Source organism: Kitasatospora sp. NPDC059160, from assembly GCF_042755465.1.
Classification (GTDB): domain Bacteria; phylum Actinomycetota; class Actinomycetes; order Streptomycetales; family Streptomycetaceae; genus Kitasatospora.
Genome location: NZ_JBHZCN010000030.1, coordinates 1 through 57,671, shown reverse-complemented (window position 1 = coordinate 57,671; position 57,671 = coordinate 1). Strand labels below are relative to the sequence as shown.

The 57,671-nt window shown below is 73.6% G+C and carries 42 protein-coding genes and 1 pseudogene (1 of these 43 running past the window's edge); 18 read left to right on the top strand and 25 right to left on the bottom strand.

Annotated features, from left to right (window positions below; genetic code table 11):
• The 9 genes from ACFXOZ_RS15285 to eccD form a co-directional block, all read right to left on the bottom strand.
• Window positions 1-12,320: the 5' portion of a hypothetical protein gene (locus ACFXOZ_RS15285; protein WP_380590620.1), read on the bottom strand. It extends 2,290 nt beyond the left edge of the window; 12,320 of the gene's 14,610 nt are visible here — the first part of the coding sequence; it begins with the start codon at window positions 12,318-12,320; its stop codon lies beyond the left edge, outside the window.
• Window positions 12,321-12,414: 94 nt separating this feature from the next.
• Window positions 12,415-12,714 (bottom strand): hypothetical protein, encoded by a 300-nt coding sequence (locus ACFXOZ_RS15280; protein WP_380590618.1) that lies wholly within the window; start codon window positions 12,712-12,714, stop codon window positions 12,415-12,417.
• Window positions 12,707-13,177, bottom strand: coding sequence for a YbaB/EbfC family nucleoid-associated protein (locus ACFXOZ_RS15275; protein ID WP_375895403.1), 471 nt, complete (start codon window positions 13,175-13,177; stop codon window positions 12,707-12,709). The genes ACFXOZ_RS15280 and ACFXOZ_RS15275 overlap by 8 nt, the downstream gene beginning before the upstream one ends.
• A 68-nt stretch (window positions 13,178-13,245) precedes the next feature.
• On the bottom strand, window positions 13,246-15,546 hold the full coding sequence (locus ACFXOZ_RS15270; protein ID WP_380590615.1) for a hypothetical protein: 2,301 nt from the start codon (window positions 15,544-15,546) through the stop codon (window positions 13,246-13,248).
• A 54-nt stretch (window positions 15,547-15,600) separates the two neighbouring features.
• Window positions 15,601-16,029: a hypothetical protein gene (locus tag ACFXOZ_RS15265; RefSeq protein ID WP_375895399.1), complete on the bottom strand. Its 429-nt coding sequence runs from the start codon at window positions 16,027-16,029 to the stop codon at window positions 15,601-15,603.
• A complete protein-coding gene (locus ACFXOZ_RS15260) occupies window positions 16,029-16,316 on the bottom strand; it encodes a hypothetical protein (RefSeq protein WP_375895397.1) in 288 nt (95 codons plus the stop codon). Before ACFXOZ_RS15260 ends, ACFXOZ_RS15265 begins: the two co-directional genes overlap by 1 nt.
• Window positions 16,317-16,379: 63 nt before the next feature.
• A complete protein-coding gene (locus tag ACFXOZ_RS15255) occupies window positions 16,380-16,712 on the bottom strand; it encodes a hypothetical protein (RefSeq protein WP_375895395.1) in 333 nt (110 codons plus the stop codon).
• Window positions 16,713-16,787: 75 nt separating this feature from the next.
• Window positions 16,788-18,239, bottom strand: coding sequence for a type VII secretion protein EccB (eccB, locus tag ACFXOZ_RS15250; protein ID WP_380590612.1), 1,452 nt, complete (start codon window positions 18,237-18,239; stop codon window positions 16,788-16,790).
• Window positions 18,240-18,347: 108 nt separating this feature from the next.
• A complete protein-coding gene (gene eccD / locus ACFXOZ_RS15245; RefSeq protein WP_380590609.1) occupies window positions 18,348-19,739 on the bottom strand; it encodes a type VII secretion integral membrane protein EccD in 1,392 nt (463 codons plus the stop codon).
• A gap of 249 nt (window positions 19,740-19,988) precedes the next feature.
• On the opposite strand from eccD, the gene eccCa reads away from it, so the two are divergent.
• The 7 genes from eccCa (at window position 19,989) to ACFXOZ_RS15210 (ending at window position 31,270) form a co-directional block, all read left to right on the top strand.
• Window positions 19,989-24,002 (top strand): type VII secretion protein EccCa, encoded by a 4,014-nt coding sequence (eccCa, locus tag ACFXOZ_RS15240; RefSeq protein ID WP_380590606.1) that lies wholly within the window; start codon window positions 19,989-19,991, stop codon window positions 24,000-24,002.
• Window positions 23,999-26,896, top strand: a complete 2,898-nt coding sequence (locus ACFXOZ_RS15235) for a hypothetical protein (RefSeq protein ID WP_380590603.1) — start codon at window positions 23,999-24,001, stop codon at window positions 26,894-26,896. The genes eccCa and ACFXOZ_RS15235 overlap by 4 nt, the downstream gene beginning before the upstream one ends.
• A complete protein-coding gene (locus ACFXOZ_RS15230; protein WP_380590600.1) occupies window positions 26,893-27,288 on the top strand; it encodes a hypothetical protein in 396 nt (131 codons plus the stop codon). The genes ACFXOZ_RS15235 and ACFXOZ_RS15230 overlap by 4 nt, the downstream gene beginning before the upstream one ends.
• 144 nt (window positions 27,289-27,432) lie before the next feature.
• Window positions 27,433-27,801, top strand: coding sequence for a hypothetical protein (locus ACFXOZ_RS15225; RefSeq protein WP_380522852.1), 369 nt, complete (start codon window positions 27,433-27,435; stop codon window positions 27,799-27,801).
• A 330-nt stretch (window positions 27,802-28,131) separates the two neighbouring features.
• Window positions 28,132-29,229, top strand: coding sequence for a sugar ABC transporter substrate-binding protein (locus ACFXOZ_RS15220; protein ID WP_380590597.1), 1,098 nt, complete (start codon window positions 28,132-28,134; stop codon window positions 29,227-29,229).
• 23 nt (window positions 29,230-29,252) lie between these two features.
• A complete protein-coding gene (locus tag ACFXOZ_RS15215) occupies window positions 29,253-30,047 on the top strand; it encodes an ATP-binding cassette domain-containing protein (protein WP_375895376.1) in 795 nt (264 codons plus the stop codon).
• Window positions 30,044-31,270, top strand: coding sequence for a sugar ABC transporter permease (locus ACFXOZ_RS15210; protein WP_380590594.1), 1,227 nt, complete (start codon window positions 30,044-30,046; stop codon window positions 31,268-31,270). Before ACFXOZ_RS15215 ends, ACFXOZ_RS15210 begins: the two co-directional genes overlap by 4 nt.
• Window positions 31,271-31,501: 231 nt before the next feature.
• Here ACFXOZ_RS15210 and ACFXOZ_RS15205 read toward each other — a convergent pair whose 3' ends face one another.
• The 3 genes from ACFXOZ_RS15205 to ACFXOZ_RS15195 all read right to left on the bottom strand — a co-directional run bounded on the left by ACFXOZ_RS15205 (window position 31,502) and on the right by ACFXOZ_RS15195 (window position 35,444).
• Window positions 31,502-33,139 (bottom strand): alkaline phosphatase D family protein, encoded by a 1,638-nt coding sequence (locus ACFXOZ_RS15205; protein ID WP_380590591.1) that lies wholly within the window; start codon window positions 33,137-33,139, stop codon window positions 31,502-31,504.
• 322 nt (window positions 33,140-33,461) lie between these two features.
• The gene (locus ACFXOZ_RS15200) at window positions 33,462-34,364 is read right to left on the bottom strand and encodes a neutral zinc metallopeptidase (protein ID WP_380522848.1); all 903 of its coding nucleotides are present in this window, start codon (window positions 34,362-34,364) and stop codon (window positions 33,462-33,464) included.
• A gap of 255 nt (window positions 34,365-34,619) precedes the next feature.
• A complete protein-coding gene (locus tag ACFXOZ_RS15195; protein ID WP_380590690.1) occupies window positions 34,620-35,444 on the bottom strand; it encodes a helix-turn-helix transcriptional regulator in 825 nt (274 codons plus the stop codon).
• A gap of 143 nt (window positions 35,445-35,587) precedes the next feature.
• Here ACFXOZ_RS15195 and ACFXOZ_RS15190 point away from each other — a divergent pair, with 143 nt between their 5' ends.
• The gene (locus ACFXOZ_RS15190; RefSeq protein ID WP_380590588.1) at window positions 35,588-36,238 is read left to right on the top strand and encodes a class I SAM-dependent methyltransferase; all 651 of its coding nucleotides are present in this window, start codon (window positions 35,588-35,590) and stop codon (window positions 36,236-36,238) included.
• On the opposite strand, the gene ACFXOZ_RS15185 is transcribed toward ACFXOZ_RS15190, so the two are convergent.
• The gene (locus ACFXOZ_RS15185) at window positions 36,235-36,432 is read right to left on the bottom strand and encodes a hypothetical protein (protein ID WP_375895363.1); all 198 of its coding nucleotides are present in this window, start codon (window positions 36,430-36,432) and stop codon (window positions 36,235-36,237) included. The two genes, ACFXOZ_RS15190 and ACFXOZ_RS15185, sit on opposite strands and share 4 nt — an antisense overlap.
• Before the next feature lie 154 nt (window positions 36,433-36,586).
• Here ACFXOZ_RS15185 and ACFXOZ_RS15180 point away from each other — a divergent pair, with 154 nt between their 5' ends.
• The 4 genes from ACFXOZ_RS15180 (at window position 36,587) to ACFXOZ_RS15165 (ending at window position 40,324) form a co-directional block, all read left to right on the top strand.
• On the top strand, window positions 36,587-37,564 hold the full coding sequence (locus ACFXOZ_RS15180; protein WP_380522845.1) for a GlxA family transcriptional regulator: 978 nt from the start codon (window positions 36,587-36,589) through the stop codon (window positions 37,562-37,564).
• Window position 37,565: 1 nt separating this feature from the next.
• Window positions 37,566-38,297 carry an SDR family NAD(P)-dependent oxidoreductase gene (locus ACFXOZ_RS15175; RefSeq protein WP_380590584.1) on the top strand — a complete coding sequence of 244 codons (732 nt, stop codon included), beginning with the start codon at window positions 37,566-37,568 and terminating at the stop codon, window positions 38,295-38,297.
• A gap of 395 nt (window positions 38,298-38,692) precedes the next feature.
• Entirely contained in the window at window positions 38,693-39,334 is a 642-nt protein-coding gene (locus tag ACFXOZ_RS15170) for a hypothetical protein (RefSeq protein WP_380590581.1), read from the top strand.
• Between the two features lie 123 nt (window positions 39,335-39,457).
• Window positions 39,458-40,324, top strand: a complete 867-nt coding sequence (locus ACFXOZ_RS15165; protein ID WP_380590578.1) for an NAD-dependent epimerase/dehydratase family protein — start codon at window positions 39,458-39,460, stop codon at window positions 40,322-40,324.
• Window positions 40,325-40,352: 28 nt separating this feature from the next.
• On the opposite strand, the gene ACFXOZ_RS15160 is transcribed toward ACFXOZ_RS15165, so the two are convergent.
• The 4 genes from ACFXOZ_RS15160 to ACFXOZ_RS15145 form a co-directional block, all read right to left on the bottom strand.
• Window positions 40,353-41,144, bottom strand: coding sequence for a maleylpyruvate isomerase family mycothiol-dependent enzyme (locus ACFXOZ_RS15160; RefSeq protein WP_380590575.1), 792 nt, complete (start codon window positions 41,142-41,144; stop codon window positions 40,353-40,355).
• A gap of 96 nt (window positions 41,145-41,240) precedes the next feature.
• On the bottom strand, window positions 41,241-43,334 hold the full coding sequence (gene fusA / locus ACFXOZ_RS15155; protein ID WP_380590572.1) for an elongation factor G: 2,094 nt from the start codon (window positions 43,332-43,334) through the stop codon (window positions 41,241-41,243).
• A gap of 354 nt (window positions 43,335-43,688) precedes the next feature.
• Window positions 43,689-44,219: a hemerythrin domain-containing protein gene (locus tag ACFXOZ_RS15150; protein ID WP_380590569.1), complete on the bottom strand. Its 531-nt coding sequence runs from the start codon at window positions 44,217-44,219 to the stop codon at window positions 43,689-43,691.
• A 46-nt stretch (window positions 44,220-44,265) separates the two neighbouring features.
• Window positions 44,266-45,204 (bottom strand): DMT family transporter, encoded by a 939-nt coding sequence (locus ACFXOZ_RS15145; RefSeq protein ID WP_380590566.1) that lies wholly within the window; start codon window positions 45,202-45,204, stop codon window positions 44,266-44,268.
• A 48-nt stretch (window positions 45,205-45,252) separates the two neighbouring features.
• Here ACFXOZ_RS15145 and ACFXOZ_RS15140 point away from each other — a divergent pair.
• From ACFXOZ_RS15140 to ACFXOZ_RS15130, 3 genes and pseudogenes are all read left to right on the top strand, one after another.
• Window positions 45,253-45,774, top strand: a pseudogene (locus ACFXOZ_RS15140) (MarR family winged helix-turn-helix transcriptional regulator); the annotation flags it as partial.
• Between the two features lie 132 nt (window positions 45,775-45,906).
• Window positions 45,907-46,443 (top strand): DUF6328 family protein, encoded by a 537-nt coding sequence (locus ACFXOZ_RS15135; RefSeq protein WP_375895341.1) that lies wholly within the window; start codon window positions 45,907-45,909, stop codon window positions 46,441-46,443.
• A gap of 236 nt (window positions 46,444-46,679) precedes the next feature.
• Entirely contained in the window at window positions 46,680-47,285 is a 606-nt protein-coding gene (locus tag ACFXOZ_RS15130; protein ID WP_380590563.1) for an AAA family ATPase, read from the top strand.
• Between the two features lie 18 nt (window positions 47,286-47,303).
• Here the strand turns inward: ACFXOZ_RS15130 and ACFXOZ_RS15125 are convergent, their stop codons facing one another.
• Window positions 47,304-47,696 (bottom strand): hypothetical protein, encoded by a 393-nt coding sequence (locus ACFXOZ_RS15125; protein ID WP_375897391.1) that lies wholly within the window; start codon window positions 47,694-47,696, stop codon window positions 47,304-47,306.
• A gap of 180 nt (window positions 47,697-47,876) precedes the next feature.
• Here ACFXOZ_RS15125 and ACFXOZ_RS15120 point away from each other — a divergent pair, with 180 nt between their 5' ends.
• Complete coding sequence (locus ACFXOZ_RS15120; RefSeq protein WP_380590687.1) at window positions 47,877-48,389, top strand: AAA family ATPase; 513 nt, start codon at window positions 47,877-47,879, stop codon at window positions 48,387-48,389.
• A gap of 511 nt (window positions 48,390-48,900) precedes the next feature.
• On the opposite strand, the gene ACFXOZ_RS15115 is transcribed toward ACFXOZ_RS15120, so the two are convergent.
• The 3 genes from ACFXOZ_RS15115 to ACFXOZ_RS15105 all read right to left on the bottom strand — a co-directional run bounded on the left by ACFXOZ_RS15115 (window position 48,901) and on the right by ACFXOZ_RS15105 (window position 52,111).
• Complete coding sequence (locus ACFXOZ_RS15115; protein ID WP_380590560.1) at window positions 48,901-49,428, bottom strand: ferredoxin; 528 nt, start codon at window positions 49,426-49,428, stop codon at window positions 48,901-48,903.
• 253 nt (window positions 49,429-49,681) lie between these two features.
• On the bottom strand, window positions 49,682-50,365 hold the full coding sequence (locus tag ACFXOZ_RS15110) for a hypothetical protein (RefSeq protein WP_380590557.1): 684 nt from the start codon (window positions 50,363-50,365) through the stop codon (window positions 49,682-49,684).
• Window positions 50,366-50,506: 141 nt separating this feature from the next.
• Window positions 50,507-52,111, bottom strand: coding sequence for an AMP-binding protein (locus ACFXOZ_RS15105; RefSeq protein ID WP_380590554.1), 1,605 nt, complete (start codon window positions 52,109-52,111; stop codon window positions 50,507-50,509).
• 90 nt (window positions 52,112-52,201) lie between these two features.
• On the opposite strand from ACFXOZ_RS15105, the gene ACFXOZ_RS15100 reads away from it, so the two are divergent.
• A complete protein-coding gene (locus ACFXOZ_RS15100; RefSeq protein WP_380590551.1) occupies window positions 52,202-52,858 on the top strand; it encodes a GNAT family N-acetyltransferase in 657 nt (218 codons plus the stop codon).
• Between the two features lie 505 nt (window positions 52,859-53,363).
• On the opposite strand, the gene ACFXOZ_RS15095 is transcribed toward ACFXOZ_RS15100, so the two are convergent.
• The 3 genes from ACFXOZ_RS15095 to ACFXOZ_RS15085 form a co-directional block, all read right to left on the bottom strand.
• On the bottom strand, window positions 53,364-54,092 hold the full coding sequence (locus tag ACFXOZ_RS15095) for an HAD family hydrolase (RefSeq protein WP_380590548.1): 729 nt from the start codon (window positions 54,090-54,092) through the stop codon (window positions 53,364-53,366).
• Window positions 54,093-54,251: 159 nt separating this feature from the next.
• A complete protein-coding gene (locus ACFXOZ_RS15090; protein WP_380522828.1) occupies window positions 54,252-54,824 on the bottom strand; it encodes an SMI1/KNR4 family protein in 573 nt (190 codons plus the stop codon).
• A 72-nt stretch (window positions 54,825-54,896) separates the two neighbouring features.
• Window positions 54,897-55,247 (bottom strand): ArsR/SmtB family transcription factor, encoded by a 351-nt coding sequence (locus tag ACFXOZ_RS15085; protein WP_380522827.1) that lies wholly within the window; start codon window positions 55,245-55,247, stop codon window positions 54,897-54,899.
• Window positions 55,248-55,388: 141 nt separating this feature from the next.
• Between ACFXOZ_RS15085 and ACFXOZ_RS15080 the strand changes: the two genes are divergently transcribed.
• Entirely contained in the window at window positions 55,389-56,573 is a 1,185-nt protein-coding gene (locus ACFXOZ_RS15080) for an MFS transporter (protein ID WP_380590545.1), read from the top strand.
• Between the two features lie 61 nt (window positions 56,574-56,634).
• On the opposite strand, the gene add is transcribed toward ACFXOZ_RS15080, so the two are convergent.
• Window positions 56,635-57,588 (bottom strand): adenosine deaminase, encoded by a 954-nt coding sequence (add, locus tag ACFXOZ_RS15075; protein ID WP_380590542.1) that lies wholly within the window; start codon window positions 57,586-57,588, stop codon window positions 56,635-56,637.
• Between the last annotated feature and the right edge of the window lie 83 nt (window positions 57,589-57,671).

The window sequence follows — 57,671 nt, the reverse complement described above, 5'->3', positions numbered from 1 at the left end:
CTGACGGGGGTCTCGTTCACCCAGCCCGCGATCGTCTCCTGGACGTCGTGGAGCGTCATGGGCTCAGCCTCCGCCCGGATGACGTGGAACGGGCCGTCCTCCTCCCGGCCGGTCACCGTCAGTCGGCTCGGGCCGAGCGTCACCTCGTACTGGGTCGTGTTCACCTCGTCCAAGTGGCCGTGCGCCGCGGCGTGCCCCGGCGGGAAGGACAGCGCCAGCATGGGGTGGGACAGCGGCACCTGGATCTCGAACAGCGCGTAGCGGTCGGGGTTCGACATCCAGCCCTGGGCGAACGCCCGGTCGTAGGTGGTGGAGGAGGGCAGGACGTCGGTGAAGCTCTCCTGCTGCCGGGTCTGCGGCTCCATCCGCACCGCGCGGTACAGGAGCACGGTTCCCTCGGCGCCCGGATGTCCCTCCGGGGGGCGCAGGCGCTCCGCGTGGTTGTAGAACGTCCGCAGATTGCCCATCATCTTGTCGAAGGTCACCGTGCCCTCCCGCTGGAAGAGCCTGCCCTCCGGGTTGCGCAGATTGGTGAAGACCCCGTTCTTGATCTGTCCCATGAATGTGCGCAGCGGACTGTCGGGTGGGGCTGCGGTCAGGTGGTCCACTGACAGCGCCACTGCGGCTGCCGCCTGCTCGGGGGTCGGCTCCGCGTACTTCACCGCCTGGGGGTTGCGGTGCTCCGGTGCTATCGACTCCACCAGGCCGTAGCCCTCGGGGTGGTCGTGGAAGGAGCCGTCCGGCGCCCGGTGGGCCCCGCGCTCCTCCACCTGGACGTGGATCTGACCGGAGTCGCCGTCCCGGACCGCCTGGAACTCCAACCAGTGGTCACCGCCCACCATGACCGGGTGGCCGCTCTCGGTGAAGCCGATGTCGGAGGCGACCACCAGGTGCCCCGGGCCGCCTTCGCGCCGCGGGGCGAAGTACACCGGGCCGGTCGCGGCCAGCGCCCGCGGGCCCAGGTCCAGCTCCTTGAGCCGGAGCATCACCTCGTCGACGAACTCGCGCCCCGGCCCGCGGCCCAGGTTGCAGGCCACGAACTGCACGGTGTCGGTGCCGTTCCAGATCCCCGCCCGGCGGAGGCGGGCCAGGACACCCGCCGTCTGGTACGCCGACAGCGTGCCGTCCGGCCCGTTGGGCCAGACCGGCCGCCCGGTGGCCTCGTCGGTGTGGACGGGGACGACGAACACCCCGGGCTGCTCCGGGAAGTGCGCCAGCGCGTCGCGCTCCGCCTGCGGCATGTCGGCCTCGCCGATCCGCCAGCCCTTGGCGCCACCGCCGAAGGCCGACAGCGGCTGCCCGATGTCCTCCGGCATGGGCGCGGTGTAGTCGAACCAGTCCCAGGGCAGGTCCAGCATCTCGAAGCTGGGGTTCTCGGTCAGCTTCTGCGAGCGCAGGCCGCCGCTGACGTCGCCGATGTTGTCGGCGTTGAAGACCATCGGCTCGCGCGGCTCGGTGTCCTCGCTGGTGCTCCATCGGATCGACACGGATCCGTCGCCGCCGTGATGGATCGCCACTTCGGCGAACTGTTCGGCCAGTTGCTCGTGGGTGTGCTCGATCCTGATGGTCTTCGTGCGGCCGTCCGGCGAGGTCTCCTCGGTGATGCGGTGGAAGTCCGTGAGGTCGCGCGGGTAGGCGGCGCGCAGTGACTCCGGGGTGTAGAAGTCGGTGAAGCGCCGGAACGCGTCCGGGATCGTCATGCCGCTGGACCAGTTGGCGACCTCGCTGCGAATGTCGTCCACCGTCATCGGCGAGGCGTCGACCTTGATGACGTGGTAGCCGCCCGAGTCGTCACGGCCGGTCACCGACAGCCGGGACGGACCGAGCGTCACCTCCGACTGGTTCTCGTTCACGGGATCCGGGTCACCTTCCGCCCGGACGTGTCCGGGCGGGAACGACAGCGCCAGCATCGGGTGCTCCAACGGCACCTTGATGTCGAACAGCGCGTAGTTGTCCGCACCACCGCCGTTCGACATCCACTCCTGCACGAACTCCCGGCTGAACGACGTCGACGCCGGCAACAGCTCCGTGAAGGACTCCCGCTCACGCGACTGGGCGTCCAACTTCACCGCCCGGAAAAGGCTCAGGGACCGACCCGACCCCTCCTCCGCCGGACGCAACGCCCGCGCGTGGTCCAGGAACCGCTGCACATCGACCAACAGCGACTCGTAACGCTCCCCCTCCCGCACCTTGAGCATGCCCTCGTCGTCACGCCGACTCGTGAACGCACCCGCCTTGATCCGCCCCATGAACTCGAACAGGGCCTGATCCTGCTTCGCGGCATCGAGGTGCTGGCGCGCCAGGTCCACCACGAACGGATCGGCGGCGGGCAACGGCGGAGCGGCGGCAGGCTGGTGGAGGTCGTCGCCGTCGAGGTCCGTCAGGTGGTGGTCGGCGTCCTCCGCGGACGCCGCCTCCGGGTCGTGCCAGTCGTAGTCGGGGCTGTACCACTCCCAAGGGAGGTCGAGGGACTCGAAGCTGGGGTTCTCGGTCAGCGTCTGCGAGCGAAGGCTCCCGCTCACCTCGCCGATGTTCTCGGCGGTGTAGCGCATCGGTTCGCGCGGCTCGGTGTCGTCGCTGGAGCGCCACAGGATCGAGACGGATTCGCCTTCATGGCGGATCGTCACTTCGGTGAACTGCCCGTTGAGATCCGGGTGGGAGTGCTCGATCCTGACGGTCCTGGTGAGGCCGTCCGGCGACGACGTCTCCGTGATGCGGTGCTGCGGGTTGAAGTCGTGGGGATAGGCGGCCCGCAGCGAAGCCGGGCTGTAGAAGTCGGCGAAGCCCCGGAACGCGTCCGCCATCGACGTGCCGCTGGACCAGTTGGCGACCTCGCTGCGGATGTCGTCCACCGTCATGGGCTCGGCGTCGACCTTGATGACGTGGTAGCCGCCCGAGTCGTCACGGCCGGTCACCGTCAGGCGACTGGGGCCCAGCGTCACCTCCGACTGCGCCTCGTTCACCGGCTGCGGGTCGTGTTCCGTCCTGGCATGGCCGGGCGGGAACGACAGGGCCAGCATCGGGTGCTCCAACGGCACCTTGATGTCGAACAGCGCGTAGTTGTCCGCACCACCACCATTGGACATCCACTCCTGCACGAACTCCCGGCTGAACGACGTCGAAGCGGGCAGCAGCTCGGTGAAGGACTCCCGCTCCCGGGACTGCGGATCCATCCGCACCGCCCGGAACAGGCTCAGGGACTGCCCTGACTGCCCTGACTGCTCACCCGCCGGGCGCAGCGCCTGCGCGTGGTCGAGGAACGTCTGCACGTCGTGCAGCAGGGAGTCGTAGCGCTCCCCCTCCCGGACCCTGAGCATGCCTTCGTCGTCACGCCGGCTCGTGAACGCACCGGCCTTGATCCGCCCCATGAACTCGAACAGGGCCTGGTTCTGGTTCGCAGCCTCGAGGTGCTGGCGGGCCAGGTCCACCGCGAGGGGATCGGCGGCGGGCAACGGCGAAGCTGCGGGCTGGTGGAAGTCGTTGCCGTCGATGTCCGTCAGGTGGTGATCGGCGTCCTCCGCGGGCGCCGCCTCCGGCTCGTGCCAGTCGTAGTCCGGGCTGTACCAGTCGACGGGGAGGTCGAGGGACTCGAAGCTGGGGTTCTCGGTCAGCGTCTGCGAACGAAGGCCGCCGCTGACGTTGCCGATGTTGTCGGCATTGAAGACCATCGGCTCGCGCGGCTCGGTGTCGTCGCTGGTGCCCCAGCGGATCGATACGGACCCGTCGTCCTCGTGCCGGATCGTCGCCTCGGCGAACTGCCCGTTCAGGTCCGGGTGGGAGTGCTCGATCCGGACGGTCTTCGTGCGGCGGTCCTGCGACCACGACTCGGTGATGCTGTGCTGGGGATTGAAGTCGAAGGAGTAGGCGGCGCGCAGTGACTCCGGACTGTAGAAGTCGGCGAAGCCCCGGAACGCGTCCGCCATCGACGTGCCGCTGGACCAGTTGGCGACCTCGCTGCGGATGTCGTCCACCGTCATCGGTGAGGCGTCGACCTTGATGACGTGGTAGCCGCCCGAGTCGTCACGGCCGGTCACCGTCAGGCGGCTGGGGCCCAGCGTCACCTCCGACTGGTTCTCGTTCACGGGATCCGGGTCACCTTCCGCCCGGACGTGTCCGGGCGGGAACGACAGCGCCAGCATCGGGTGCTCCAACGGCACCTTGATGTCGAACAGCGCGTAGTTGTCCGCACCACCACCATTGGACATCCACTCCTGCACGAACTCCCGGCTGAACGACGTCGACGCCGGCAACAGCTCCGTGAAGGACTCCCGCTCACGCGACTGGGCGTCCAACTTCACCGCCCGGAAAAGGCTCAGGGACCGACCCGACCCCTCCTCCGCCGGACGCAACGCCCGCGCGTGGTCCAGGAACCGCTGCACATCGACCAACAGCGACTCGTAACGCTCCCCCTCCCGCACCTTGAGCATGCCCTCGTCGTCACGCCGACTCGTGAACGCACCCGCCTTGATCCGCCCCATGAACTCGAACAGGGCCTGATCCTGCTTCGCGGCATCGAGGTGCTGGCGCGCCAGGTCCACCACGAACGGATCGGCGGCGGGCAACGGCGGAGCGGCGGCAGGCTGGTGGAGGTCGTCGCCGTCGAGGTCCGTCAGGTGGTGGTCGGCGTCCTCCGCGGACGCCGCCTCCGGGTCGTGCCAGTCGTAGTCGGGGCTGTACCACTCCCAAGGGAGGTCGAGGGACTCGAAGCTGGGGTTCTCGGTCAGCGTCTGCGAGCGAAGGCTCCCGCTCACCTCGCCGATGTTCTCGGCGGTGTAGCGCATCGGTTCGCGCGGCTCGGTGTCGTCGCTGGAGCGCCACAGGATCGAGACGGATTCGCCTTCATGGCGGATCGTCACTTCGGTGAACTGCCCGTTGAGATCCGGGTGGGAGTGCTCGATCCTGACGGTCCTGGTGAGGCCGTCCGGCGACGACGTCTCCGTGATGCGGTGCTGCGGGTTGAAGTCGTGGGGATAGGCGGCCCGCAGCGAAGCCGGGCTGTAGAAGTCGGCGAAGCCCCGGAACGCGTCCGCCATCGACGTGCCGCTGGACCAGTTGGCGACCTCGCTGCGGATGTCGTCCACCGTCATGGGCTCGGCGTCGACCTTGATGACGTGGTAGCCGCCCGAGTCGTCACGGCCGGTCACCGTCAGGCGACTGGGGCCCAGCGTCACCTCCGACTGCGCCTCGTTCACCGGCTGCGGGTCGTGTTCCGTCCTGGCATGGCCGGGCGGGAACGACAGCGCCAGCATCGGGTGCTCCAACGGCACCTTGATGTCGAACAGCGCGTAGTTGTCCGCACCACCACCATTGGACATCCACTCCTGCACGAACTCCCGGCTGAACGACGTCGACGCCGGCAACAGCTCCGTGAAGGACTCCCGCTCACGCGACCGGGCGTCCAACTTCACCGCCCGGAACAGGCTCAGGGACTGCCCAGCCGGGTGCGTCCCGGCCTGGTTCAACGCCTGCGCGTGGTCCAGGAACCGCTGCACGTCGACCAACAGCGACTCGTAGCGCTCCCCCTCCCGCACCCTGAGCATGCCTTCGTCGTCACGCCGACTCGTGAACGCACCCGCCTTGATCCGCCCCATGAACTCGAACAGGGCCTGGTCCTGCTTCGCGGCATCGAGGTGCTGACGCGCCAGGTCCACCACGAACGGATCGACCGCAGGCAACGGCGCCGAGACCATCTCATGGAGGTCGTTACCCTCCGTCAACTCGGGGGCGTACCAGTCGAAGGGGAGCTCGATCGACTCGAAGCTGGAGTTCTCCTGCAGCTTCCGAGTGCGAAGGCTGCCGAATACCTGCCCGATGGTCTTGCCGCTGTAGGCCGCCCGAATACGCACAGGGGCTTCGTCGCCCTCGACCGCGTCCTCGGTGGTGCGCAGGGTGACCGACACGGACTCGCCCTCGTGCCGGACCTCCACCTGGACGTACTGGCCTTGCAGGCTCTCGTGCGGGTACTCGATCTTGACGGTCTTCGTGAGGCCGTCCGACGACCACGTCTCGGTGATGCGGTGCTGAGACCCGAGGTCCTTGGGGTAGGCGGCGAGCAGCGACTCCGACGTGTAGAAGTCGGTGAAGCGCTGGAAGGCCTCCGTCATCGTCATGCCGCTGGACCAGTTGGCGACCTCGCCTCGGATGTCGTCGACCGTCATCGGTGAGGCGTCGACCTTGATGACGTGGTAGCCGCCCGAGTCGTCACGGCCGGTCACCGACAGCCGGGACGGACCGAGCGTCACCTCCGACTGGTTCTCGTTCACCGGCGCCGGGTCACCTTCCGCCCGGACGTGACCGGGCGGGAACGACAACGCCAGCATCGGGTGCTCCAACGGCACCTTGATCTCGAACAACGCGTAGTTGTCCGCACCACCACCGTTCGACATCCACTCCTGCACGAACTCCCGACTGAACGACGTCGACGCCGGCAACAACTCGGTGAAGGACTCCCGCTCACGCGACTGCGGATCCATCTTCACCGCCCGGTACACGCTCAGGGGCTGACCCGGCCCCTCCCCCGCCGGACGCAGCGTCTGCGCATGGTCGAGGAACCTCTGCACATCGAGCAGCAGCGACTCGTAGTCCGGCCCCTCCCGGTCCTTGATCATGCCTTCCTCGTCACGCTTGCTCGTGAAACCGCGGTTCCTGAGCCACCCCATGTACTCGAACAGGACCGGGTTCTGCGACGCGGCGCCGAGATGCCGGCGAGCCACGTCAACCGCCGTCGGGTCGACGGGAGGCAACGGCGCGGCAGGCGGTTCCCCGTGTGAGAGGTGCTCTCCGACGGTCGGCTCGTCATGGACGGCCGCCGGGGACCTCACCTCGCTCTCCTGGTGGGTGAGGTACTGGCCGTGGGTCAGGTCGCGCAGGACGGGGCCCGAGTGGAGGACCTCCTCGATGCGCTGGAGGTGGCGGGGCAGGACGGTGAAGTCGTCGCGGTGGGCGGCGGTGCCCATGACGCCGTTCTCGCCGGCCCAGCGGTCGCGGCGGCGCAGTGCGAAGGCGTCGCCGGGCCTGGCGGCCGGTTCGACGTACTCGTCGGGCAGGCCGAGGAAGTGCAGCACTTCGTGCAGCAGCACGCCGGGGGCGCTGCCGTCGTACCAGTGGAGCTGGTCGCTGCGGCCGGTGCCGGGCAGGACGGTGATGCTCTGGTGCGCGCCGGCGGCCTTCGGGGCGCTCTCCAGGCGCAGGTGGACCTGGTCGCCGCCGGGCAGGCGGTGGCGTTCGTTGAAGCGGTCGGCGACGACGGCGCGGGCGCGGTCGAGCACGCGGGTGGCGGCGGCCTCGGGGAGGGGTTTGCCGTCCGGTCCCTTGAGGTGGAGGTTCAGGGTGAACTCGGTGACCCAGTGGTCCGGTTGGGCCTCGAAGCGCCGCACGTCGTAGGTGATCGCGGTGTCGGCGCCGTGCAGGTCGCCGAGGCTGCGCTGGGAGCGGGGCAGGCCGCCGGGGCGCCGTACCCGGTTCTCGTACTGCTCGCGCACCTTGGGGCCGGCGATGGCGCCCGGGTTGTCCTGGCCGCGCACGCGGGCGTCGAAGCGGACGGTGTCCATGCGGGCGGACGGTGCGAGGGTGCGGATGTCGGCCCAGGCGGAGGCGGGCAGCAGCGGGCGCGGGTCCGCGGGCGGTACGGCCGTGGGCGGCACGGCGGGCGGCTGGGCGGGCGGTGCGGCGGCCGGCGTCCTGGGGGCGGTGTCGGGGGTGTCGGAGGCGGTGTCGGTGGGGCGGGTGAGCGGGCCCGACGGGGTGTCCTGGGTGGGCTTCTCCTCGGGTACGGGGGTCGGCTCCGGCTCGCGCGAGGACTCGTTCGCGGGCTCGTGCGAAGACTCGTTCGCAGGCTCGCGCGAGGGCTCCGGCGTGGGCTCGGGGCGGCGGCCGAAGACGTTCTCGTGGGTGGCCTCGTGGCCGCGCCAGCGCTCGCCGTCGAGGTCCTCGGGCGCCCAGTGCTCCCGGTAGGCGTCGAAGAAGTCGTCGCCGTACTCGCCCTTGAGCTTGCGGATCTCCGCCTCCGGCACCCGGCGGTCCTCGGCGAGCCGGTCGTAGCCGGCCGCGGCGCGCTCGCGGGCCGGCAGCACGGCGCGTTCGAAGGCGACGTGCTCCGCCAGGCCCTCGGTCAGCCGGTCGCGCTCGGCGCGCCAGCGGGCCACCTGTTCGGGCAGCTCGGCGCGGTGGTCGGCGCCCGGATCGCGCAGCAGGGCGCGGAAGGTCTCCTCGAAGGCGGCGCGGACGCGCTCGGTGTAGCCCTCGCGGACCCGGCGGGCGGCGTCGGTAGCGGACGGTTCGGTGCGGTCGGTGCGGGTGCCGCGCACCGGGCCCAGGGCCATCTCGACGGAGGCGGCGGCGTCGCCGTCGTGCTCGGTGGCGTGCTCGGGGGCGTGCTCGGGAGCGCCCTCCGGGCCGCCCAGGTCGCGCGGGACATGGGTCCGGGCGCTGTCCTCGGCGGCGCGCAGCGCCTCCTCCCGGGCACCGTGCAGGGCCAGCAGGCGGTTGGCCTCGGCCCGGGAGGTGAGCTTGTCCAGTTCCGCCTTGAGGTGGGCGGGGTCGCGGTCGGCGGCGGTGTGCTCGGCGACCAGGCGGTCGGCGCGGCGGGCCAGATCCGCGCGGGCGGCGGCCACCGCGCGCGCGGACGGGCCGTCGGCCAGGCCGAGTTCGCGCAGCGCCTCGGGGCCGAACTGGTCGGCGGCGGTGTCCTTCCACGCCGCGGCGGCGTCGTCCACCGCGTCGGCGGAGCGCTTGAGCCCGGCCTCGCGCACCGCCTGGACGGTGAAGTCGTGGGACAGCCCGGCCCGGTGGCGTTCCAGGGCCTCCTGGAAGTCGGCTTCGAGCCGGGTGCGGCCCAGGCGGGTCGGGTCGACGGGGGCGAGGTCCTCGCCGCCCTCCTCCTCGATCCGCGGGGAGGGGCCCTCGTCGCCTCCGTGCAGGTCCGCCAGCCGCTCCCGCAGGGCCTCGGCCAGCTGGTCGCGGACCTCGGGTGTCAGCCGGACGTCCCCGGTCAGGCCGGCGGCCTCCAGCAGGGCGCGGTCGCGGTCGGAGAGCTCGTCCGCCGACCATCGGTCGTGGGCGTCGTCGACCACCCGGTCGACCTGCTCAAGCGCTTGGGCCCGCGCCTGGCGGACGTCCAGCTCCCGGCCGGCCTCGCGCAGGCGGCGCTCCAGGGCCCGGGCGGCCAGGGCGTTGCGCTCGGGGGTGAGGTCGGTGCGGGCGGTGAACAGCTGGGCGATGTCCTGCTCGGCCTCGGCCCGGAACTTCTCCGAGGCGTCGCGGCGGATCCCGGTGAGGGTGTGGTCGCCGGAGTGCTCCGGGCCCAGGCCGCGGTCGGCCAGCAGCCGCTCGAAGCGGCCGACGGCGAAGGTGAGCGCGAGTTCGCGGGCGCCGGTCAGCTCCAGGCGGTCCGTGGCACCGGCGAGGATCTCCTCCCGCTCGTGCGGGCGCGCTTCGAGGTCCTCCCGCATCGTCTCCGCGGCCCGGCGCCACACCGGCGAGTCGGGCGTCACCAGGGCGCGCAGCTCCCGGGGCAGGAGGGCGGCGCCCTCCGTCAGCCGGTCCTCGATCGCACGGCGGTCCGCCTCCTGCCGCTCGGCCTCGGCGAGCCGGGCGTCGTGGTCGTCGGCGAGGGACTGCTGCTTGTCCCGCCAGGCGGTGCGCCGTTCGTCGCCGGCGGGCGCCTTGGCGTGCTCGGGGGCGTCGACCTGGTGGTAGAGGTGGCCGGCGGAGGTGGCGGAGGAGGACGGCGGGGTGTCAGGGGTGTGCGGGTCGGGGCCCGGGCCGTTGGGCTTCGGGTCGCGCGGCGGGGTGGCGGGCGGCGGCGGGACCTGCGGGTCGGGGCCCGGGCCCTGGGGAGTCTTCGGGTCGGGGCGGTTGGGGTCGCTGTGGTTGGGGTCGGGGCGGTTCGGATCGGTGTGGTTCGGGTCGGGGCGGTTGGGGGTGGCCGGCACCGCGCCGTCGCCGGGGCCGCCGGCGCTGGTGCGGATCGGCGGTGGTGGCGGCGAGGCGGCCGGGCTGCGGTGGGAGCCGCCCTCCTGCGGCTGCGGCTGGGTGCCGTTCACGGTGCCGCCGGTGCGCGTGGTCGTGGACTCGTGCAGGGGCGCCTCGCCGTGCTCGTCGACGACGGTGGTGCGGCGCGACGGGTCCGGCTTGGGCTGTGCCTGGGGCTTGACGGCGCCGCTCTGGCCGTTGGCGTCGGCGTAGGCCGTCGCGGTGCTGCCGCGCTCGCCGCCGTTGCCTGCCTTGGCTCCGCCGTCCGCGTTCCGCTGGCCGCCCCCGGTGGTGGTGGTGTTCTCCGCCCCGCCGTCCGTCTTCCTCGGCACGGGCGGCGGGACGACGGTGTCCCGCTCGCCCTGGCCTCCCGACGCGGCCGGAGGCTTGGGCGGCCCGGACGCGGCGTTGCGCTCGTCGCCGCGGGACTGGGTCTCGACCGGCCGGACCGGGGCCTTGGGGTCCCAGCCGCCGTCGACCGAGGAGTGGAAGCTGCTCTTGCCCGCGGGGTCGGCGAGGACGCCGTCGCCGTTCTCCTCCGGGTGGTGGCTGCCGGAGTCCAGCAGGGTGGAGCCGGACAGCGAGCCGGTGCCCTCGGTCCTGATCGAGACGCCGTCGGACTTGATCGAGGCGCCGTCACCGCCCGACAGCCGCGTACCGCCGATCTGGTCGATGTGGCCGGGGCGGGGCACCGGGAAGGGCGCCGCGTGGCCGCCCATGTTGCTGATCACCGACAGGAAGGTCATCGGGTGGGTCGGGCCGTAGAACCCGCCGTTCTCGTCGGTGATCCGCGAGCTCTCCAGGCCTCGGACGAAGTCCGCGTAGCGCAGGGTCAGCGGCGAGGCGAGGCCCATGATCATGTGCCGCATGCCGGCCATCATGAAGCCGCCGACGAAGCTCATCCCGCTGGCCGACCACTCGCCGTTGTAGATCGTGTTGTAGATGCCCTCGGTGAGGTACTGGTTGATGCCCGACTCGAACTGGCTGCCCAGGACTGCCCCGAGGTGGAACATCTTGTCCATCTTGTTGATGCCGCCGGCGAGTTCGGGCATCTTCTCGACCAGCAGCTTGAGTTCGGGCGTGAGGGCGACCTTGCCGCTGTCCTTGGCGAGGTTCTCCAAGGCCTCCTTGAGCGCCTCCTGGCTGCTCTCCTTGGCCACCGTCTTGAGCGAGTGCTGGACGAACTGCTTGCCGATCTGCTCGCCCATGTCGCGGGCGAGTTGTTCGCCGATCTCCTGGCCGAGCTCCTTCTCGAAGAGCTCGCCGAGCTGGCGCACGAACTTCTGGCCCATCGCGGCGCCCACCTTGCGCCCGCCCTTGAAGCCCTTGGCGAGGTACTGGGAGTTCTCCTTGAGGAGGGTGGTGATGCCGTTGGCGAACCGCTCGGCCGCCTCGTTGCCGAGCAGACGGCCGAAGCCCTCGCCGGCCTCCTTGCCCGCGCCCTTGAGCGCGCCGCCGGCCACGCCCTCTCCGAGGTCCTTGCCGATCCCCTTGAGCGCGCCCGCCGCAGCGCCCTCCCCCAGCTCCTTGCCGATCCCCTTGAGCGCGCCGCCCGCCACACCGCCGGCCAGGTCCTTGCCGACGCCCCCGGTCAGGCCCTTGATGACGTCCTTGAGGGCGCTCTCCACGAACAGCTTGCTCAGCCGCGGGCCGAGCAGCTTGCCCAGTCCCATGCCCAGCAGGCTGAGCGGTCCGCCGATCGCGCCGCTGATCGCGCCGAAGATCGCCGCCTGCTTGGTGAGGTCCTTGTCCCACTCGTGGCGGTCACCGTGCTGGAACTGGATGCCCTGGATGATCGCGTCCAGCATCAGGCCGCCGACGATGCCGCCGAAGGTGTGCATGGCGATCAGCGTGAGGAGCTTCTTGACGAGCCAGAGCAGGAACTGCCGGGTCAGGATCTTCTTGAACTCCAGCGCCACCATCGAGCCGCCGCCGGTGAACACGGACCAGGCGATGGCCAGGGCGATCTCGAAGAGCAGCTGGATGAGCTGGCCGATCGCCATCCACTTGGTGTACTCGACGGTGTTGGCGACCTTGCCCGCCAACTCGGCCAGCTGGGTGCAGAGTTCGCCGGCCTTGCGGAGCGGGTCGTTGGCCTCGTCCGTGTTGACGAAGCGGCCCCACTCCTTGCGGAACGCCTGGGCGGCCTCGCCCTCCAACCGCTTGTCGCAGTTCTGCACCGCGTCGAGGATGTGCCCGCTCAGCTTGGGCAGATCCTCGGCAAGTGCCTGGTAGTCGTCCCGGACGTCGCGCAGCTTCCCCTCGTCGGACTCCGGCCAGGGCATGCCGCTGATGATGTGGAAGAACTGCGCCAGACCCGGGGAGACGTGGACCGAGGAGTGGGGCATGGCGCAGGGCCTCCGGAGGCGGGGCTGATGGTTCGGGCGGTACGGGGGCGTTCGGGCGGTGGTGCCCGGGGGCCGGGGGTTTACGGACGGAGGCTCACGCCAGGCCCACGTTGTGCTCGTCGGTGGCGTCCAGGAGGTCGACGGTGTCCTTGCCGTGCTGGGACATCGCCATGATCTTGTTGTAGATCTGGCCCGTCAGCGTGGTGAGGTCCGCGGTCGGCTTGTCGATCTTCTCGTGGTACTGCTTGCCGATGTCGTCGCCGCCGCCGGCCTGGACGTTCCACTCGTTGATGTCCTTCACCTCCCCGTGGATCTTCTTGACCAGGGCGGCCACGTCCTCGAAGTTGCTGAACGCCTCCTTGGCGCCCTCTTCCTTGCGCAGCGTCCTAGCCATTGAACTCCTCCTGCTTGCGGGACTTGGCGGTCCGGTCGGCGCCGGGGCGCATCGCGGTGAGCGGGGCGAGCAGTGCGTCCAGGTCCAGGCCCGCCCCGCCCCCGAAGAGGTCCTCCTCGTCACCGCGTTCACCGGTGAAGCCCATCCGCAGCGTCTCGCCGACGCCCTCGAAGCCGCGCATCTCGGCGGTGAGCTGATCGCCCATCCGAGCCTTGGCCTCGTTGAAGACGTCCTTGAGCACTGCGCTCAACTCGGCCGGGGCCATGGACTGGTAGGCGGTGGTGTGGAAGCTCAGCGCGAGCAGTTCACCCTGCGGGCCGACCTTCGCGGTGACCATCCGGTCCTTGCTGGTCGCGGTCGCGGTCATCGACTGCATCCGGCGGGTGGACTCGGCCAGCCTCTCCTGCTGCTCCGCCAACGAGGCGATGGCCTGGTTGAGTTGGTCCTCGAAGGAGTACGACATGTCTTTTCTGTTCCTCGTTCCTCGGTGGGGTCGTCACGCGTCGTCCGGAGCCCGGTCCGGCCGCCGGTTCAGCGGCCGATCACTCCGCTGACCGCACCGGTGTCGGTGCCCCACACCTCTTCGTCCTCCGCCAGCCAGGTGGTGCGCTGGCGGTCCTTCTCCCCCTGGCCGGCGCCCATGCCACCGCCGCCCATCGGCCCCATCGGCATCCCGCCGCCGCTGGTCTGCATCGAGCGGCCACGCATCGCGGCCTCCTCGGCGGACATCGCGGAGGCCTTCTGCATGGCCGCCTTCTCGGCTGCGGCGGCCTCGGCCGCGGCGGCGGCCGCCGCCTTGCCGCCCGGAGCCAGCCCGCCGCTGTTCTCGACGGCCCGCGCGCTCAGCCCGCCGCCGGAGCTGACCAGCTTGGGCAACTGGCCGCCGCCCGACCCGACGCCGCCCCCGCCGATGCCGCCCGCTCCCCCGCCGCCCAGCAGGCCCGAGTAGGCGCCCAGCCCGCCGGCGCCCGCGCCCGAGCCGTGGTCGTCGAAGGCGCTGCCCAGGTCCAGCTTCCAGTCGGAGCCGGTGGTCGGCAGCCGGGTGCCGCCGCCCGACCCGATACCGCCGCCCCCACCCCCGCCGCCGCCCCCGCTGCCCATGATCGTGTCGATCGCGTGCTGGCGGTCGGTGTAGCGCTGGGAGACGTCGGAGATCGGGCGGCCGGTGGAGTCCAGCAGGGTGCCGTCGGCGGCGATGGAGCCGCCCTTGGCCAGCACCACCGGGTTGCCGTCGCGGTCCAGGACCTCCTTGCCGTCGGGCCCGATGACCGTCCCGTCCTCGCGGACCCTGGAGCCCTTGGGCACCTTGGCGTTGGTCCCGTAGATGCCGCCGCCGGTGCCGGGCGGCACGTCCGAGCCCGGCGGGACGACGACGGGCTTGCCGTCCTTGCCGATCACCTTCTGGCCGTTGGCGTCGTAGACCTGGCCGTCCTTGCCGATGTAGCCGCCCGGGGGCAGCAGCACCGGCTTCTTGTCGGCGCCCAGGACGGGCTTGTGGTCCTTGTCGAGGATCGGTGTGCCGGCGCCGTCGCCGATGCCGGAGCCGCCGCCACCGCCGGGGCCGATGACGGGGGGCGGTGGCGGCAGGTGGGTCTTGTCGCCGCCCTTGCCGCCCCCCGCACCGCCACCGGCACCGCCACCGGCACCGCCTGAGCCGCCGCCCAGGTCGAACTTGCCGTTGCCGTCCTTGCCGTCGCCCCCGCCGCCGCTGCCGCCGCCCAGGTCGATGTTGCCGTCCTTGCCGCCGTCCTTGCCCCCGTCCTTTCCGCCGTCCCCGGCGCCGGTGGGCGGGCCGGTGGGCAGGTCGAGGGTGGCGTTGCGGTAGCCGAAGCCGAAGTCGGCGTCCAGCCGGTTGAAGGCGTCCTGCAGGACGAGCATCGGGTCACCCACCTTGCGCAGGCTCACCGCGGCCGTGTTGGGATCCTCCGTCTGGAAGGCGTAGGACCGGTCGTCGAGGTACTTCTTGACGTTGTCCAGCCAAATGGACTTGGCCTTGAGCTCCAGCTGGTCGTAGAAGCCCTGTTCCCGGGGGTCGCCGAGGGGGGTGGTGATCGAGCTGATGGCGTGCGCGGTGGAGTCCAGTTGCGGCACGACACCCACCAGGGCCGTCGACAGGGCCTCGTAGATGGCGTGCGAGGGCCACAGCTTCCCGCTGTCCCACCAGCGCTGGTGGACGGTGTGGAGCTTGTCGACGGTGGCGGGGAGCAGGTCGGCCACCGCCCTGAGGTCGGCCTCGTACGGGCTGTTCTCCAGCTGGACGCGGACGGTCTCCAGCTCCAGCGCGTACTGCTTGAGCAGCACCTTGAACTCCCCGGCCGCGTCACCCTGCCAGTTGCTGTCCGGCCCGTTGACCAGCTCCGCCCAGTGCTGCACCCGCGGGTGCCAGAGGTCCAGCCACGCCCGCACCTGGGCGATGCCGTCCGCGGCGTACCGCAGGCTCTCGGGCTTGACCGTGTCGTTCCCGGGCCCGCCCGAGCCCAGCGGCGCGAAGATCCCCTCGTGCTGGTGGATGAACTGGGACAGCGGCTTGTCCGCGTCGTTGCCCCAGTCCGTGTAGTTGACGCTCACCGTGATCCGGATGCTGTGCGCCAACGTGCCGTGCATGTAGTTCCACGCCCACCAGACGTCGGGGGTGCCCATCCCCGAGACCGCGCCCTTGTCCGTGGTGCCGTTGTAGAAGTTGTTGAAGTCGAAGACCAGCTTGTCGATCGGGCGCAGCCAGGGCTTGTCCTTGGAGGGTCCCGCGACCTGGTCCCTGGTGACGATCTTGGAGCTGCGCTGGGCCTCGGAGGCGAAGAAGCCGAGTACGCTCTCCCAGTTCAGATCGGCCATGGGGGTTCGTTTCTCCAAAGGGTGTCGGGCGGTCGGGCCGGGGCGGGGGTGGCGCTAGGACGACGTGCTGGTCTTGGGCGGGGTGGCGGACGAGACCTTGCCGAGGATCGCCATCATGTCGGCGGCCGTCATGGCCTCCTCGTGGGCGGCCTCCATGAGGGTCAGCGCGAGCCGGATCCTCAGCTGGCCCTCGGTCATCTGGGTGCCCATGGTCTTGAGGTCCGTGGAGATGCCCCCGGCGAGGGTCTTGAAGTCGGTCTGGATCTTGGTCGCGATGGACAGCGCCGCCGGCGAGCCGTGCCCCAGCAGCAGCGTGGAGTAGTCGCCGCCGCCCTCGCCGGCGAAGGAGAGCATCGCCCGGTAGCCGGGGTTGCCCGCCAGGTCCTTGAGGAAGGCGCCGAGCTCGGTGTCCGCGAAGTACTTGAGGTCGTCGTGCTTGACGCTGAGGGTGTGGTTGTAGTCCGGCTCGGTGGGCGTGGCCATCAGCCGATACCCGCGGCGGCCCGCTTGTCGGCGTCGCGCAGCAGGCCGTGCATGGTGCGCAGGGCCTCGACGCCGGCGGCGATCTCGTTGTTCATGTCGGTGTTGTTGTTGGACAGCACCGTGTTGAACGCCTCGGCGGCCTGGGCGAGGCTGCCGCTGAGGTGCTCCTGGTTGCTCTTGATGGCCGCCATGCAGCTGGTCATGGCCTCTGCCATGGCCCGGCTGGCCTGCTCCATCTCGTCGGCTGCCTGGTCGATGTTGGCGTGGTTGAGCAGGATGTTCGCCATCGGGGTTCCTCGCTGTGAGTCGTGGTGGTGGTGCTGGTGGAACTTCGGGTCAGGCGGGCCGGGTCAGGGGTTGAGGCCCTTGTAGACGCTGTCGGAGTGCCCGCCGCCCCAGCCGCCGCCGACCCCGGTGGCCTCGTCGTGGGCGTTGTTGACCTGCCGGTGCCCGGCGGCGAAGGCCTCCTGGAAGGTCCGGTAGGCGCTCTGGAGGTTCGCGTACTTGCCCTCCCAGGCGTTGAGGTTGTCCGTGTACTTCGTGCTGCACGCGGCCTGGAAGTGCTGCTGGACCTCGGTGTTGATGTCGTGGATCCGCGCGGCGGCCCGCATCATCGACTCGATCTGTTCCTCCAGGGTGGCGTGGGTGCCCTGGACGGCGTTGTCGTTCACCTTCAGGTTCACGGTGGTTCCTTTCCTCGGCCCGGATTCGGATTTCCGGGTTCATTTCAGGTCAACGGGGTCGTGGGGAGCGTTGGTTCAACGGGCGCACGCGGGGCCCGGTAGGGCGGTGGCGGCGGGGCTCGCGGCGGGGCCGGTGAGGGCGGCGGGGTCGAGGCTGGGGCCGGTGGGCAGCAGGGCCAGCAGGGCGGCGGGCACGCCCGCGGGGGTGACGTCGGCGTAGCCGAGCTGCTTGGCGACGGCCGGTGAGGCGAGCGGGTACTTGGCGCCGTTGTCGGTGACCAGGTACAGCGTCGTGCCGGTGCCGGCGGTGGACAGGGCGCGCACCAGGGCGCCGCCGCCGGGGCGTACGGCGATGGTGTCGGCGGGGGTGCAGGCGGCCTCGATGCCGGGCTGGGCGGCGGGGCCGGGGCCCTGGACGGCGGTGTCGTCGACGAGGGTCAGGGTGGTGGTGGGGCCGGGGTCGCCGGGGCGCAGTGCGGTGCACAGGTCGCGGCCCTGGGGGGCGGTGACGAGTTCGGGCACGGTGCTGGGCAGGGCGGCGGCCGGGGCGGGGGTGGCGGGCGCGGTGTGGGCGGCGAGGTCGGCGGCGCCGATGGCGGTGGGGGTGGCGGCGGCCTTCTGGTAGGCGCTCTCCTGGGTACGGGGGTCGGCGAGGACCAGTTGCAGGGCCATCGGGGTGAGCGGGGCGAGTCCGGCTGGGGTGAGCAGGTACGGGTCGCCGCCGGGGCCGGTGAAGAGCTGGCCGACCCGGGTGGGGCGGGTGGCGAGGTCGGGGCCGGGGGTGCCGCGCTGGTCGAGGTCGGGGCCGGCCAGGTCGGGGCCGGCGGGCAGGGCGTCGAGGAAGGCCTGGGTGACGGGCTGGGGGGTGACGGCGGCCTGACCGAGGGCCTGGCGGGCGCCGTTGCGGGTGTCCAGGCGCAGTCGGCGCCCGTGCCACAGCAGGTGCTGGGTGCCGTCGGGGGCGGCGACCAGGAAGGCCTGACGGTCGGTGAGGGCGGTGCCCTGGGTGGTGGGGTCGATGGCCAGGGCCAGGCGGGGGCGGCGGGTGCCGGAGGGGTCGGGCTGCCAGCTCGCGCAGGCGAGCCAGGGGGCGGTGGCCAGGCGCTCGGACTGCGGCAGGCCGTCGGGGGCGCCGGGGATGCCCAGGGGGGTGCCGCGCGGGGTGTCGGCCAGGGAGTGGACGCTGACCTGGTCGACGGTGAGCTGGTCGCCGGCGAGCAGGCGGGCGGTGGCCTCGTTGAGCACGGGGTGGAGGGCGCCGTCGACGTAGAGGTAGCGGGCGCCGCTCTCCTTGACCAGGACGAGGGTGCCGGGCTTCTTCCAGCCGGTGGCACCGCCGGGGACGAGGACGCCGTAGACGGCGGCGATCAGGGCGGCGAGGGCGGCGACGACCAGGCCGGTGACGATGCCTCGGGAGGTGCGCCCGGTGGGGACGTCGGGGGCGTCGGGGGCGCCTCGGAGCATGCCGGTGGCGAGGCGGCCCATCACGAACAGGTGGGCCTGCACCTGGTCGCGCTTCGACTGCATGGTGGCGGTTCTCCTCGGTGGCGGGGCTCAGCGGGTACGGCGGGTACGGCGGGTACGGCGGGTCGTTCGGGCTCAGCGGGTACGGCGGGTACGGCGAGTCGTTCGGGCTCAGCCCGCGAGGGCGCGCAGCGCCTGGAAGGCGCCGGCCGCGGCGAGGGCGAGCGGGAGGACGGCGACGGCCGCGAGGGTGTGCAGGAGGTCGGCGGCGCGGCCCCAGTAGGGCAGCAGCCGTCGGCCGGGGACGGTCCAGGAGGCGGCGGCCAGCAGGGCGGCCGCGGCCAGCAGCGCGGCGAGCAGGCCGGTGCGGGCGGCGGGGGCCAGCTCGGTGGCGAGGCGGGCGGTGAGCAGCACGGGGCCCCAGACGGCGGGGACGAGGACGGCCAGCCGCTGGGGGACGGAGCCGATGCCGCGGGCGTGCAGGGCGAGCAGCAGGGCCAGGGTGCAGGTCAGGGCGGTGGGGGCCCAGCCCTCCTGCCCACTGAGGGGGGTCAGGGCGAGGAGGAGGACGGGGGCGAGGGCAAGGTGGAAGGCCGTCAGGAAGCCGTCGGCGACGGTGCTTCGGGCGCGGACGGTGGCGGCGGGGACGGCTTCGATGCCTTCCTGGAGTTCCTCGGCGTTGCGGGGCAGGGCGGGCAGGCGCAGTCCGGACAGGCGGAAGCACACGCCCGGCAGGAAGGCGGCGGTGGCGACGGGGGCGACGGCCAGGGCGGCGGCGGTGGCGGGCACGGTGAGTCCGGCCAGCAGCAGGGCACCGGCCGCGGTGACGTGCAGGGCGAACAGGACCAGGCCGAGGAAGAGCGGGGCGGCGCAGCCGACGGCGGCCATGGCCAGGACGGCGGCTCCGGCGCCGGCGCAGCCGCCGGCGAGCAGGCGGGCGCCGGCGGCGGAGGGTCCGGTGTCGGGGGTGAGGAGGGCTCCGGCCAGGGCGAGGTAGGACACGGCGGTGGCGCCCAGGGCGGTGCCGGCGCCGGCGTCGCCGACGGCGCGGGAGGCGCTGAGGGCGCCCAGCAGCAGGAACAGGGCGGTGACGGCGGCGGCACCGGCCCGCAGCTGGGGCGGGCCGGGCAGCAGCAGGAGGGCCAGGCCGCCGGCCAGGACGGTGACGGCCAGGGCGAGGGCGGTGTGGTGGGTGAGGACGGGGCGCCAGGTGTCGGCGCGTTCGCGCATGCCGGTGGCGAGGCCGTCGGGGAGGTCGTCGTAGTGGACCTCGGGGAGCGGGTCGCGGCGGGGGCGCAGGTGGAGGTCCTCGCCGTCGCGCAGGCCGAGGGCGTCGGCGCCGAGTTCCTCGTCCAGGGGGGCCTGGCCGAGGCGTTGGAGGATCCAGCCGTCGTGTTCGGCGCCCTGTTCGTCGAGGTCGTCGCCGGCGTGGTCGAGGACGGCGGGCAGCAGGTCGGCGAGGGGGACGTCGGCGGGGACGACGAGTTCGAACACCGTGTCGGGTGCGTGGAACCTCAGTCGGCACAGTCCGGTTGCCGTGGTCCCGGTGGTGCTCCCGTTCAAGGTTCTCCTCGTGCTCGCGTGCGGCGCTTGCCGTACCCGCCCGTGCGGCGGTTGCCGTACCGCCCGCGGGGCGGCCTCCTTCCCGGGGGACGGGCCGGGGCGGGTGCGGGGTTCAAATCCGGTCCGAACGGGTCGAGCGGGGGCCCGGCTGAACCCCGGAGGGGGTGCCGTCCGTCGCCCCAGGAGGACGGCGTCCCGCGCGGCGGGGCACTTCGCCGCCGTCCTTCCCGGGTGCGAGGAGCGCTTTCGTTGAGTGTGGTAGTGGTCGAGCGTGCGCCGCGGCGCCCCGGGCCGGCGATGCCCGACGGCGAGATCCAGTTGCAGGAGCCGCCGGTCCTGCCGCAGTCGCAGAGCGGCATGTCGAGCATGATCACGATGGCGCCGATGGCGCTGAGCTCGCTGTCGATGGTGTTCGTGTTCCTGCGCCCGGGTGAGGGCGGCGGGATCATGACGTACGTCGCGATGGGCATGATGGGCCTCTCCGCGGTGGGCATGCTGGTGACGTCGCTGCTGCGCGGTTCCAGCGACCGTAAGCGGGAGCTGCGCGCCGAGCGGCGCGACTACCTGCGCTACCTGGCGCAGATGCGCCGTCAGGTGCGCGGGCACATCGTGCGCCAGCAGGAGGCGCTGGCCTGGCGGCACCCGGCGCCGGGCTCGCTGGCCTCGCTGGTGCGCACCTCGCGGCTGTGGGAGCGGCGCGCCGCGCACCCGGACTTCGGGGACGTGCGGGTGGGCGTGGGACACCAGCGGCTGGCGGTACGGCTGGCGCCGTTGGCGACCAAGCCGGTGGAGGACCTGGAGCCGCTGTGCGCGCACGCGCTGCGCCGGTTCATCCACGCCTACGGCACGGTCGCGGACCAGCCGATCGCGGTGTACGTGCGCGGCTACGCCCAGGTGCTGGTGCGCGCGGACGAGCGGGAGGCGGCGCGGGCGCTGGCACGGGCGATGCTGGCGCAGCTGGCGCTGTTCCACGCGCCGCAGGACCTGCGGATCGCCGTGGTCTGCGAGGCCGGGCAGCGCCGGGCGTGGGAGTGGGTGAAGTGGCTGCCGCACGCGCTGCACCCGGTGGAGACCGACGCGCTGGGGCCGGTGCGGCTGATGGCCGGGTCGGTGGCGGAGCTGGAGCAGGTGCTGGGGGCGGAGTTCGCGGGGCGCGGGCCGTGGGAGCCGGATGCGCAGCCGGGCCGGGACGAGCCGTTCACGGTGGTCGTGCTGGACGGTGTGTCGGTGGGCGCGGGCAGCCGGGCGGCGCTCGCGGGGTGGCGCAACGCGGTGCTGCTGGACCTGGGTGAGGCGCTGGAGTGGAAGCCGCTGCGGCACCGGTTGCGGCTGCGGATCGACGAGGGCCGGCTGGCGATGGTCGGTGCGGACCGCAACCACCGGGACGAGGAGACCGACCTGGGGCGGCCGGACGCGCTGTCGCTGCCGGCGGCGCGGCGGCTCGCGGCGCTGATGGCGCCGTACCGGATCGGGGACGGCTCGGAGGGCGGCGAGCCGCTCGCCGGGGACTTCGACCTGGCGTCGCTGCTGGGCGTCCGCGACCTGCACGGGCACGACGTGGCGGCGGGCTGGGCGCGCGGCGTCGCCGACCGGCTGCGGGTGCCGCTGGGGATCGCCGCCGACGGCACGCCGGTGGAGCTGGACATCAAGGAGTCGGCGCAGGGCGGCATGGGGCCGCACGGGATGCTGATCGGGGCGACCGGGTCGGGCAAGTCGGAGCTGCTGCGCACGCTGGTGCTGGCGCTGGCGATGACCCACTCCTCCGAGGTGCTGAACTTCGTGCTGGTGGACTTCAAGGGCGGGGCGACGTTCCTGGGGCTGGAGCGGCTGCCGCACACCTCGGCGGTGATCACCAACCTGGCCGACGAGGCGGCGCTGGTGGACCGGATGCGCGACGCCCTGCACGGGGAGCTGGTGCGCCGTCAGGAGCTGCTGCGGGCGGCGGGCAACTACAGCTCGCTGCTCGACTACGAGCGGGCCCGGGCCGGCGGGGCGGCGCTGGAGCCGCTGGCGACGCTGTTCGTGGTGGTCGACGAGTTCTCCGAACTGCTGGCCGCGCACCGGGACTTCATGGACCTGTTCATCATGATCGGACGACTGGGGCGCTCGCTGGGGGTGCACCTGCTGCTGGCCTCCCAGCGCCTGGACGAGGGGCGGATGCACGCCCTGGAGTCGCACCTGTCCTACCGGATCGGCCTGCGCACCTTCTCCGCGATGGAGAGCCGGGGCGTGCTGGGCGTCCCGGACGCCTACCACCTGCCCTCGCAGCCGGGCAACGGGTTCCTGCGCAGTGACATCGCGACGCTGACCAGGTTCAAGGCCGCGTACGTCTCCGGGCCCTACCGGGCGCCGCGCCCGGTCGCGGCCCGCCGTCAGGCCGCGGCCGGGCAGGTCGCGGCGTACGGCACCGAGTACGTGGCGCCGCGTCAGCCCGCCGTCCTCCCGGCGGAGGTGCAGGAGGCGCAGGAGGAGGAGGCGTCCGGTCGCAGCCTGCTGGAGATCGCGGCCGAGAAGCTGGTGGACGCCGGTCCGCCGGCCCACCCGGTGTGGCTGCCCCCGCTGGGTGTGCCGCCGACCCTGGACCAGCTGCTGGCGCCGCTGGCGCCGGTGCCCGGGTGCGGGCTGACCGCCGAGGACGATCCGGGCCGCGGCGCGCTGCGGGTGCCGGTCGGCGTGGTGGACAAGCCCTTCCAGCAGGTGCGCGACCTGCTGGTGGCGGACCTGTCCGGGGCGGGCGGGCACGTGGGGGTCGCGGGCGGGCCGCAGAGCGGCAAGTCCACCCTGCTGCGCACCCTGGTCGCGGCGCTGGCGCTCACCCACACCCCGCGCGAAGTGCAGTTCTACTGCCTGGACTTCGGCGGCGGCACGCTCTCCTCACTGCGCGGCCTGCCGCACGTGGGCGCGGTGACCGGCCGGCACGACCCGGAGCGGGTGGTGCGCACGGTCGCCGAGGTCAACGCCATCCTGGCCCGGCGCGAGCAGAGCTTCGCCGAACTGGGCCTCGACTCGGTGGCCGCGTTCCGGCGCGCCCTGGCCGAGGGCGCGCTGCCCGGGGAGGGCCACGGTGACGTGTTCCTGGTCGTCGACGGCTGGAACACCGTGCGCCAGGAGTTCCCCGACCTGGCGCCGGCGCTGACCCTGATCGCCCAGCGCGGCCTGAACTACGGCATCCACCTGGTGGTGGGCACCACCCGGTGGGGCGAGGTCAGCGGCGCGCTGCGCGACCTGCTGGGCACCCGCTTCGAGCTCCGGCTGGGCGACCCGGTCGACTCCGCGATCGGCATGCGCATCGCGGCGACCGTGCCCAAGATCCCCGGACGCGGGCTCACCGGTGAGGAACTGCACTTCCTCACCGCACTGCCCCGCCTGGACGGCCGCGGCGCCACCGAGGACCTGGGCGAGGGCGTCGCGGACCTGGTCGACGCCGTCGCCGAGCACTGGACCGGCCAGCGCGCGCCCGAGGTCCGGATGCTGCCGCTGCACCTGCCCGCCGCCGCGCTGCCCGCCCCCCAGGGCCGGCTGCGCGTGCCGTTGGGCCTGCAGGACGTCTCGATGGACACCCTCTGGCACGACTTCGAGGAGTCCCCGCACCTGGTCGTCGTCGGCGACAGCGAGGCCGGCAAGACCAACCTGCTCAAGCTGGTGGCCGCCGGCATCACCGGCGCCTACCGGCCCGACGAGGCGCGGATCATGCTGGTCGACTACCGGCGCGTCCTCCAGGGCGCGGTGCCGCCGGAGTACCGGCTCGGGCACGCCGTCGCCGTGGACGTGCTGCGCCAGATCGTCGACGGCGCGGCCCGGGCGATGGCCAACCGGCTGCCCGGGGCGGACATCGCCCCCGAGCGGCTGCGGCTGCGGGACTGGTGGGAGGGCCCCGAACTGTTCATCCTGGTCGACGACTACGAACTGGTCTCCGGCTCCCCCGGCGGCATGCAAGCCCACCCGTTCGCGCCGCTGCTGGAGTACCTGGCGCAGGGCGCCGAACTGGGCCTGCACCTGATCGTGGCCCGCAGCGCCAACGGCGTCGGGCGGGCCTCCTCCGACCAGCTGCTGCGCAAGCTCGAAGAGGTCAACACCCCGGCGCTGCTGCTGTCCTGCCCGCCCAGCGAGGGCTTCCTGTTCGGCAACACCAAGCCGCGGGCGCTGCCGCCGGGCCGGGCCCTGCACATCACCCGACGCCGGACCGTACAGGTGCAGACCGCGCTCGTCGACGACGGGGACGGCGGGGGCAGCGCGGACGGGGAAGGGGAGTCGCGTCAGTGAGCACCATCGAACAGGCCTCCGGGGCACGCCGCTGGCTGAACCGCCGGCGCACGGACAACGACACGGCGGCCGAACCGGCGGGCCCGGCCGCGCTGCACGAGGTGGGAGCGCACTTCGTCATCGCGCCCGGCACCGACGCGGCTGCGCTGCCCGCCGCGCTCACCGACGCGCTGGCCGCGCTGGAAGCCGTACCCGGCACCGTCACGGTGCTGGCCGCGGCCCCCGATGCCCAATCCGTCCTGCTCGGCCGCCTCGACGACCTCGCCCGCACCGCCGCCGACCGCAACGCCGCCACCCTGGTCCTGGCCGCCTCCGCCCTCGCGGCGACACCCGCCTCCGGGCGCCGGCCCGCGCAACGGCTCGCCGAACTGGCCGCCACCAGCATCGTCGCTCCGGACGGGCTCGTCACCCTGCGCCCCGACGGCACCCTGCTGGCCAGCGGTGCCACCGACGCCGATCCGTCCTCCTGGTGGCTGTTCACCCCGGACGGACGCACCCGCCGACTCGGGCCCGTCTGGCCGCTGCCCCGAGCAGGCACGGGCACGGCGCCCGGGCGCGCGGGCACCGGCGCGGCGCCCGGGGGCGCGGGCACCGGCAGCTCCGGGAACGGCACGACAGCAGCCGTGACGGTCACCGCAGCCGCTGTGGCGGCCACGGCGGCTGTGGCGGCCACACCGACGGCACCCGCGACGACCACGGCGGGAGCGTCCGGCGAGCACCTCGGCGCCCCGCACCCCCTCGAAGCGGACCCCACCCCCCGGCCCGCCACACCGGCCCTACCGGCGGCGGGCCCGCTGCCCTCCCCCGCCGCCCCCGCCGCCCCCGTGCCCCGGCAGGCGGCCCAGCAGGCCGCCGTACCGGACCCAACTCCCCTTCCCACCAATCCCGTCGGAACGAGCGCCCCGGCACCCCGCGCCGGGGAGCCGACCGTGGCCGGGCCCGCGGAGAGCACGGTCGAGGCGCTGACGGCCGTGCTGCCGCACGGCTTCTGGTTCCCCGGCACGACCGTCCCGGCCGCCGTGCCGGACCCCCTGCTCCGGGCCGCCACGGCGCCCGGCACCCCGGTGCTGGTGGTAGGCCGACCGCACGCGCCCTTGCCACCGGCCGCCGACGTCGCCGCAATCGCCGCCGCCGTCGCCGCTGCCCGGCCCGGCCCGCCCGACGCCCGTCCCGCCGAGCTGCTGATCAGTGCGCCCTGGGCCGACCCCGGGCAGCTCGTAGCCCTGACCGGGGCGCTCGCGGCGACCCTGGGCCACGACGTGCGGGCCGCTGTCGGCCTGCCGACACGGACCGCGAGCGGCTGGTCCGCCCGTGTCCTGGGCGCCGACGGGGCCCCGGGCTGGGAGCCGTGGCTGACCGAGCTGACCGCCTGCCGCGAGCTGGGGCGGGTGATCGCCTCCGCGTGGCGCCCCCTGCCCGCGGCCTTCGCCGACTGCGGGCCGGCGCTCCATCAGGCCCCGGTCGCGGGCTGGCGCCTGGAGGCCGTTCCGGCCGGGCTGTGGCTGCGGCCCGACCAGGTGCCGGACGACCGCGGCCCCCGCCTGCTCGCCCCGGACCCGACCCGGCCGACCCTGATCGCGGGTTCGGCCGACCGGCCGGCGCCCGCCGAGGTCCTCGCCGTCCTGGAGGACCTGGTGTCCGCCCTCACCGAACCGGGCGCCCCCGCCCCGCGACTGCTCCTGCCCGCCACCCCCACCGTCCGACGAACCCACCCGGCCACCCCTGCCACCCCCACCGTCCGACGAACCCACCCGGCCACCCCTGCCACCCCCACCCCGCCGGAACCCATCGCCCCGGCCACCGCCGCGACCGTCACCACCCAGAGCACCACCCCCGACACCCCCGCACCGACCCCAGAACCGCACACCCCGCCCGAACCCATCACCCCCGCCACCGCCGCGACCGTCACCACCCAGAGCACCACCCCCGACACCCCCGCACCGACCCCAGAACCGGCCGGCCCGCAGGACCCGCCCACCCCGCAGGCCGAAGGGGCGGGCCACGGCGAGCCACCGGCCCCGCCGCAGGGCGCCATCGTCCCCGGCTCCCCCGACTCCCCCGACACCCCCGGTCGTGCCGCCGCGCCCCGCCTCCTCGTCCCGCCCACCGTCGGCACCACCGCCGCCGGCCGCGCGTCCACGCCCGCCGAGCGGGCCGCCTTCCGGGCCCTGCTGGGTGCGGACTTCCACCGCTACGCCGGCCGCGCCGAGCAGGCGGCGCTGCGGATGCCGGCGCTGCGCGCCCAGGCGCGGGACGACCTGAAGGACGACCTGGCGGCGGTCTACCTGCACCACGCCGACACCGGTATCCCGGTGCACCGCGCCGAGTTGGTCGAGGCCGCCCGCCGCGGCGACCACGCCACCGGGCCGCTGGCCCCGTACCTGGCCTGCCTGGGGTCCGGGTTGCGGCGGCTGCCCAACCACCGGGGCGCGGTGCTGCTGGGCGCCGAGGCCGGCGAGGAGGTGCTGGCGCAGTACGTGCGCGGCGCGCTGCTGGTGGAGCCCGCGCCCGTGGTGGGGACCGCGGAGGCGGAGGTGGTGCCGGGCACGGGCGTGGAGTTCCTGGTGTGGTCCGCCACCGGCCGCCGCACGTCCGTGATCGCCGAGGAGGGGGATCCCGAAGTGGTGTTCCCGCCCGGCACCCGTTTCCTGGTGCTGGACGTCCTGCCCGCCGGCGAGGACCGCCCGGCCCGGGTGCTGCTGCGGGAGACCGGCCAGGCACCCGCGCCGGAGGGGGAGGGGGCCGGGGACGAGCAGGACCGTTCCCGTCTGCTCGCCTGGCAGGCCCGCCGTGACCAGCTGCCGCCCGAACGCCTGCGGGCCCCGGCCCGCCCCGAGCGCCTGCGCCTGACCCCGGGCGTGCGGCCCGACGACCCACGAGGAGTTCCCTCATGACGCATCAGGAGCAGTACACGCTGTACCGGCAGGAGGCGAAGCTGCTGGCCGCGGTCGGGGAGCACGTCCACCACCAGGTCGGCCGGGTCACGGTGCGCCTGCCCGCGGAACTGGCCCGCGCCGCGATGGCGGCCTGGGAACGCGACGACGAGGGCGAACTCGGCGAGGAGACCTGGGAGGAACGTGAACAGAGGGACCAGGCCGGCGAGTTGGCACTGATCGGCCTGGCCCTCACGGAGGACGGCCGCCACGATGGCGGGGAGGTCGTCGTCGACCTGCACGTCAGCTCCGCCGGGGCCGCCTTCCGCGCGTACATCGAGGCGGCGGGGCCGGCGTTCCGGCAGACGGGCCCGGCCTACCCGCCGCCCCCGCAACCGGACCCCGACGCCTGACGCCCGTACCACCCCCCGGCGCCCGGGGCGCGGCGGCGCGCCCCTGTCGGATGTCAGGGACCGCCCTGGCCCGCACGTTCCTACGCTGGCGAGCACTGGCCCCGACCGCAGGTGGGGGCCGCCGCACCAGCGAGGGAGTACACCATGCGAAGGATCACCCGTGCCCTGACCGCCGTCGCGATCACGGCCGCCGCACTGACCGCCGTGGGCACCGGCGGCGCCGGCGCCGCCGTCACCGGCGACTGGGCGGGCTGCCCGTCCGGCGCCGTCTGCGTCTACCCGCAGGACCAGAACCCGGCCGTCTCCCCCAGCGCCGTGTACTGGAGCTACGGCGCCCACAACCTCAGCGGCCAGTACGGCAACCACTGGGTGCTGAACAACCAGACCGGCGGCGCGCACGCCCACCTGTGCAAGAGCAGCGGCGGCGGCAACTGCGTGTACGACATCCCGGCCCAGAACGGCGTCTACTACGACCTCGGACCGATCAACTCCATCACCCTCGACCGGCCCTGACGATTCGTCAGGTCGGGGCTGTCCGACGACCGTGAGGTGCCCGCCGCATCAGGGGAGCGGCGGGCACCTCGCCGTCTCCCCGGCAGGACGGCGCGGCACTCCTGCCGCACGGCACCGGGCTCCCCCCGCCTACCGAGAAGCCGAGCCTTTATCCCGGTACCACCGCCATGTCAAGCGCACACGCCGGGAAAACCAAAAGCGTTCACGAAGATAACGAATAGCAGGCGTTCGCTCGGAGTCTGGTTTTACTTCTTGACGCCATGTACGCGGTCAGGGTTGACTCCCCCCACCCCGCCGCACCGTCGCGGCGCCCCAGGGAGAGGCACCCGTATGAACGCCGTACTGCGTCGCGTACTCGTCCCGACCGTCGGCCTCGCGCTGGCGCTTTCCATGACCGCCGCCTGTGGCAAGGCCGGCGGCGACAAGAAGGACTCCGCCGCCTCCGGCGACAGCACCTCCATAGGCCTGCTGCTGCCCGAGAACGCCTCCTCCGTGCGCTACGAGTCCTTCGACCGGCCCTTCATCGAGGCCAAGGTCAAGTCCCTGTGCGCGGGCTGCAAGGTGCTCTACAACAACGCCGAGGGCAGCGCCGCCAAGCAGAAGCAGCAGTTCGACACCCTCCTCACCCAGGGCGTCAAGGTCATCATCCTGGACGCCTTCGACGCCAAGTCCACCCAGAGCTGGGTGCAGGAGGCCGCCGCCAAGGGCGTCAAGGTCCTCGCCTACGACCGCCTGGCCACCGGCCCCGTCTCCGCCTACGTCTCCTTCGACAACGAGAAGGTCGGCGAGCTCCAGGGCCAGGCCCTGCTGGACGCCCTGGGCCCCCAGGCTCCCGACGCGAACATCGTCATGATCAACGGCGACGAGGCCGACCCCAACGCCGCCCAGTTCAAGACCGGCGCGCACAAGGTCCTCGACGGCAAGATCAAGAAGGTCGTCTACGAGCAGTCCGGCCAGTGGAACCCCACCGTCGCCGGCCAGAAGATCGCCGCCGCCGTCACCCAACTCGGCAAGAACGGCTTCCAGGCCGTCTACTCCGCCAACGACGGCATGGCCGGCGCCATCATCACCCAGCTCCAGGGCTCCGGCATCAAGGTCCCCGTCGGCGGCCAGGACGCCGGCCTCGACGCCATCCAGCGCGTCGTCAACGGCGACCAGGCCTACACCATCTACAAGGCCTACAAGCCCCTCGCCGAGTCCGCCGCCGAACTGGCCGTCGACCTCCTCCAGGGCAAGGACGTGAAGTCCGTGGCCACCACCACCGTCGACAGCTCCACGGACAAGAACATCCCGGCCAAGCTCCTGGACGCCAAGGTCGTCACCAAGGCCGACATCGCCCAGACCGTGATCGCCGACGGCCTCTACAAGGCCTCCGACATCTGCACCGCCGACTACGCCGCCGCCTGCACCGCCGCCGGCCTCAAGTAGCCCACCACCCCCGAACATTCAGGATGGTTCATGTGACAGGCGCACCCGTCCTCCAGCTGCGCTCGGTCTCCAAGCGCTTCGGCGCCGTCCAGGCCCTCACCGACATCGACCTCGACGTCCACCCGGGCGAGGTCCTCGCCCTCGTCGGCGACAACGGCGCCGGCAAGTCCACCCTCGTCAAGACCATCGCCGGCGTCCACGCCGTGGACGAGGGCACCATCACCTTCCGCGGCACCCCCGTGCGCCTGGCCCGCCCCCAGGACGCCACCGCCCTCGGCATCGCCACCGTGTACCAGGACCTCGCCCTCTGCGACAACCTCGACGTCATCGCCAACCTCTTCCTCGGCCGCGAACAACTGCGCCACGCCCTGCTCGACGAAGTCGCCATGGAGCAACGCGCCCGCGACCTGCTGGACACCCTCGCCATCCGCATCCCCGACGTGCACGCCCCCGTCGCCGCCCTCTCCGGCGGCCAGCGCCAGGTCGTGGCCATCGCCCGCGCCCTGGTCGGCGAACCGTCCCTCGTGCTGCTGGACGAACCCACCGCCGCGCTCGGCGTCGAACAGACCGCCCAGGTCCTCGACCTGGTGGAACGCCTGCGCGACCGCGGCCTCGCCGTGATCCTGATCAGCCACAACATGGCCGACGTACGGGCGGTGGCCGACACCGTCGCCGTCCTGCGCCTGGGCCGCAACAACGGCGTCTTCCCCGTCGCCGACACCACCCAGGAACAGATCGTCGCCGCCATCACCGGCGCCGACGACAACGCCCACGCCCGCCGCCGGGCCCGCCGCGCCGAGGAGGAGGACGCCGCATGACCGCCCCCGCCCCCGACCCCCGCCTGCACGTCACCGCCCCGACCTGGGCCGGACGAGCCGACGCCGCCCGGCGCCGGCTCGCCTCCGGCGAACTGGGGTCGCTGCCCGTGGTCGTCGGACTGGTCGTCATCGCGATCGTCTTCCAGTCCGTCACCCACCACTTCCTGCAGGCCGACAACCTCACCAACATCACCCGCTTCATCGCCGGACCGGGGCTGATAGCCGTCGGCGTCGTCTTCGTCCTCATCCTCGGCGAGATCGACCTCTCCCTCGGCTCGGTCGCCGGCGCGTCCTCCGCCATCACCGCCGTCCTCGCCGTACGCCAGGGCTGGCCGGAATGGCTCGCCATCGCCGCCGCCCTCGCCGCCGCCTGCGTCATCGGCGCCCTGCACGGCCTGCTCTTCGCCCGCGTCGGCGTCCCCGCCTTCGTCGTCACCCTCGCCGGCATGCTCGCCTGGAGCGGCCTCCAGGAATGGGTCCTCGGCGACGCCGGCACCGTCAACAACCCCCACGACGGCATCGTCGCCGGCCTCGACTCCACCTTCCTCGGCGGCGGCGACATCGCCTACGCCTGGGGCCTCGCCGTCCTCGCCCCCGCCCTCTACCTGCTCGCCCAACTGCGCACCGCCCGGCGGCGGTCCGCCGCCGGCCTGGCCTCCCGGCCGCTCGCCGACACGGTGCTGCGCACCGCCGCGCTGGCGGTGCTCGCCCTGGCCGCCGCGTACGCCCTCAACCAGGACCGCGGCCTGCCGCTGTCCCTGGTCGTCCTGCTCGGCGTGGTCGTCGCCACCGACTTCACCCTGCGCCGAACCCGCTTCGGGCGGCAGATCTTCGCCCTCGGCGGCAGCGTCGAGGCGGCCCGGCGCGCCGGCGTCAACGTCGCCCGCGTCCGGGTCACGGTGTTCATGCTCTCCGCGCTGCTGGCCGGCCTCGGCGGCCTCTTCTACGCCTCCCAGCAGGGCTCCGCCGACAAGCAACTCGGCAGCGGCAACGTCCTGATGATGGCCATCGCCGCCGCCGTCATCGGCGGCACCAGCCTCTTCGGCGGCCGCGGCAACACCTGGTCCGCGCTGCTGGGCATCCTGGTCATCCAGTCCATCACCACCGGCCTGGACATGGTCCACGCCGCCCAGGCCATCCAGTACATGATCACCGGCGCGGTCCTGCTCGCGGCCGTCGTCCTCGACTCCCTCACCCGCCGCACCCGGGCCGCCCGCAGATAACCCCGGCCGCCCGTCAACCCGCTCCCCGCCACCCCGAAACCCCGGGACGGCGGGGAGTGACCGTTACTCCTCAGGGGCGGTCGGATCCTCGCCGACCGGCACGCCCTGAACGAAGGTGACGTCGGGTTCGGAGGCAGGGTTGATGGGAGTTCGGCGAGGTCTGAACCTACGGCAGCCTTCCGCCCCGCCGCCCCGGAAGCCGGGGCGGCGGGGCTTCGTCGTCGGCCGGCCTCAGGCCGGGTGGAGGCCCGGGTTGCCGGCCTCGGTCACGAAGGACGCGGCCGTGGAGACCGTTCCGCCGGGGCGGGTGATGTGGGAGACGGTGCGGTAGTCGGCGCGGGCCCGGTGGCGGTCCAACGTCAGGGTGGTGTAGCCGCGGCGGCCGTCGTAGAACTTCATGTGGGGGTTGGCGGCCGTCAGCGTGGCCCAGTTGGAGGGCTTCTCCTCGCCGTCGCCGTCGCTGCTGACGGAGGTGCCGACGATCTCCACGCCGACCGTCCGGGAGCCCGGGTCGTCGAAGTCCCGCTTGACGTCCATCGCGTAGGCGACGTGGACGTCTCCGGTGAGCAGCAGCAGGTTCTTCGTACCGGCCTCGTCGACGGCCTTGAGGAAGCGCTCGCGCGCCGCCGGGTAGCCGTCCCAGGCGTCCATCGACAGCTTCGAGCGCTCGGCGGTGGTGTTCTTGCGGCGGGAGAACACCACCTGCTGGGGCACCACGTTCCAGGTCGCCCGGGAACGCCGCAGCCCCTCGGCGAACCAACGCTCCTGGGTGGCGCCCATCAGGGTGCGGCGCGGGTCCTGGGACTCGGGTGTCGGGTACTGCCAGCCGTCGCCGTTGGCCTGGTCGTCGCGGTACTGGCGGGTGTCGAGGATGTCGAACTGCGCGAGCTGCCCGCAGTGGACCCGCCGGTAGAGGGTGAGGTCGGTGCCGCGAGGCTGGGGCAGGCGCAGCGGCTGGTTCTCCCAGTAGGCGCGGTAGGCGGCGGCACGGCGGGCGACGAAGGGGGCCGGGTCCTGGTTCTTCTCGGGGATGCCGGCGGCGTAGTTGTTCTCGACCTCGTGGTCGTCCCAGGTGACGTACCAGGGGTGGGCGGAGTGGGCGGCCTGGAGGTCGGGGTCGTTCTTGTAGAGGCTGTAGCGCAGCCGGTAGTCCTCCAGGGTGACGGTCTCGTGGTCGAGGGCGGCGGGCAGGACGCGGTCGGTGTACTTGCGGTCGCCGCCGGCCGCGTCGATGGCGTACTCGTAGACGTAGTCGCCGACGTGGAAGACGGCGTCGAGGTCCTCGTCGGCGAGGTGGCGGTAGGCGGTGAAGTAGCCGTCCTCGTAAGCCTGGCAGGAGACGACGGCGAAGCGGGTGCGCTCCGGGCGGCGGGTGCGGGCGGGGGCGGTGCGGGTGCGGCCGACGGGGCTGGCCCAGGCGCCGACGGTGAAGCGGTAGAAGTAGCCGCGGGCCGCGTCGAGGCCGTCGACGTCGACGTGGACGGCGTAGTTGAACTCGGCGTGGGCGCGGACGGAGCCGCGTCGCTCGACGCGGCGGAAGCGCTCGTCGCGGGCGATCTCCCAGCCGACCCGGACGGATCCGGCCGGGGGCAGGCCGCCGCCGGGTTCCAGGGGGCGCGGAGCGAGGCGGGTCCACAGCACGACGGCGTCGGGCAGCGGGTCGCCGGAGGCCACGCCGAGGGTGAACGGGTCGTCGGTGATCAGGCGCGGCGCGAACTCGGGGGTGTCGGCGTGGGCGGAGGGCAGGTTGACGGTGAAGGCGAGCGTGGCGGCGGCCGAGGTGACGGTCAGGAAGCGGCGCCGGTCCAGGCGCGCGGCGGCCTCGCGCAGCAGGCGGTCGGGCGAGGGGCGTTCGGCGGGACGGGGCATGGCGGGGCGGCCTTTCGCTGCTGGGGGCAGTTCGACTCCGGGGGGTGTGCGAAGGAATTGGAGTGGACCGCTCCGTACGCTGGAGGTCCGGACCCGGGCGGCGGGGTGATCATCCGATGGGAGATTGGTGAAGGTCCGACAGATGCCGTGATACCTGGAGGAATCCGGGCGATGAGCCTCCTTTCGCAGGACACGGGACGGACCATCGTGCGGGAACGGTGCACGCCCGGGCCGTTTCCGGCCCGGGCGTGCAAGGGGTTGGTCAAGCGGGTGTCCTGGGGATCGGTCAAACGGGCGGGCCGCGCCGGATCCTTCCGGACAGTCAGATCCTGCCGGAGAAGGTGTCGCACTGAGTCATGTCGCCGCCGCGGTAGCCGGTCGTGAACCACGCCTTGCGCTGCGCGGAGGAACCGTGCGTCCACGCCTCCGGATTGATCCTCCCGGTGGCCTGCTTCTGGATCCGGTCGTCACCCACCGCCGCCGCCGCGTCCAGGCCCTGGGCGATGTCCTGATCCGTCAGCACCGAGATCAACGGACGCCCCGTGGAGGCCTGCGGGGTCGTGGTCGCGTGGTGCGCCCACACCCCCGCGTAGCAGTCGGCCTGCAGTTCCAGGCGTACCGAGGCGCTGTCCGCGCCCTGCCGGTCGTTGCCGACCTTCTGCATGGTGCCGAGCAGGTTCTGCAGGTGGTGCCCGTACTCGTGCGCCACCACGTACGACTCCGCGAACGGGCCGCCCTTGGCGCCGAAGCGGCTGGACAGCTCGTCGAAGAACCCCAGGTCGAAGTACGCCATCCGGTCACCTGGACAGTAGAACGGACCCACCGCCGACGTCGCCGGACCGCAGGCGGTGGAGACCCGGTTGGTGAACAGCACCGTCTGGGCGGGCTTGTACGCCACCTTCGTACGGGCCGGCAACTCCGCCCCCCAGAACTCCTGCAGGCTGTTGGTCACCGCCGTGATCCGGCAGTCCTGACGCTTGTTCGCGTCCACACCCTTCTTGCAGGACTCGCGCACCTCGCTGTCCGTCCGCGCCCCGGTGGTGGAGGAGCCGCTGCCACCGCCGTCGGACAGGCCCAGCAACTGCGGATCGACCCCCAGGATGACCGCGAACAGCACCGCGATCAGGCCCACCGCTCCGCCGCCGAGGGCGACCTTCCCACCCGGAATGCCCCGCCGGTCGTCCACCTGCGAGGTGTCGAGGTCGCCCTCGTCATCGAACTGCATCGCCCCTGCCTGCCCGCTTCTGTCGATCCATCGGTGTGCCGGTGTGCCGGTGTGCCGAGGTGTCGGTGTGTCGACGTGTCGGCGTGTCGCGTTGGTGACGTTCTGTTCCGTCCCCGGCCCGCTCAGCCTACGGGGCGCCGGGCCGGACACGCGGCAGCCGGCGCAGCACGCGAGCGAGGTCACACCCGCCCGCACCGGACCGACGCTCCGGCCGACCCTGCGGGCGGGCGCACGGTCCGCACGCCCGCCCGGGCGTCACACCCCGGCACCGACCACCCGCAGCAGCTCCAGCCGCGAGGCGCTCTCGCTGCCCACCGCGGCCGTGTGCACCAGCAGCAACTGGTCCTCCCCGCCCGCGGCCAGCACCTCGCACTCCAGCACCAGTTCCCCCACCACCGGATGGCACACCCGTTTGGCCCCACTGCGCCTGCGCGCCACCTCATGGCGCCCCCAGTGGGCAGCGAACTCCGGTCCCGTCGCCAGGAGTTCGGCGAGCAGTCCGGCCACCCGCGGATCACCCGGGCGGGACGCGTGCGCCGCGCGCAGGCCCGCCACGTGGGCGCGGGCCAGGGCCTCGTGGTCCTCCGGCGGGAAGAGCGCCCGGCTCGCCGGGTCGGCGAACCAGCGCAGCAGCAGGTTGCGCCGGCCGGAACCACCGGCGTCCCCGAACACCGCCGCCGCCATCGCGTTCTGCGCCAGCACGTCCCCCACGTCCGAGACCACCTGTGCGGGCACGTCGTGCAGGCGGTCCAGGATCAGCAGCAGTCCGGGCCGCACGTGCGCGTGGGCGCCGTGGCGGCGCGGCGGCTCGTGGCCGGCCAGGTGGAACAGGTGGTCGCGCTCGTCCTCACTCAGACGCAGCGCCCGCGCCAGGGCCGCCAGCAACTGCGGGGAGGGCTGCGGGCCGCGGCGCTGCTCCAGTCGCGCGTAGTAGTCCACCGACAGTCCGGCCAGCTGCGCCACCTCCTCCCGGCGCAGCCCGGGCGTACGGCGCCGGGCACCGGGCGGCAGGCCGAGGTCGGCGGGCGTCAGACGGGCACGGGCGCGGCTGAGGAAGTCGGCGAGGGCCTCACGGTCGATCATGGTGCCCAGCATGGCGCGCTCCGGGGCCGGTAGCCAGGGCCCACCGGTCCGGGGCTGGGCGGGCTCCAGGGCCGGCCGGGCTCCAGGGCCGGTCGGGCTCCAGGGCCGGCCGGGCCTCGGGTGGTCTAGAGTCGTGGCCCGTGTCCGGATCCTCGTCACCCTCCTCCTCGTACCTGCGCACGACCGCCGACGCCTACGACGCGCTGGCGGAGCGCTACGCCGACTTCGTGAGGGACGGCCTGGCCCACCTGCCGCTGGACCGCTCCCTCGTCACCGCCTTCGCCGACCTGGTGCGCGAGTCCGGGTCCGGCCAGGTCGCGGACCTGGGCTGCGGGCCCGGCTACCTCACGGCCGCGCTGGCCGAGCACGGCCTGGACGCCTCCGGCATCGACCTCTCCCCCGCACTGATCGCCATCGCCCGTCGGCGGTACCCGCGGCTGCGCTTCCGGACGGGATCGATGGATGCCCTGGCGGTGGGCGACGGAGAGCTGGACGGGGTCGTGTCCTGGTACTCGCTGATCCACACCCCACCCGAGCAACTCCCCTCCTACCTGGCCGAGTTCCGCCGCGTGCTGGCCCCGGGCGGGTACGCGCTGCTCGGGTTCTTCGAGTCCGAGGGCGATCCCGTCACCCCCTTCGACCACAAGGTCACCACCGCCTACCGCTGGCCCGTCGACCACCTCGCCCACCTCGCCCGCGAAGCCGGCCTCACCGAGAACGCCCGCCTGCTGCGTGAGCCCGGCGAGGGCGAGCGCTTCCGCCACGGCCGGCTCCTGCTGCGCGCCGTCTAGTGGCTCGTCTCCGGCAGGAGCCCGTCGACCAGGTGCGGACACAGCTCCCTCAGCATGGCGAGAATCGCATCCGCGTCCGCGAAGGTCAGCTCCTCGACGAAGAAGGACTCCGCATGCTGCGTCGCGCACTGCGGCGTGGGCCGGTATTCGTCTCCGAAGAGGCAGCGGGCGTGCTCCGTCAGCGTGCTGTGCATGCCGGCCAGCCTACGACGGCATGATCCGCCGGACGGGCGCGGGCCGCCCCCGGGTACGGCGCACAGCACCCGGGGCGCGCCGCGCGGGGCGTGGCGCGATCCGTGGGGTGCTCGTCGTTGACGCCGTCGACGCCGCTCGGACAGCCTGGCAGGCATGCGTCAGGTGGTGTTCGTGGTGTTCGAGGGATTCCAGTCGGTCGACCTGGTCGGCCCCCATGCGGTGTTCCATTACGCACAGGAGGCGGTCGGCGGCTACGACTGCCCGGTGGTGGCCCCCCGCGCCGGTGCGGTCCGCTCCTCCAGCGGGCTGACGATGCACGCCACCCACGGGATCGCGGACCTCGCCCCCGAAGGACTGGACACCCTGGTCGTGATCGGCGGCCCCGGCGTCAACGACGCGCGCCACGACCCCGCCCTGGTCGCCTGGATCACCGCGGCCGCGTCCGGCGCCCGCCGGGTCGCCTCGGTGTGCAGCGGTGCGCTGCTCCTGGCCGCCACCGGCTTCCTCGCCGGACGGCGGGTCACCACCCACTGGGCCCGCGAGCGCCAACTCGCCCAGGAGCACCCCGAACTGACCGTGGACTGCGACCCGATCTTCATCCGGGACGGGCCGGTGTGGACCTCCGCCGGCGTCAGCGCCGGCATGGACCTCGCACTCGCCCTCGTGGAGGACGACCACGGGCCGGAGCTCGCCCTCGCGGCAGCCCGCGAGATGGTGCTGTACCTGCGCCGACCCGGCAACCAGTCACAGTTCAGCGTCCCCCTGTGGTCGGCGCAGCCGACCAGCGGGCCCGTACGCACAGCCGTACGGGCCGTCCAGGACGACCCCGGCGGGCGGCACGGCCTCGCGGAGCTGGCCGCCCGGGCCGGCCTCAGCCCCCGCCACCTGCAGCGGCGCTTCGCCGCGGAAGTCGGCACGGGACCGGCCGCCTACGTCGAACGCGTACGGATGGAAGCGGCCCGACGGGCCCTCACCGAGACCGACGAACCGGTCGCCGCACTCGCCCGCCGCCTGGGCTTCGGCACCGCCGAGACCATGCGCCGCACCTTCCACCGCCACCTCGGCATCGCCCCCGACCACTACCGCGAACGCTTCGGCCACTCGACCACCCACGCACTCCCGGAGAACTGACATGAAGACACAGCTCGTCACCGTGGTCACCGGCGGAAGCCGCGGCATCGGCGCGGCGATCTGCCGGCGCCTCGCAGGCGAGGGCCACGACGTCGTCCTCGGCTACCACACGGACGGCGCCGCCGCCGAGGCCGTAGCGGCGCAGGTCCGTGACCGCGGCCGCACCTGCCTGACCGTACGGGCCGACACCGCCGAGGAGGCGGACGTCGAGCACCTCTTCGACCGGGCCGCACAGCTCGGCCCCCTCACCGCCCTGGTCAACAACGCCGGGACCAGCGGCCCCAACGGACCACTGGCCGAAGCCGACCCGGCCGGGATCCGCCGCGCCCTGGACATCAACATCCTCGGATACCTGCTGTGCGCCCGCCGCGCCGTCCAGGACATGGCACCTACGGGCGGCGGAGCGATCGTCAACATCTCCTCCGCCGCGGCCACCCTCGGCAGCCCCGGACAGTACGTCCACTACGCCGCCTCCAAGGCCGCCGTCGACGCCATGACCGTCGGACTGTCGAAAGAAGTCGCCGGACAGCGCATCCGCGTCAACGCCGTCGCCCCCGGCACCATCTGGACCGACTTCCACCAGGACCCCCAACGCCCCGCCAAAGCCGCCGCCAACATCCCCCTCGGCCGCGCCGGCCAGCCGGAGGAGATCGCCGCGGCGGTCTCCTGGCTGCTGTCACAGGACGCCTCGTACACGACCGGGGCGATCCTCCGAGTAGCGGGCGGACTCTGACCCGAACCCGACACCCAGGGGGGTACCCCCCACTCACCAGAATGACAACGGGACGCCGCACGTGGACCCCGCAGGAACGCGCCATGCACCCCTGACACCCCGCCCGGCCGTCACGGCCGGAGCTGGCGGGCGAGCCCGGCACAGGTCGTTCGAGAGAGCCCGACCGACGGACCGGGCACCTCGCGATCAGACGTTCGCCGGCCCAGGACGAGACCCTGCGCATCGGCGAGAGCCGCCCCCGCCCACCGCGCGGAGCGTTGCCAGTCGCCTTGACCGAGTCGGCCAGAACCGCCGCCGACCGGGCGAGGGGGCCGCGCGCGGCGGCGGGGCGGCGGAGCCGGTGCCGGGGTGCGGCCGGACACTGGTGGGCCCGGACGCCAGGCAGGAGAAACCCCATGGACGAGCGCAGCCTCCCCCACCTCCCGGGCCGCCCGGACCCCGGCGGGAGCCGGCCGGGCGGCGGGCAGGCCGGGGTGCTGGGCACGGCGCTGGCCGGGGTGCTGGCGGCCGCGCTCGCCTCGGGGTCCTGGCAGTGGTTCTCCACCTACCTCGGGCTGACCCTGCTCGCCGTGGTCTTCGCCTTCGCCGACCCGCCACTGCGCTCAACCCGTGCGCACGGTACGCCCGGTACGCCCGGTGCGGGGTTCGGCGGCGGTCGCCTGCGGTCGCTGGCGGCCTACTCGCTGGTCGTCGGCCTGTGCGCGGCCCTCGTCCTGGCCCCGGCGATGCAGCGCTGGGCCTGGCTGCTGCCGATGCCGGGCACCCGCGCCGAGTGCGCGCGCCTGGGCGACTACGCGGCGCTGAACGCGCGGGCCGCCCTCGGCGCGCTCGCCGACCAGGGGGCCGACGCGCTGGCCTCCGCGCAGCGCACCCAGGGCCGGGTCGCCGTGAACGACTGCCTGGCCTCGACGACGACGCTGTGGCTGCCGGTGTACGCGTCGGCGGCGGCGCTGCTGACCGCCCTCGCCGTCCACCTCGCGGGCCGTACCCGCGCGGCACGCAGCGGCCCGGGCCGCACAGGCGACAAGGAGCGGTAACAGGACCGGCGGTCCCAACCAGGGATCGGGAATCCCTGGATCAGCGGGTCTCTGTCGGCGGCCGGGCGGGGCGGGCAAGCTGGTGCACGTCGGAGAGCACAACTCCTGTGAGGGGAAGCAAGCATGACGAAGATCCTGGTGACGGGGGCGACCGGTTCGGTGGGGCAGCGTCTGGTGCCGCGCCTGGCGCGGTGGGCCGGGGCCGAGGGTGGCTCGGTGCGGGTGCTGGTGCGGGACGCGGCCAAGGCGCAGGCGGTGGGGCTGGAGCTGGACGGGGTGGAGACGGTGGTCGGGGACGTGTGCGAACCCGCCGACCGGGCGCGGGCGTTGGCGGACGTCGACGTGGTGCTGAACGTGGCGGCGGCGCTGCGCGGGGTGCCGGACGAGCAGGCGTGGGCGGTGAACCGGGACGCGGCGATCGCGCTGGGCCGGGAGGCCGCGAAGGCCGGGGTGGCGAGGTTCGTGCACACCAGCACCAACCTGGTGTACGGGCGGGGGCTGGGCCGCCCGGCCGTGGAGGAGGACCGGTTGGCGCCCGATCCGGCGTGGGGGGTGTACGCGCAGTCCAAGGCGCAGGCCGAGGCGGGACTGCGCGAGCTGGCGGACGAACTGCCGCTGGTGGTGGCCCGGTTGGCGTTCGTGTACGGGGAGGGCGATCCGCACCTGGCGCAGTCGCTGCACTGGGCCGCGTCCTGGCCGGCCCACCAGCGGCTGGCGGTGGTGCACCACGCGGACGTGGCGCAGGCGCTGTGGCGGGCGGTGGTGACCCCGGGGATCGAGGGCCGCACCTACAACGTGTCGGACGACGCGCCGCTGACCGCCTGGGACCTGCACGTCCTCAACGGCCGCACCCACCCCGGCACTTCGGCGCCGGAAGCGGGGTTCGACCCGTGGGAGGGGCAGGTGTCGACCGCGGCCGCCCGCCGGGACCTGGGCTGGCGTCCGCTGTTCCCGTCGGCGTGGGCGGCGGCACAGGCCGGGACACTGTGACCACCGCCCACCCCGGGCCGACCGGCGATCAGGCGCTCGGGTCCCAGTCGATGAGCTGCTGGAAGACCTGACGGTCGCCGTCGATGTTCATGGCGTCCAGCGAGAGGCGGCCGTAGCAGAAGAGGACCAGCTCGGAGGCAATGCCACGGGCGGAGACATCCGCGGGCGTGGCGGCGGCCCCGGTCGGATGGTCGGTCAGGCGCTCGACCTGGACGCCGTCGGCGCCCAGGTGCAGGCGCCAGGAGCGGCCCTCGGTGGCGTGGTAGTCGATGACCGCGGGGGTGTGCGGCCAGGCGACGGGGGTGGCGACGCAGGTGAACTGGAACTCCTCGACGCCGTCGAGCGCGACCTCCTCGGGCAGCATCTCGGCCGCTCCGTTGGCGAGTTGAGCGTCGTAGGTGTGCACCGCGCTCTCCTGGACCCGGTGGCGGGCGACGCCGCCGGCGCTCTGCGGGGTCTGCGAGCCGGGCCACCACGTCCAGCAGTCGGCCTCGGCGCCGACGGCGCGCAGGGTGTCCAGCAGCTGCTGGGTGGAGTCGGCCAGCCAGGCCGTCAGGGCCTCGCGCTCGCGGGGTGCGACGATGGCGGCGCGAGCGGCGACGGCCTCGGCGGGGGGCCCGTCGGCGGGACCGGCGGCGACGATCGCGGCCCAGAAGCGGTCTCCGCTGCCCAGGTGCCGGGCCAGGTCGTGGAGCGTCCACTCGGGGCAGCTGGGGACCTTGGCGTCGAGGTCGGGGGCGGCGGCGATCGCGGCGCGGAAGGCGGCGGAGCGGTCGTCGATCAGACGCAGCAGGTCGGGGAAGTCCGGGTTCTTGTGCACCCGGGAGTTCTACCACCGTACGGCGACGGCGGACCAGCGGTTTTCTCGGGAGGCAGGGCCCGGCCCTCCCCCGGACGGGGAGGGCCGGGCCGCGCCTCAGCGGGCCGCCCGGCCGGCCGCGGGAACCGTGGGGGCCGCGGGCGCCGAAGCCGCCGCGGGCGCCGGGGCGTAGCCGGCCGGCCGGGTGGTGAAGGTGCCGCGCCCCTGGGTACGGCTGCGCAGCCGGCCCGCGTAGCCGAAGAGTTCGGCCAGCGGTACGAGGGCGTCGACCTGGGCGGTGCCGCCCGGGCCGGGCCGGGTGCCCTGAACGGTGGCGCGGCGGGCGGCGAGGTCGCCCAGGACGGTGCCGAGCGCGTCCTCGGGCACGGTGACGCCCACCTGCGCGAGGGGTTCGAGCAGGTGGAGCCGGGATGCGCGCAGCGCCTCGCGCAGGCCCTGGCGGGCGGCGGTACGGAAGGCGAGCTCGGAGGAGTCCTTGGGGTGGGTGAGCCCGTCGGTGAGCGTGACCGCGACGCCGGTGACCGGGTGGCCGCCGAGCGGGCCCTCGGCGAGGGCGTCGCGGCAGCCGGCCTCCACGGCCTGGACGTACTCGCGCGGGACGCGCCCGCCGGTGACGGTGGAGGTGAAGGCGAAGGCCTCGTCGGCGGGGGCCAGGTCGAGGACGATGTGGGCGAACTGGCCGGACCCGCCGTCCTGTTTGGCGTGCCGGTGGGTGAAGCCGGTGACGCCTTCGACCAGCGCCTCGCGCAGCGCGACGCGGGGGCGGCCGACGACGGCCTCGACGCCGGCGTCGCGGCGTACCTTCTCCACGGCGACCTCCAGGTGCAGTTCGCCCAGGCCGGACAGGGTGCGCTGGCCGGTTTCGGGGTCGGTGGCCAGGCGCAGCGAGGGGTCCTCGTCGGTGAGGCGGGCCAGGGCGGCGGTGAGCTTGTCGGTGTCGGCGCTGCGGCGGGCCTCGACGGCGACGGTGACGACGGGTTCGGCGCTCACGGGTGCCTCCAGGAGGATCGGGTGGTCGGGGTCGCACAGGGTCGCGCCGACGCGGGTGTGCTTGGGGCCGATGACGGCGACGATGTCGCCGGCCAGGGCGTGGTCGGTCTCGGTGTGGTGGTCGGCCTGGACGCGCAGGATGCGGGCGATGCGTTCGGTGCGGCCGGTGGCGGCGTCGAGCAGGGTGGCGCCCTTGTGCAGGGTGCCGGCGTACAGGCGCAGGTAGGTGAGGCGGCCGGTGGGCGCGGTGGTGACCTTGAACGCGAGGGCGGTGACGGGCTGCCCCGGGTCGGGGTGGCGCTGTTGGGAGCCGTCGGCGGCGGTCACGGGCGGGGTGTCCAGGGGTGAGGGCAGGTAGGCGAGGGCGGCGTCCAGGAGGGGTTCGACACCGCGGTTGCGGTAGGCGGAGCCGGCCAGGACGACCACGGCCTCGCCGGTGCGGGTGAGGTCGCGCAGGGCGGTGGTGAGGGTGTCGGTGCCGAGGGTGGCGTGGGTGCAGAACTCCTCCAGGGCCCGGGGGTCGAGTTCGGCCACGGCTTCCTCCAGAGTGCGGCGGCGGGCGGCGGTCTCGGCCGCGAGGCGGTCGGGGACGGGGCCCTCCGTCAGGGTGCCGTCCGCGTCCCAGGTGAGGGCGCGCAGGCGGACGAGGTCGACGAGGCCGGTGAAGGCCTCCTCGGTGCCGATGGGCAGGTGGACGGCGAGCGGGTGGGGGTGCAGGCGTTCGCGGATGGAGGCGACGGCGGCGTCGAGGTCGGCTCCGGCGCGGTCGAGCTTGTTGACGAAGGCGATCCGGGGCACGCCGTGGCGTTCGGCCTGGCGCCACACGGATTCGCTCTGCGGCTCGACGCCCGCGACGGCGTCGAAGACGGCGACGGCGCCGTCCAGGACGCGCAGGCTCCGTTCGACCTCGTCGGCGAAGTCGACGTGGCCGGGGGTGTCGATGAGGTTGATCCGGTGCCCGGCCCAGGCGCAGCTGACGGCGGCGGCGAAGATCGTGATGCCGCGGTCGCGTTCCTGGGGGTCGAAGTCGGTGACGGTGGTGCCGTTGTGGACCTCGCCGCGCTTGTGGGTGCTACCGGTGAGGTAGAGGATCCGTTCGGTGAGGGTGGTCTTGCCGGCGTCGACATGGGCGAGGATGCCGAGGTTGCGGACGGCGGCGATCGCGGCGGTGCCGATAGTGGTGGTGGTGTGGGTGCGCATGGCCCGGTGCCTTTCGAGGCGGTGCTACGGGTGGAAGCGCGATTGGCACAGTGCTGTCGCTGAGTTCTGACACTCCGTCAGATCATCGACGAGAATGGGCCCTTGACAAGTTTCTACGGGCGGCGTTCTCAGACGGTGACGGCACTGTTCCGGTGCCGGCCGCGCAGCGGGCACCGGAAGGGCGAGGACACCAGGATCACCTCGTACCGCGAGGCGGGAGAGGGGGCGGCGGCGCTGTGCTTCGGCATGGCCGTCCCGCCCCCTCTCCGATTGCTGTCGTCACGGTCGGCCGCGCATTCGAGGCGCGGCTGCGGGGCGAGTCTAGGGAGGGCGGACTCGCGTCGGCGAGGGGTTTTACGGTGCGCGGAAGCGCAGGACCGGCCCCGACCAGTCCTCGCGGCCGCCGACTCCGGTGTCCAGGGCGGCGTCCAGAGCGGCGCCGATGGCGCGTTCCTCGTAGGCGAAGTGCGACTCCATGATGGCGGCGAGGCCGTCGAGTTCGCGCCCGACGGCCTCCAGGTCCGCAGCCCGTACGGCCTGTTCGGCGAGGTCGCGGACCCGGGCGAGGATGTGGGTGATGAGGTCGTGGTCCTCGGCGAGTTTGGCGACGGTGGGGGCGAGGTCAGGCCGCTCGCGCACCAGGGCGGCGAACAGGCCCTGATCCTCGCCCTGGTGATGGTTCGTCAGGGCTGTGCAGAAGGCGAGGCAGTGGGCGCCCAGGGAGTCATCGGGCAGGGTCCGGCGGCCCAGGCCCGTGCGGAGGTTGGTCAAGCGGCGGCGCAACTCGTTGTGCGCCTGGGAGAGTTGGAGACTGAGAGCGGCCGTTCGGCCGCGCGAGTACGGGGAGGCCACGAGCGGGCGGTCCCTTCGGTTCCGCACCTCCATGCCTGGCGCGGTCCGCCATCGGCACGCGATGCTGCCCGCCATCCGATCACGTGCCACGACACCGCCGCAAGCCCGGCCCCGAGGCCGAGGCCGTCGGCGCCGTGGGGTCGGCGGACGCACCGGTGTCCGGCACGGCCGCGCGGGTGCGGGGGCGCCCGAGCAGGATCCCGGCGGCCACCAGCACCAGGCCCGCCCCCTGCCGCAGCCCCAGTGCGTCGCCGTCCAGGGCGGTGCCCAGCAGCACCCCGGCCAGCGGGTTGAGCAGTCCGAGCAGGCCGACGGTGCCGGCCGGCAGGTGCCGCAGGCCCGCGAACCAGCAGGCGAAGGCCAGCGCGGTGGCCACCAGCGTGACGTAGCCGAAGGCCAGCAGGGTACGAGCCGAGAGCGCCGGCGGGGCGCCCTCGGCGAGGACGGCCGAAGGGAGCAGCAGCAGGCCGCCGGCCGTCAGCTGCCAGGCGGTGGCGGCCAGCGGGTCGGCGCCCTCGCGCCAGCGGGCGGCCAGGACGTAGCCGACGCAGGAGACCAGCATCGCGCCCGCCGAGGCCGCCAGCCCCCTCCCGTCGGGCATCCCGTCGCCGCCGAGGACGGTGAGCGCCACCCCGCCCAGGCCGATCACCGCCCCGGCCAGGTGGGCGCGGTGCGGGTGCTGGCCGGCCAGCACCCGGGCGGTGAGCAGCATGGCCAGCGGGGAGGCGGCCATGACGGTGGCGGCGGTGCTGGTGGGCAGCAACTGGGAGGCGAGGTAGAGCAGGACGAAGAAGACCGCGGTGTTGAGCAGGCCGAGCACGGCGCTGCGCCACCACCAGGGACCGCGGGGGCGACGGCGGGCGAGGGCGAGCAGCAGCAGTCCGGCGGGCAGGGCGCGCAGGGCGGCGCCCCACAGGGGCTGGTCGGCGGGCAGGTAGGCACGGGTGACCCAGTAGTTGGTGCCCCAGGCGAGGGGGGCGAGGGCGGTCAGCAGGACCCACCGGGCATTGGCTTCCATGGAAGACAATATAGCTTCCTTGGAAGCTACTGGAGGTAGGATGGGCCCATGGACCCCACGGACCACGCTGATCACACCGATCACGCCGACCACGTCGCCCTCATCCAGGCCCAGTGGCACCGCGAACGCCCCGACCTCGACGTCTCCCCGCTGGCCGTGATCGGGCGCCTGCACCGCCTCGCCGACCGCCTCACCGCCGAACTCACCCTCGTCTTCCAGCGCTACGGGCTGAGCGAGGGCGAGTTCGACGTGCTCGCCGCGCTGCGCCGCGCCGGCACCCCCTACGAGCGCGCCCCCGGGGAGCTCGCCGCCCACACCATGGTCACCACGGGCGCGATGACCAAGCGGATCGACCGCCTGGAACGCGCCGGCCTGGTCACCCGCCGCCCCGCCGAGGACGACCGGCGCGGGCGCGTGGTCGCCCTCACCGACGCCGGGGTGCGCCTGATCGACGAGGCGTTCACCGCCCACCTGCGCAACGAGCACCGCCTGCTCGCCCACCTCGCCCCCGAGGAGGCCGCCGCCCTCCAGGCCCTGCTCACCGCCTGGCACCGGCGCCTGGACGCCCCCGGAACGCCGGGGCCCGGCACGACCCTTCCGGCTGCTCCCGACCCCGGCCCGGGCTCCGACCCCGACTCCGGTCCCGACCCCGGCCCTGACGACGGTCCCGGCCACGGGCGCCGGCCGCGCACAATGTGACGCATGAGCACCCCTCCCCCGCCCGGCCCCGACCCCGACCCCGGCCGCCCCGACGAGTCCTCACCCCCGCCGCCGGGCTGGGAGAACCCGGCCGTACGGGCCGACCGACGCCTGGTCGAACTGCTCCAGGAACTACGGGTGCTGCAGACCGGCGTCCAGATCGTCTTCGCGTTCCTGCTCGGCGTCGCCTTCACCCCGCGCTTCTCCGAACTCTCCGACGCCCAGCAGGACATCTACGTCACCACCCTGCTGCTGACCGTCGTCGCCGCCGCCGTCCTGGCCACCCCCGTCGCCCTGCACCGCGGCCTCTACCGCCACCCCGGCAAGGCCCGCATCGTCGACGTCTCCGCCCGCATCGCCCAGTACGGCCTGCTGCTGCTCGCCAGCGCCCTGACCGGCGCCGTGCTGCTGGTGCTGGACGTCGTCCTCGGCCCTGCGCCCGCCGTCGCCATCACCGCCGTCATCGCGCTGATCTTCGCCACCCTCTGGTTCGCCCTGCCGTGGGCGGTGCGCCGCGCCGCCACCCGCGAGCGGCCCTGACGGGCCCCGTCGGCCCCGTCGCCCCCGCCCGGGTCGCCGGACCCGTTGGCCGTCGCCCGCGTGCCCGTAGCGAGTACGGGCACGCGGGCGGCGGCAGCGGGACCAGACCGTGGGCCGGCTTCCGGGCGCCGGGGGCCTGACCGCGGGGCGCCGCTCACCGGGCGTCCCGCCTTCCCCACTCCCCTAGAGTCCACCGGCACCCGAAAACGATTACCGCCCTCCTCTAATGTGACGGTATGCACACCGACCACCGTCCCTGGGACGTCCTGCTGATCGGCGGCGCCTCCGGCCTCGGCAAGAGCCGCGCCGCCGAGCGCCTGGCCGCCGAGCACGGCGCGTTCACGGTCGAGTTCGACGACGTCGTCGCCGCCCTGCAGGCCGCCACCACCCCCGCCACCCACCCCGCGCTGCACCACTTCGCCCCCTACCGCGACCCCGAGCGGGAACTGGGCGCCGACCGCGTCCTGGAACTGCAGATCGCCACCGCCCACGCCCTGGACGAAGCACTGCTCGGCGTCGTGCGCAACCGCCTGAGCGTGGACGTGCCGGCCGTCGTCGAGGGCGACTACCTCACCCCCGCGGCCGCCGTACGGGCCGCCGCCGAGGCCGCCGCCCTCGGCCGGCGCCTGCGCGCCGTCTTCCTCCACGAGGGCGACCCGCGGCGCATCGGCGCCAACTACGCCCACCGCGAACCCGACGCCGGGCCCCAGGACGCCCGCGCCGACGTCAGCGCCCGCTACTCCCACTGGCTCGCCGACCGGGCCCGCGCCGCCGGCCTGCCGGTGGTCGAGTGCCGCCCCTACGACACCCTGCCCGCGCGCCTGACCGCCGCCCTGGCCTGAACCCGCGGCAGCCTCCCCCTACTGGCCTCCGGCGGGGGCGTCCTCGATGTCCGAGATCAGCTTGGTGCTCAGGTCGCTCTGCACCGCCAGCCGGGTGTGCCCGGCGTCGGGGCCGGTGCCCCAGGTGAGCGTGACCGTGGTGAACAGGTGCCCGGCGCCCGAGTCGTGGTAGCGCACCTCCCAGGCCGTGGGCACGTCCTGGGCGCGCAGCACGCCGTCGGCGTGGTTGGCCTCCTCCCACGCCGCCAGGCGCTGACGGAAGTCCTCGGTGAGGTAGTGGGCGCGCAGGCCGTCCGACAGGTCGTCGGTGCCGTCGGAGACGGCGTCGATGTAGGCGCCGTAGAAGTCGGCCACCCGGTCGACCGCCGAGTCCGGGCTGCCGCCGCGCACCGCGTCCCCTGGCTGGGTCATGATGGTCCCCTCCGTTTCGTACGGGCCCGCGCGCCGTCGAGACGCCGCCCGGGCGGGTCGGGCCGGTCCGTCGGCCCGTCCACCGGTCCCAACGATCGCCGGGCGCCGGAGGTTTCGGGTACGAAGTCCCAACGGGCTTGACCGGCGAGCGGGTTGGACGGGAGGCAGGCGTTGCTGATCGTGGTGAGCGGCGGGCCGGGCAGCGGCAAGACGACGCTGGCGCACGCCCTGGCCCGGGCCGTCGGCTGCCCGGCGGTCGTCCGCGACGAGCTCAAGGAGGGCCTGCTGCACGCGGGCACCCGTACGCCCGAACCCGACCTGGCGGTGCGCGACGCGTTCTTCGACGTCCTGGGCGTACTGGTGGACGCCGGGATCAGCGTGGTCGCCGAGGCCGCCTACCAGGACCGCCTCTGGCGCACCGGCCTGGCCCCGCTCGCCACCCGCACCGACCTGCGCATCGTGCACTGCCGGGTGGCCCCCGCCCTGGCCCGGCGCCGCATCGCCGAACGCCTGGCCACCGGCGCCCACCGCGCCGCCCACGCCGATCACGCCCTGCTCGCCGCCCCGACCGGCCCGGGCAACCTGATCGACGACTTCACCCCACTGTCCCTGCCCGTACCCCACCTGCACGTGGACACCACCCACGGCTACCACCCACCACTCCCGGACATCACCGCCTTCACCCGCCCATGAGCGCCGGGCGCTGGAGCCCCAACCCAGGCAGCCCGCGCACCGGAAGTCGGCCCCGCCGACTTCCCGCGCAGGCGCCGCCGAGCAACCGGTGGCCGGACCGGCCGTGCTCACGAGAGCGCGGTGAACACCCCCCTCGACCAACACCGGCACCACGGCACTGGCGTCCAGCTCGACCGCGACCTCCACATCCTCCGCGAGACCACTGTGCGTGAACTTCCGCCTCGACACGCACCCGTACCACCTTCCCCGACATGACCTACCGAGGCTCCATCCGACAGGATCGGTGCCTGGTAGCCGCCGGCAGGTGGGCCTCATCTCCGGCGACAGCGCCGACGCCCAGGGAGTCAAGGTCGTGACGCGCGCAAAAGACCCTGATCTGGGAACGCACCCGCATCACGCAGCGGCTGCGGCACGCCCTGCTCGACTACTTCCCCGCCGCCTTGGAGGCGTCCGACGACCGCCACCGGGATCCAGCTTGGTCCCAGCGGGCCCACGCACTCGCCGCGTGACGCTACAGCTCGGGCAACCGGTCAACGGGGGTGGGGGACTGCCGCTCTTCCAGCCAGTAGAGGTAGATCCGCAGGTCAGTTGCCAGATCACCGGCGATGTAGCGCTCGAAGTCGCGAACGGCAGCGGCTATGCCCTGGTCTGCCCGGGCATCGCTCTCATCCCACTTGCTCCGCTGATCGGACAGGTATTGCACGACCTGGCCGCGGTTACGCCACCACTCCCGGACCGTTTCCGGTGTCCATCGGGAGTCGCCGTCACAGCCGTACCCGAGGAACGGGTCGCTGCCTGCCGCCTCGACCAGCAGCGCGGTGTCCGCAGGCGTTCGGGGCTGGCGATAGACGTACTCGCTGAGGTACTCGCCTCCGTAGAGGACGTGGGCGGGCGCCGAGAGCCGTCCCGTCCAGCAGGTGTCAGTCTCCCCGCCGTAGAAGGGCCCGGGGACGTTGAGCCACAGTCGGTCTTCCCAACGGCCCCGAAAGGCATCGCGGTCGTTGCCGAGGACGGCCACCGGGTCGAAGTAGAGCGTCATCCGCCGAGACTAGGGCATTCGTTCGAACCAAACGACGGGCCGCCGATGGGAAGGGGACTGCCTCGCCCCGGCTCCCGCAGCGCCGCTGTCACCACGCCCGCACCCAACAGCTCCTCCAGTGCCGGACGCAGTGTGCCGTCGGGCCAGGGTGGTGGCACTGCGCAAGCAGGCGGCCACGACGGTGGCGCCGGCCCGGTGGGTGCTCGCGCATGGCGGGCGATCCTGCCACGGACAACCCCGTTCTGACGATGGATCAGCTCCGGCGCCAGGGCATGGTGAGCGCGGCGGTACGGTCGCTCCACCGTTCGGCCGTCCAGCCCTCGACGCCGTAGCGCGCGCCCCAGTTCGTGCCGTCCCAGTCGTACCCGGGCGTCCACGGCGGGCGTGGCGGCTGCCATCCCCCGGGGGTGGGGGTGACCAGCAGTTCGTCCTGGTGGGCGTAACCGCCGGTGAGGACGGTGGTGACGAACTGGGCGAAGCCGCCTTCGTGGACGTCCAGTGCGCCGTCGAGGCCGCCGCAGTCGAAGACCGCCACCGGCCACCGGTCCGGGTCGGGGCCGGTGGTCAGCCAGCAGCAGTGGGCGTGGTTGCTGTTGACGGCCCAGGAGAGCAGGCCTCCCGGGTCGGGGAAGACCGGGGTGTGGTCCTGGTCCCAGAACTCGTCCTCGCCGTGGACGAGTTCGCGCAGCTCCCCGTCGCTCCGGGTGCGCCAGTCGGCGAAGCCGTTGGGTGTGCCGTCGGGGCGGGTGCGGACCGGGGCGGTGAGGCCCCACTCGCCGTTGAGGTTCACCGCCCCGTAGAGATCGATGAACGCCCGGTAGTCGGAGGGCAGTTGGACGCCGAGTTCGGCGGGGGCGAGTTCCCAGGGGACCTGTGCGGGGGTGTAGGCGGGCTCGCCCATGATCGCCCGCAGCCGCTCGAACGCCGCTCCTGCCATGTGTCCCGCCTCGTCATCCCGCATCCGCTGCCCCGACTGCCCGGCCTGCCCCGACTGCCCGGCCTGCCCGGCCTGCCCGGCCTGCCCGGACGGCTCGTACTGTAGGCGAACCGTCCGACAGCCGGGCGAGCGGGGCGGGCGTCAGCGGGATACGGCGTCCTGGCGCAGGCGCTTCTTGTCGGGCTTGCCGACGGAGGTGAGCGGGATGGCGTCGACCAGGTGGAGGGCTTCGGGGGCGTAGAGGCGGCCCTTGTTGGCGGTGACGAAGGCGCGGACGTCCTCCAGGTCGGGCCGCTGGCCGGGGGCGGGGACGACGGCGACGTGGACGTGTTCGGCCTGCTGGTCGTCGCGGACGCCGTAGACGGCGCACTGGGCGATGGCCGGGTGGGTGAGGAGGAGTTCCTCGACCTCGGTGGGGTAGACGTGGCCGCCGACGACGATGATCAGGTCCTTGAGGCGGTCGGCGAGGTAGAGGTAGCCGTCGGCATCGAGGTAGCCGATGTCGCCGGTGTCCAGCCAGCCGTCGCGCAGCACCTTGGCGGTGAGTTCGGGCTGCTTCCAGTAGCCGGCCATCAGGGTGGCGGAGCGGACGTGGATCTCGCCCTGCTCGCCGGCGGGCAGCACGGTGCCGTCGGCGGCCCGGATCTGCACCTGGACACCCGGCAGGGGGCGGCCCACCGACAGCTGGCCGCCGAGGCCGGTACGGTCGTGCTCGTGCGGGCCCAGGACGGCGATGTTCTGCGCCTCGGACATGCCGTAGCCGCTGACCAGGACGGGCCCGAACGCCTTGAGGGCCTCGCGGACGCGGGCCGGGGAGGCCGCGCAGCCGCCGTAGGAGAGGCGGCGCAGGCCGGACAGGTCGGTGCGGACCAGGGCCGGGTGGTCGAGCAGCCGGTACAGCAGCGGGGGCAGGACGAACAGGTCGGTGATGCGCTCGCGCTCGATCGCGGCGAGGACCTCGCCGGGCTCGAAGCCGCGCTGCAGGACGACGGAGCCGCCGTGGTGCAGGGTCAGGTCGGCGAGGACGCCGGCGAGATGGGCGAGGGGGGTGGCGGCGAGCAGCCGGGGCTTCTCGTCGGTGGGGCGGGCGTCGGAGAAGGCGGGGAAGTCGAAGGCACTGCGGTAGGGGCCGTGGAGGCTGAGGATGCCCTTGGGGATGCCGGTGGTGCCGCCGGTGTGGCGGATGCCGAGGTCGTCGCCGGGGCCGAGGGCCACGGCCGGGTCGGTGGCGAGGTGGACGGCGCTGGCGGCGATGGCGTCCTCCCCGATGCTCCCGATGCCCCCGGTGCCCCCGGTGGTGTCGGGGCCGGGGCCGAGGGTGAGGACCGTCGGGACGTCGATCAGCGGCAGCAACTCGGCGGCGCCCGCGTACCGTTCGGCGTCGACGAGGAGCACGGTGGTGTCCACGCTGGCCACGATCTCGGCCAGCACGGGGGCGCTCATCCCGTCGTACAGGTTGACCACCCGGGCCCCGGCCAGACCGGCCGCGTAGCGGGCCGCGAGGGCCTCGGGGGTGTTGCCGGTGAGCAGGGTGACGGTGCTGCCGCGACCGGCACCGCGGGCCAGGAGCTCGTGGGCGAGGCGGTAGGCGGTGGCGGCGAAGTCGCCGGCGGTGATCCCGTCGCCGTCGGCGGAGGTGATGGCGAGCCGTTCGGGGTGCGAGGCGAGGGAGCGCAGGATCAGGGCGGGGGCGCTCACGAACTCCCGTGCGCTGTCGGCCGCTTGTGCTGCGGAAGGGGCAACCATGGCCCCCACCCTAGCCCCGGCACTGCCGTGCCCCGGCGCGGGCGCGAAAACCGGGGTGCGGGCGGCGCCGGCTCCCGGCACACTGGGCCGATGATCACCGACCACTGGCCGTTGAAGGGCCTGCGCGTCACCACGCCGCGCCTGGAGCTGCGCCTTCCCCGCGAGGACGAGCTGTCCGAGGTCGCCGACCTCGCCGCGCGCGGGGTCCACGCGCCCGGCCAGCGCCCCTTCCTCACCCCGTGGGGCGAGCTGGCGCCCGCCGAACGAGCCCGGCACGTCCTGCAGATGCACTGGCGGCGGATGGGGCGCTGGACGGCGCAGCACTGGGCGCTGGACCTGGTGGCCTTCCACGAGGGGCGGCCGGTGGGCGTGCAGGACATGCGGGCCCAGGAGTTCGCGGTGCGGCGCGAGATCGCCTCCGGTTCATGGGTGGGCCTGGAGCACCAGGGCCGTGGGCTGGGCACCGAGATGCGCGCGGCGATGCTCCACCTGGCGTTCGCCGAGCTGGGCGCCCGCTCGGCGACGTCGGTGTCCTTCACCGACAACCACTCCTCCCTCGCGGTCTCCCGCAAACTCGGCTACCGCGACGACGGCATCACCCTCGACGTCCTCGACGGCCGGGTGGTGGAGTCCCAGCGCCTGCGCCTGTCCCGCGACCACTGGCAGGGCCCGCCCGCCCCCGTCACTGTCACCGGCCTCACCCCCACCTGCCGCACCCTCTTCGGCGCCGACACCCCACCCTCCTGACCCCCTGCCCGCCGTCCCCCGGGGCCGGCAAACCCCGCGCACCAGAAGTCGGCCCGGCCGACTTCCCCCGCGCTCCGGCCCCACGGGGGAACACCCGCCGCCAAGCCAGCCGAGGTCAACGGCACTCCCCCGCACAGGAAGTCGACGCCACCGACCTTTCGTGCAGGGGCCACCGCCGAGAAGCCCCACAACGCGATGGGGCGCGGCCCTTGTCAACGCTCTCTGAACTTGATCCCCGGTGTGGATTGTCAGCGAGCGCCCTGGCTGTGTCGGCAAGGCTGCCAGCCGAGACACGTGCCCAGTTCGTCGACGCCGTGGCGCGAGCAGTGATCCGTTGCTTCGACGAAGTCGCCACGAGGTACGGCGAGAGCGGATATCGCGGCAAGTGGGGCGAACACTTCCCCCGCGCCGAGCTCGAAGCCCTCAGGTCGCTCTGGCGCACGCACCGGTCCGACGCGGCATCCTGAACCCCCCGGGGCCCGTGCGGGCCGAGGGGTGCCGGGGGTCAGGGGGTGGGGAGGGCGGCGAGGGCGGGGGCGAGGGGGTGGAGGGCGTGGAGCACGTGGATGCCTTCGGCGACCGGGGTGGTGGTGGCGGCGCGGTCGAGCCAGAAGGCGTGGAGGCCGGCGGCGTGGGCGCCTTGGGCGTCGACGGTGTAGTTGTCGCCGACGTAGGCGACTTCGTGCGGGGGCAGGCCCAGGGCGGTGCAGGCGGCGTGGAAGATGCTGGGGGCGGGTTTGGCCTCGCCGTGCTGGTCGGAGCAGACGATGACGTCGCCGACGTGCTCCAGCAGGCCGATGGCGCGCAGTTTGCGGCGCTGGTGGTCGGTGTCGGAGTTGGAGACGATTCCCAGGCGGTAGTGGGGGGCGAGGCGGCGCAGGGCGGGTTCGGCGTCGGGGAAGGCGCGCCAGGCGGCGTCGCGGTGGGCGGCGTAGCCGGCGAACCAGGCGGCGGCCTGGTCGTCGGTGAGGTGTTCGGCGCCGTCCTGGCCGAGGTGGGCGAGGAAGAGGCGGGTGCGTTCGCACTGCTGGCCGCGCAGGGTGAGTTCCCTGGCGAGGTAGCGGGCGTAGCTGTGCTCCATGACGGCGCGCCACAGGTCCAGGGCGGCCCGGGGGCTGGGGAACCGTTCCAGCAGGCCGACGTCGCGCAGGTGGGCGAGGATGCCCGCCTCCTCCGAGTGGGTGTAGTCGAACAAGGTGTCGTCGATGTCGAAGAGCACGCCCCTGATCGGCATGGACCGTCCCCCTTTTCCGTGTGTCCGCGGTGCGTCCTGCACCTTACGCGGCTGGTGGGGGCGCTGAGGCGCCGAGGGTGCTGTCGGGCCGGTGCGGTGCGGGCGTGATCGGCCACCGCTCCCGCCGGGCGGCTACGTTGCGGCGTCCGATCGCCGTCGTCACCACGGACGGGATTGGGGCCTGACCCTGGGCAGGCCCCAGGGTTGGACGGCTTCGCTGGTCAGGTCGGCCAGGAACTGCACCAGGCCGCCGCCGTAGTGCCACCAGGCTCCGCTGCGCGAGGCGACCGTGACCGTCCACTCCTGCGGGCCCGCCGGGCTGGTGCTCCACAGGAACACGTCGCCCTGGTTCGAACCGCCCCACGGGAGGAAGCCGCCCGGGCTCGGGTACGGGCGCAGCGGGATGACGGGGTCGCTGTCCTCGCACCACTCCGCCACAGTCTCCAGATCGTCCTGGAGCCACTGCGGCCACTCCCGCTCGCGGCCGGCCGTCGGGTGGTGGACGGAGAGGAAGTCGCCGAGCACGAACGGGGGGTAGAGCTCGCAGAGGCGCTGGTAGTCGGCGGGCACCGGGGAGCCCAGCGCGGCCTCGAGGGCCGGCCAGTCGAAGGTCGCGGGCGCCGCGAGGCGCAGTGCGTCGAAGCCGGGTACGGCGCGTTCGAGTTCCGCGATCGCCTCGTCAGGGTCGAGCAGGCGGCGGTGCGGTGTCTGGGTAGCGATGAGGTCCTCCACCGGACCAGGCTGTCACGACGGCGGCACCGGTCTGTTCCCGGGTGGCCCGGCGACCGCGGGGACGGGGCGCCCTCAGGCGTCGGCGGCCGCCACCGCCGTCGGCCGCGGGGCGGAGGCGAGGAGGGCGTCGAGCAGCCCCGGGAAGCGGGCGTCGAGGTCGGTGCGGCGAAGGCTGACGAAGCGGTTGCGGCCGGCGACGCGGGTGGTGGTGACACCGGCTTCGCGCAGGACGCGCATGTGGTGGGAGACGGTCGACTTGTGGAGGTGGTCCAGGCCCAGGTCGCGGGGGCCGCAGGAGTGTTCGGCGCCGTCGGCGTAGCTGAGCAGCAGGCGCATGCGCACGGGGTCGCCGAGGGCGTGCAGGACCGTGACGAGGTCGATGTCGGCGGTGGGGGGCTGGGGCAGCCGCTCGTCGTCGGTCATGGGTGGGGCTCCGGTCCTCGGGGTCCCGCACGGGCGCGGGCGACAGCAGGAATGGTTTGACAATTATCCACCAATCCCCGATTGTTTGGCGAGCGTCAAACCGTTGCATGTTCGTCCAACAATTGACCCGGGGGGCTCTCCGTGCCCGTACGCCTGCTCCTGCTCGCCCTCGGCACCTTCGCCATGGGCACCGACTCGATGGTGGTCGCCGGCATCCTCGGACCCATCACCGCCGACCTGCACGTGTCGGTGGGCGCCGCCGGCCAGCTCGTCACCGTCTTCGCTCTCGGCTACGCCGTGCTGGCCCCGCCACTGGCCGCCGCCACCGCCCGCTGGCCGCGCCGGCGCCTGCTGCTGACCGCGCTCGCCCTGTTCAGCGCCGCCAACGCCCTCAGCGCCCTCGCCCCCACCTACCCCCTGCTGCTGGCCACCCGGGTGCTCGCCGCCGCCGGCGCCGCCCTCTACACCCCCACCGCCAACGCCGTGGCCACCACCCTGGTCGCCCCCGAGCGGCGCGGCCGGGCCCTGGCCACCGTGCTGGGCGGCATGACGGTGGCCACCGCGCTGGGCGTGCCACTGGGCACCTGGGTGGGACGCACCGACTGGCGCCTGACCATGTGGCTGGTCACCGTCCTCGGCCTGGCCGCACTCGCCGGACTCGCGCTCCTGCTGCGCGACCTGCCCGCTCCCACCGCCGCCCCCACCCTCGCCGCCCGGCTGGCCCCGCTCGCCTCACGCCGCGTCCTCGGCGCCGCCGCCACCACCCTCACCTTCTTCCTCGCCTTCCAGAGCGTCTACATCTACCTCGCCACCGCCGTGCACGGCGCCACCGGCGGCGACGCCGACAAGCTGAGCCTCATCCTGCTCACCGCGGGCGTGCTCTCGGTCGCCGGCAGCTGGCTGGGCGGACGCCTGGTCGACCGCGCCGGGGTGCGGGCCGTCCTGCTGACCGGCTCCGCCGTCGCCGCCTGCGCCTTCACCGCCCTGCCCTGGCTGGGGCGCAGCATGCCCGGAGCGCTGGCGTACGCGGCCGTCGTCCCCCTGGCCGGATGGGCCGTCTCCGTCGCCCTGCCCCACCGGCTGGCCTCGATCGACCCCGCGAACGCACCCCTGCTGATCTCCCTCAACAGCAGCGCCCTCTACCTCGGCACGGCCGCCGGAGGCCTCGCCGGATCAGCCGCCATCACGGTCCTGGGCACCCGCTGGTTCCCGCTGGCCGCGGCCGTACTCGCCCTCGTGGCCTGTGCCACCGCCGCGGCCACCACCCGCGACCAGCGCACCTCCGCCGAGGCCACCGCCACGCCGCCCACCCCCGCCCGCACCTGAACGTCCGCACCGGCCCCCGAACCACTCGCGGGCCCGGACGGGCGGACGGCCGGGCGCGCCGTCAGGGAAGCAGGCGGGCGCGGACGGCGTCGTCGCAGAGCGCGCCGGCCAGACCGGCGGCGTAGGCGGCGGAGGCGTCGAGCCCGAGGCCGGCCGCCACGTCGTGCTCACGGTTGAGGTCGGTGCCGAACATGGCCGGGTCGTCGGTGTTGATCGAGCACAGCGCGCCGGCTTCGCGCAGCCGCGGCAGCGGGTGCTCGGAGAGGTCGCGGACGACACCGGTCCGTACGTTGGAGGTCGGGCACACGTCGAGCACCACGCTCCGGTCGACGATCTCGACCAGCAGCTGCGGGTCCTCCACGGCCCGGATGCCGTGGCGCAGTCTGACCGCGCCGAGGTCGAGGGCCTCCCGGATCGACTCCGGGCCGGCGGTCTCCCCCGCGTGCGGCACGAACGCGAGTCCGCCGTCCTGGGCGATCCGTACGGCCTTGCCGTAGGGCGCGAGCGGACCGCGCCGCTCGTCGCCGCCGATGCCCAGGCCGACCACGCCGCGGTCCCGGTAGCGGACCGCGACCCGTGCGCACTCCTCGGCCAGGTCCACGGGGCACCCGCGGTAGAGGTCCGGGGTCAGCCGCACGGTCACGCCGAAGCGCTCCTCGGCCTCGACGGCGCCTTCGCAGTAGCCCGCGAAGATCTCGTCCCAGCCGATCCCGTCCGCCTCCACGCGCTCCGCGGGGGAGAAGATGCCCTCCAGGTAGACCGCGCCCTGGCCGGCCGCCTGCCGTGCGTAGTCGACGACCACCTGGCGGAAGTCGTCGGCGGTGCGCAGGCAGTTGGTCGTCATCACCCACACCTCGATGAAGTGACGGAAATCGGTGAACCGGTAGAGCTCGGCCAGGCCTTCGACCGTGTCGACGGGAAGTGGCTCGTGGTTGCGCCGGGCGATCTCCAGCAGCGTCCGCGGCTGGATCGACCCCTCCAGGTGCACATGCAGTTCGATCTTCTTCGTCGTCATGTGCGGGAGCATTCCACAGATCGGACGGGCGGCCGCCCGGCGGCCGCCCGCGTACGGAGGCGGCCCCGGACGCGGTCCCGGCC

What these genes read in the sequence shown, in the direction of transcription:
- ACFXOZ_RS15270 (WP_380590615.1), bottom strand. Translation starts at nt 15,546, where the DNA reads ATGGCCGATCTGAACTGGGAGAGCGTACTCGGCTTCTTCGCCTCCGAG.
- ACFXOZ_RS15215 (WP_375895376.1), top strand. Translation starts at nt 29,253, where the DNA reads ATGGTTCATGTGACAGGCGCACCCGTCCTCCAGCTGCGCTCGGTCTCC.
- ACFXOZ_RS15200 (WP_380522848.1), bottom strand. Translation starts at nt 34,364, where the DNA reads ATGCAGTTCGATGACGAGGGCGACCTCGACACCTCGCAGGTGGACGAC.
- eccB (WP_380590612.1), bottom strand. Translation starts at nt 18,239, where the DNA reads ATGCAGTCGAAGCGCGACCAGGTGCAGGCCCACCTGTTCGTGATGGGC.
- ACFXOZ_RS15165 (WP_380590578.1), top strand. Translation starts at nt 39,458, where the DNA reads ATGACGAAGATCCTGGTGACGGGGGCGACCGGTTCGGTGGGGCAGCGT.
- ACFXOZ_RS15125 (WP_375897391.1), bottom strand. Translation starts at nt 47,696, where the DNA reads ATGACCCAGCCAGGGGACGCGGTGCGCGGCGGCAGCCCGGACTCGGCG.
- ACFXOZ_RS15175 (WP_380590584.1), top strand. Translation starts at nt 37,566, where the DNA reads ATGAAGACACAGCTCGTCACCGTGGTCACCGGCGGAAGCCGCGGCATC.
- ACFXOZ_RS15275 (WP_375895403.1), bottom strand. Translation starts at nt 13,177, where the DNA reads ATGTCGTACTCCTTCGAGGACCAACTCAACCAGGCCATCGCCTCGTTG.
- ACFXOZ_RS15265 (WP_375895399.1), bottom strand. Translation starts at nt 16,029, where the DNA reads ATGGCCACGCCCACCGAGCCGGACTACAACCACACCCTCAGCGTCAAG.
- ACFXOZ_RS15130 (WP_380590563.1), top strand. Translation starts at nt 46,680, where the DNA reads ATGCACACCGACCACCGTCCCTGGGACGTCCTGCTGATCGGCGGCGCC.
- ACFXOZ_RS15230 (WP_380590600.1), top strand. Translation starts at nt 26,893, where the DNA reads ATGACGCATCAGGAGCAGTACACGCTGTACCGGCAGGAGGCGAAGCTG.
- ACFXOZ_RS15095 (WP_380590548.1), bottom strand. Translation starts at nt 54,092, where the DNA reads ATGCCGATCAGGGGCGTGCTCTTCGACATCGACGACACCTTGTTCGAC.
- ACFXOZ_RS15145 (WP_380590566.1), bottom strand. Translation starts at nt 45,204, where the DNA reads ATGGAAGCCAATGCCCGGTGGGTCCTGCTGACCGCCCTCGCCCCCCTC.
- add (WP_380590542.1), bottom strand. Translation starts at nt 57,588, where the DNA reads ATGACGACGAAGAAGATCGAACTGCATGTGCACCTGGAGGGGTCGATC.
- ACFXOZ_RS15170 (WP_380590581.1), top strand. Translation starts at nt 38,693, where the DNA reads ATGGACGAGCGCAGCCTCCCCCACCTCCCGGGCCGCCCGGACCCCGGC.
- ACFXOZ_RS15135 (WP_375895341.1), top strand. Translation starts at nt 45,907, where the DNA reads ATGAGCACCCCTCCCCCGCCCGGCCCCGACCCCGACCCCGGCCGCCCC.
- ACFXOZ_RS15205 (WP_380590591.1), bottom strand. Translation starts at nt 33,139, where the DNA reads ATGCCCCGTCCCGCCGAACGCCCCTCGCCCGACCGCCTGCTGCGCGAG.
- ACFXOZ_RS15210 (WP_380590594.1), top strand. Translation starts at nt 30,044, where the DNA reads ATGACCGCCCCCGCCCCCGACCCCCGCCTGCACGTCACCGCCCCGACC.
- ACFXOZ_RS15220 (WP_380590597.1), top strand. Translation starts at nt 28,132, where the DNA reads ATGAACGCCGTACTGCGTCGCGTACTCGTCCCGACCGTCGGCCTCGCG.
- ACFXOZ_RS15185 (WP_375895363.1), bottom strand. Translation starts at nt 36,432, where the DNA reads ATGCACAGCACGCTGACGGAGCACGCCCGCTGCCTCTTCGGAGACGAA.
- ACFXOZ_RS15115 (WP_380590560.1), bottom strand. Translation starts at nt 49,428, where the DNA reads ATGACGCTCTACTTCGACCCGGTGGCCGTCCTCGGCAACGACCGCGAT.
- fusA (WP_380590572.1), bottom strand. Translation starts at nt 43,334, where the DNA reads ATGCGCACCCACACCACCACCACTATCGGCACCGCCGCGATCGCCGCC.
- ACFXOZ_RS15150 (WP_380590569.1), bottom strand. Translation starts at nt 44,219, where the DNA reads ATGGAGGTGCGGAACCGAAGGGACCGCCCGCTCGTGGCCTCCCCGTAC.
- ACFXOZ_RS15085 (WP_380522827.1), bottom strand. Translation starts at nt 55,247, where the DNA reads ATGACCGACGACGAGCGGCTGCCCCAGCCCCCCACCGCCGACATCGAC.
- ACFXOZ_RS15110 (WP_380590557.1), bottom strand. Translation starts at nt 50,365, where the DNA reads ATGGCAGGAGCGGCGTTCGAGCGGCTGCGGGCGATCATGGGCGAGCCC.
- ACFXOZ_RS15180 (WP_380522845.1), top strand. Translation starts at nt 36,587, where the DNA reads ATGCGTCAGGTGGTGTTCGTGGTGTTCGAGGGATTCCAGTCGGTCGAC.
- ACFXOZ_RS15100 (WP_380590551.1), top strand. Translation starts at nt 52,202, where the DNA reads ATGATCACCGACCACTGGCCGTTGAAGGGCCTGCGCGTCACCACGCCG.
- ACFXOZ_RS15260 (WP_375895397.1), bottom strand. Translation starts at nt 16,316, where the DNA reads ATGGCGAACATCCTGCTCAACCACGCCAACATCGACCAGGCAGCCGAC.
- ACFXOZ_RS15225 (WP_380522852.1), top strand. Translation starts at nt 27,433, where the DNA reads ATGCGAAGGATCACCCGTGCCCTGACCGCCGTCGCGATCACGGCCGCC.
- ACFXOZ_RS15105 (WP_380590554.1), bottom strand. Translation starts at nt 52,111, where the DNA reads ATGGTTGCCCCTTCCGCAGCACAAGCGGCCGACAGCGCACGGGAGTTC.
- ACFXOZ_RS15280 (WP_380590618.1), bottom strand. Translation starts at nt 12,714, where the DNA reads ATGGCTAGGACGCTGCGCAAGGAAGAGGGCGCCAAGGAGGCGTTCAGC.